Annotated in this window: 52 protein-coding genes, 1 tRNA gene and 1 other RNA gene (1 of these 54 running past the window's edge); 27 read left to right on the top strand and 27 right to left on the bottom strand. The window is 60.8% G+C overall.

The annotated features are described in order from the left end of the window. Window positions 1–182, top strand: the end of a protein-coding gene (locus JQ611_RS32185; protein ID WP_212270042.1) for a TIGR02281 family clan AA aspartic protease. Its footprint begins 334 nt before the window's first position; only the last 182 of its 516 coding nucleotides appear in the window; its start codon lies beyond the left edge, outside the window; the stop codon is at window positions 180–182. Window positions 183–405: 223 nt separating this feature from the next. Further along, a complete protein-coding gene (locus JQ611_RS32180) occupies window positions 406–1,905 on the top strand; it encodes a phosphomannomutase/phosphoglucomutase (protein WP_212270043.1) in 1,500 nt (499 codons plus the stop codon). 147 nt (window positions 1,906–2,052) lie between these two features. Here the strand turns inward: JQ611_RS32180 and JQ611_RS32175 are convergent, their stop codons facing one another. The 6 genes from JQ611_RS32175 to JQ611_RS32150 all read right to left on the bottom strand — a co-directional run bounded on the left by JQ611_RS32175 (window position 2,053) and on the right by JQ611_RS32150 (window position 6,960). Then, window positions 2,053–3,519: a methyl-accepting chemotaxis protein gene (locus JQ611_RS32175; protein WP_212467718.1), complete on the bottom strand. Its 1,467-nt coding sequence runs from the start codon at window positions 3,517–3,519 to the stop codon at window positions 2,053–2,055. Between the two features lie 37 nt (window positions 3,520–3,556). After that, a complete protein-coding gene (locus JQ611_RS32170; protein WP_212270045.1) occupies window positions 3,557–3,889 on the bottom strand; it encodes a hypothetical protein in 333 nt (110 codons plus the stop codon). Between the two features lie 76 nt (window positions 3,890–3,965). Beyond that, entirely contained in the window at window positions 3,966–4,466 is a 501-nt protein-coding gene (locus JQ611_RS32165; RefSeq protein WP_192739183.1) for an Lrp/AsnC family transcriptional regulator, read from the bottom strand. A 69-nt stretch (window positions 4,467–4,535) separates the two neighbouring features. Further along, window positions 4,536–5,498, bottom strand: coding sequence for a sugar kinase (locus tag JQ611_RS32160; RefSeq protein WP_212467732.1), 963 nt, complete (start codon window positions 5,496–5,498; stop codon window positions 4,536–4,538). 87 nt (window positions 5,499–5,585) lie between these two features. Further along, complete coding sequence (gene nudC / locus JQ611_RS32155) at window positions 5,586–6,536, bottom strand: NAD(+) diphosphatase (RefSeq protein ID WP_212410685.1); 951 nt, start codon at window positions 6,534–6,536, stop codon at window positions 5,586–5,588. Between the two features lie 4 nt (window positions 6,537–6,540). Beyond that, window positions 6,541–6,960 carry an HIT domain-containing protein gene (locus JQ611_RS32150; protein WP_212036469.1) on the bottom strand — a complete coding sequence of 140 codons (420 nt, stop codon included), beginning with the start codon at window positions 6,958–6,960 and terminating at the stop codon, window positions 6,541–6,543. A 193-nt stretch (window positions 6,961–7,153) separates the two neighbouring features. On the opposite strand from JQ611_RS32150, the gene ffs reads away from it, so the two are divergent. The 5 genes from ffs (at window position 7,154) to JQ611_RS32125 (ending at window position 10,657) form a co-directional block, all read left to right on the top strand. Further along, an RNA gene (ffs, locus tag JQ611_RS32145) (signal recognition particle sRNA small type) lies at window positions 7,154–7,250 on the top strand. 108 nt (window positions 7,251–7,358) lie between these two features. Then, window positions 7,359–9,212: a DNA polymerase III subunit gamma/tau gene (locus JQ611_RS32140; RefSeq protein WP_212467717.1), complete on the top strand. Its 1,854-nt coding sequence runs from the start codon at window positions 7,359–7,361 to the stop codon at window positions 9,210–9,212. A gap of 48 nt (window positions 9,213–9,260) precedes the next feature. Continuing rightward, on the top strand, window positions 9,261–9,581 hold the full coding sequence (locus JQ611_RS32135) for a YbaB/EbfC family nucleoid-associated protein (RefSeq protein ID WP_192739178.1): 321 nt from the start codon (window positions 9,261–9,263) through the stop codon (window positions 9,579–9,581). Between the two features lie 19 nt (window positions 9,582–9,600). Next, window positions 9,601–10,206, top strand: a complete 606-nt coding sequence (gene recR / locus JQ611_RS32130; RefSeq protein ID WP_212270049.1) for a recombination mediator RecR — start codon at window positions 9,601–9,603, stop codon at window positions 10,204–10,206. Between the two features lie 19 nt (window positions 10,207–10,225). After that, the gene (locus JQ611_RS32125) at window positions 10,226–10,657 is read left to right on the top strand and encodes a hypothetical protein (RefSeq protein ID WP_212270050.1); all 432 of its coding nucleotides are present in this window, start codon (window positions 10,226–10,228) and stop codon (window positions 10,655–10,657) included. A gap of 167 nt (window positions 10,658–10,824) precedes the next feature. Here JQ611_RS32125 and JQ611_RS32120 read toward each other — a convergent pair whose 3' ends face one another. The 3 genes from JQ611_RS32120 to JQ611_RS32110 form a co-directional block, all read right to left on the bottom strand. Then, entirely contained in the window at window positions 10,825–12,189 is a 1,365-nt protein-coding gene (locus JQ611_RS32120; protein ID WP_212467716.1) for an AmpG family muropeptide MFS transporter, read from the bottom strand. A 210-nt stretch (window positions 12,190–12,399) separates the two neighbouring features. Next, complete coding sequence (locus JQ611_RS32115) at window positions 12,400–13,575, bottom strand: DUF262 domain-containing protein (protein ID WP_212467715.1); 1,176 nt, start codon at window positions 13,573–13,575, stop codon at window positions 12,400–12,402. A 456-nt stretch (window positions 13,576–14,031) separates the two neighbouring features. After that, window positions 14,032–15,240 (bottom strand): DNA recombination protein RmuC, encoded by a 1,209-nt coding sequence (locus JQ611_RS32110; protein WP_212467714.1) that lies wholly within the window; start codon window positions 15,238–15,240, stop codon window positions 14,032–14,034. A 170-nt stretch (window positions 15,241–15,410) separates the two neighbouring features. Here JQ611_RS32110 and def point away from each other — a divergent pair, with 170 nt between their 5' ends. The 3 genes from def to truA all read left to right on the top strand — a co-directional run bounded on the left by def (window position 15,411) and on the right by truA (window position 17,721). Then, complete coding sequence (def, locus tag JQ611_RS32105; protein WP_212270053.1) at window positions 15,411–15,938, top strand: peptide deformylase; 528 nt, start codon at window positions 15,411–15,413, stop codon at window positions 15,936–15,938. 113 nt (window positions 15,939–16,051) lie between these two features. Further along, window positions 16,052–16,984 (top strand): methionyl-tRNA formyltransferase, encoded by a 933-nt coding sequence (fmt, locus tag JQ611_RS32100; protein ID WP_212467713.1) that lies wholly within the window; start codon window positions 16,052–16,054, stop codon window positions 16,982–16,984. Further along, the gene (gene truA / locus JQ611_RS32095; RefSeq protein WP_212467712.1) at window positions 16,984–17,721 is read left to right on the top strand and encodes a tRNA pseudouridine(38-40) synthase TruA; all 738 of its coding nucleotides are present in this window, start codon (window positions 16,984–16,986) and stop codon (window positions 17,719–17,721) included. Before fmt ends, truA begins: the two co-directional genes overlap by 1 nt. A 64-nt stretch (window positions 17,722–17,785) precedes the next feature. Here the strand turns inward: truA and dapE are convergent, their stop codons facing one another. From dapE to rpmH, 12 genes are all read right to left on the bottom strand, one after another. Beyond that, window positions 17,786–18,940 (bottom strand): succinyl-diaminopimelate desuccinylase, encoded by a 1,155-nt coding sequence (dapE, locus tag JQ611_RS32090; RefSeq protein ID WP_212467711.1) that lies wholly within the window; start codon window positions 18,938–18,940, stop codon window positions 17,786–17,788. Next, on the bottom strand, window positions 18,933–19,544 hold the full coding sequence (locus JQ611_RS32085) for a DUF805 domain-containing protein (RefSeq protein ID WP_212390296.1): 612 nt from the start codon (window positions 19,542–19,544) through the stop codon (window positions 18,933–18,935). Before JQ611_RS32085 ends, dapE begins: the two co-directional genes overlap by 8 nt. Window positions 19,545–19,573: 29 nt before the next feature. After that, the gene (locus JQ611_RS32080) at window positions 19,574–20,101 is read right to left on the bottom strand and encodes a DUF805 domain-containing protein (RefSeq protein WP_212390295.1); all 528 of its coding nucleotides are present in this window, start codon (window positions 20,099–20,101) and stop codon (window positions 19,574–19,576) included. Between the two features lie 87 nt (window positions 20,102–20,188). After that, window positions 20,189–21,034 carry a 2,3,4,5-tetrahydropyridine-2,6-dicarboxylate N-succinyltransferase gene (gene dapD / locus JQ611_RS32075; RefSeq protein ID WP_212270058.1) on the bottom strand — a complete coding sequence of 282 codons (846 nt, stop codon included), beginning with the start codon at window positions 21,032–21,034 and terminating at the stop codon, window positions 20,189–20,191. A gap of 231 nt (window positions 21,035–21,265) precedes the next feature. Further along, window positions 21,266–21,958, bottom strand: a complete 693-nt coding sequence (locus tag JQ611_RS32070) for a pyrimidine 5'-nucleotidase (RefSeq protein ID WP_249133621.1) — start codon at window positions 21,956–21,958, stop codon at window positions 21,266–21,268. 172 nt (window positions 21,959–22,130) lie between these two features. Further along, entirely contained in the window at window positions 22,131–23,117 is a 987-nt protein-coding gene (locus JQ611_RS32065; protein WP_212268037.1) for a DUF1036 domain-containing protein, read from the bottom strand. Window positions 23,118–23,194: 77 nt separating this feature from the next. After that, entirely contained in the window at window positions 23,195–24,091 is an 897-nt protein-coding gene (gene argB / locus JQ611_RS32060) for an acetylglutamate kinase (RefSeq protein WP_192739163.1), read from the bottom strand. Window positions 24,092–24,331: 240 nt separating this feature from the next. Continuing rightward, on the bottom strand, window positions 24,332–24,703 hold the full coding sequence (locus tag JQ611_RS32055; RefSeq protein ID WP_212267848.1) for a DUF423 domain-containing protein: 372 nt from the start codon (window positions 24,701–24,703) through the stop codon (window positions 24,332–24,334). After that, window positions 24,703–25,353, bottom strand: coding sequence for a ribosome biogenesis GTP-binding protein YihA/YsxC (gene yihA / locus JQ611_RS32050; protein ID WP_212209327.1), 651 nt, complete (start codon window positions 25,351–25,353; stop codon window positions 24,703–24,705). Before yihA ends, JQ611_RS32055 begins: the two co-directional genes overlap by 1 nt. Before the next feature lie 148 nt (window positions 25,354–25,501). Beyond that, on the bottom strand, window positions 25,502–27,382 hold the full coding sequence (gene yidC / locus JQ611_RS32045) for a membrane protein insertase YidC (RefSeq protein WP_212267850.1): 1,881 nt from the start codon (window positions 27,380–27,382) through the stop codon (window positions 25,502–25,504). A 15-nt stretch (window positions 27,383–27,397) separates the two neighbouring features. After that, on the bottom strand, window positions 27,398–27,838 hold the full coding sequence (gene rnpA / locus JQ611_RS32040; RefSeq protein WP_212267852.1) for a ribonuclease P protein component: 441 nt from the start codon (window positions 27,836–27,838) through the stop codon (window positions 27,398–27,400). Window positions 27,839–27,863: 25 nt separating this feature from the next. Continuing rightward, on the bottom strand, window positions 27,864–27,998 hold the full coding sequence (gene rpmH / locus JQ611_RS32035) for a 50S ribosomal protein L34 (RefSeq protein ID WP_212467710.1): 135 nt from the start codon (window positions 27,996–27,998) through the stop codon (window positions 27,864–27,866). Between the two features lie 438 nt (window positions 27,999–28,436). On the opposite strand from rpmH, the gene JQ611_RS32030 reads away from it, so the two are divergent. From JQ611_RS32030 to JQ611_RS31990, 9 genes are all read left to right on the top strand, one after another. Further along, window positions 28,437–29,915 carry a HAMP domain-containing sensor histidine kinase gene (locus JQ611_RS32030; protein ID WP_312011062.1) on the top strand — a complete coding sequence of 493 codons (1,479 nt, stop codon included), beginning with the start codon at window positions 28,437–28,439 and terminating at the stop codon, window positions 29,913–29,915. Window positions 29,916–30,103: 188 nt separating this feature from the next. Continuing rightward, a tRNA-Arg gene (locus JQ611_RS32025) sits at window positions 30,104–30,180 on the top strand. Between the two features lie 474 nt (window positions 30,181–30,654). Then, on the top strand, window positions 30,655–31,830 hold the full coding sequence (locus tag JQ611_RS42820; RefSeq protein ID WP_212467709.1) for a Hachiman antiphage defense system protein HamA: 1,176 nt from the start codon (window positions 30,655–30,657) through the stop codon (window positions 31,828–31,830). Further along, window positions 31,820–34,903, top strand: a complete 3,084-nt coding sequence (locus tag JQ611_RS32015) for a DEAD/DEAH box helicase (RefSeq protein WP_212467708.1) — start codon at window positions 31,820–31,822, stop codon at window positions 34,901–34,903. The genes JQ611_RS42820 and JQ611_RS32015 overlap by 11 nt, the downstream gene beginning before the upstream one ends. Window positions 34,904–34,964: 61 nt before the next feature. Beyond that, entirely contained in the window at window positions 34,965–35,153 is a 189-nt protein-coding gene (locus tag JQ611_RS32010; RefSeq protein WP_212467707.1) for a hypothetical protein, read from the top strand. Window positions 35,154–35,567: 414 nt separating this feature from the next. Further along, window positions 35,568–37,979, top strand: a complete 2,412-nt coding sequence (locus tag JQ611_RS32005) for an MrcB family domain-containing protein (protein ID WP_212467706.1) — start codon at window positions 35,568–35,570, stop codon at window positions 37,977–37,979. Window positions 37,980–37,983: 4 nt separating this feature from the next. Then, the gene (locus tag JQ611_RS43155; protein WP_212467705.1) at window positions 37,984–38,397 is read left to right on the top strand and encodes a 5-methylcytosine restriction system specificity protein McrC; all 414 of its coding nucleotides are present in this window, start codon (window positions 37,984–37,986) and stop codon (window positions 38,395–38,397) included. Beyond that, window positions 38,325–39,002 (top strand): 5-methylcytosine restriction system specificity protein McrC, encoded by a 678-nt coding sequence (locus JQ611_RS42590; protein ID WP_409411315.1) that lies wholly within the window; start codon window positions 38,325–38,327, stop codon window positions 39,000–39,002. Before JQ611_RS43155 ends, JQ611_RS42590 begins: the two co-directional genes overlap by 73 nt. Window positions 39,003–39,387: 385 nt before the next feature. Next, on the top strand, window positions 39,388–40,737 hold the full coding sequence (locus JQ611_RS31990) for an IS1182 family transposase (RefSeq protein ID WP_212467703.1): 1,350 nt from the start codon (window positions 39,388–39,390) through the stop codon (window positions 40,735–40,737). Window positions 40,738–40,852: 115 nt separating this feature from the next. On the opposite strand, the gene JQ611_RS31985 is transcribed toward JQ611_RS31990, so the two are convergent. The 4 genes from JQ611_RS31985 to mdcA form a co-directional block, all read right to left on the bottom strand. Beyond that, the gene (locus JQ611_RS31985; protein ID WP_212467702.1) at window positions 40,853–41,050 is read right to left on the bottom strand and encodes a hypothetical protein; all 198 of its coding nucleotides are present in this window, start codon (window positions 41,048–41,050) and stop codon (window positions 40,853–40,855) included. A gap of 257 nt (window positions 41,051–41,307) precedes the next feature. Then, window positions 41,308–42,087, bottom strand: coding sequence for an alpha/beta fold hydrolase (locus tag JQ611_RS31980; protein WP_212467730.1), 780 nt, complete (start codon window positions 42,085–42,087; stop codon window positions 41,308–41,310). 9 nt (window positions 42,088–42,096) lie between these two features. Beyond that, window positions 42,097–43,386 carry a malonyl-CoA decarboxylase gene (locus JQ611_RS31975; protein ID WP_249133619.1) on the bottom strand — a complete coding sequence of 430 codons (1,290 nt, stop codon included), beginning with the start codon at window positions 43,384–43,386 and terminating at the stop codon, window positions 42,097–42,099. A 15-nt stretch (window positions 43,387–43,401) separates the two neighbouring features. After that, window positions 43,402–45,054, bottom strand: a complete 1,653-nt coding sequence (gene mdcA / locus JQ611_RS31970) for a malonate decarboxylase subunit alpha (RefSeq protein WP_212467701.1) — start codon at window positions 45,052–45,054, stop codon at window positions 43,402–43,404. 111 nt (window positions 45,055–45,165) lie between these two features. Here mdcA and JQ611_RS31965 point away from each other — a divergent pair, with 111 nt between their 5' ends. Further along, window positions 45,166–46,026, top strand: coding sequence for a LysR substrate-binding domain-containing protein (locus JQ611_RS31965; protein ID WP_212467700.1), 861 nt, complete (start codon window positions 45,166–45,168; stop codon window positions 46,024–46,026). Between the two features lie 117 nt (window positions 46,027–46,143). Here the strand turns inward: JQ611_RS31965 and JQ611_RS42060 are convergent, their stop codons facing one another. Further along, entirely contained in the window at window positions 46,144–46,614 is a 471-nt protein-coding gene (locus JQ611_RS42060; protein WP_249133618.1) for a hypothetical protein, read from the bottom strand. Between the two features lie 116 nt (window positions 46,615–46,730). Between JQ611_RS42060 and JQ611_RS31955 the strand changes: the two genes are divergently transcribed. The 6 genes from JQ611_RS31955 (at window position 46,731) to JQ611_RS31930 (ending at window position 55,062) form a co-directional block, all read left to right on the top strand. Further along, a complete protein-coding gene (locus JQ611_RS31955) occupies window positions 46,731–47,243 on the top strand; it encodes a hypothetical protein (RefSeq protein ID WP_212467699.1) in 513 nt (170 codons plus the stop codon). 283 nt (window positions 47,244–47,526) lie between these two features. Beyond that, window positions 47,527–47,979, top strand: coding sequence for a DUF305 domain-containing protein (locus tag JQ611_RS31950; RefSeq protein ID WP_249133617.1), 453 nt, complete (start codon window positions 47,527–47,529; stop codon window positions 47,977–47,979). A 117-nt stretch (window positions 47,980–48,096) separates the two neighbouring features. Next, entirely contained in the window at window positions 48,097–51,288 is a 3,192-nt protein-coding gene (locus JQ611_RS31945; protein ID WP_212467698.1) for an efflux RND transporter permease subunit, read from the top strand. Next, window positions 51,285–52,547 carry an efflux RND transporter periplasmic adaptor subunit gene (locus tag JQ611_RS31940; RefSeq protein WP_212467697.1) on the top strand — a complete coding sequence of 421 codons (1,263 nt, stop codon included), beginning with the start codon at window positions 51,285–51,287 and terminating at the stop codon, window positions 52,545–52,547. The genes JQ611_RS31945 and JQ611_RS31940 overlap by 4 nt, the downstream gene beginning before the upstream one ends. Window positions 52,548–52,931: 384 nt before the next feature. After that, on the top strand, window positions 52,932–53,609 hold the full coding sequence (locus JQ611_RS31935; protein WP_212467726.1) for a response regulator transcription factor: 678 nt from the start codon (window positions 52,932–52,934) through the stop codon (window positions 53,607–53,609). Between the two features lie 88 nt (window positions 53,610–53,697). Then, window positions 53,698–55,062 carry an ATP-binding protein gene (locus JQ611_RS31930; protein ID WP_212467696.1) on the top strand — a complete coding sequence of 455 codons (1,365 nt, stop codon included), beginning with the start codon at window positions 53,698–53,700 and terminating at the stop codon, window positions 55,060–55,062. 60 nt (window positions 55,063–55,122) lie between these two features. Here JQ611_RS31930 and JQ611_RS31925 read toward each other — a convergent pair whose 3' ends face one another. Next, window positions 55,123–55,404: a DUF3551 domain-containing protein gene (locus JQ611_RS31925; protein ID WP_212467695.1), complete on the bottom strand. Its 282-nt coding sequence runs from the start codon at window positions 55,402–55,404 to the stop codon at window positions 55,123–55,125. Between the two features lie 255 nt (window positions 55,405–55,659). Between JQ611_RS31925 and JQ611_RS31920 the strand changes: the two genes are divergently transcribed. Continuing rightward, the gene (locus JQ611_RS31920) at window positions 55,660–55,899 is read left to right on the top strand and encodes a hypothetical protein (RefSeq protein ID WP_212467694.1); all 240 of its coding nucleotides are present in this window, start codon (window positions 55,660–55,662) and stop codon (window positions 55,897–55,899) included. Window positions 55,900–57,671 lie beyond the last annotated feature (1,772 nt).

Here is a 57,671-nt window from a genome sequence, read left to right as displayed (position 1 = left end):
GCACCATCAAGGCCGCGCGCTCGCGGATTGCCATGATTGACCTCGGCGGAATCGTGGTGCGCGACGTCGACGCCATGGTGCTGCCCGACGAAGCCCTTTCGGAAAATCTGCTTGGTCTGTCGTTCCTGTCGAAGCTGAAGCGCTTCGAGTACGCCAATGGCCGACTGGTGCTGGAGCAATAAAGCGTTTTCGAGCGAAGTGGATGCCGGTTCGCGTGAAGAAAACGCGTCAAAACAGGAATTTAGAGCTTCAGTTCTGATGCAATCAGAGCTGAAGCTCTAGGCAGTTCTGCCTTCAAATCCGCCGCAATTAATCGCCAAAAGCCGCTAATCCCGCCTTCCGCTGCAGCTAGGCTTTCGCTAAGCCTGCGGCGCTGCCCTTCTATGTCTCAAGAGGCCATCCCCCATGTTTCCGAAGCCGAAATCCATGCTGGTTCCGAATACCTATGCCTATGAATCCGAGCCGATGGTGAAGGCGACGGGTTTCCGCGAATATGACGCGCGCTGGCTGTTCGGCAAGGAAATCAACCTGATGGGCATTCAGGCGCTGGGCATGGGGCTCGGCGCGCTGATCGCGGAACGCGGCGTTAAACAGGAAATCGTCACCGGGCACGACTTTCGCGGCTATTCGGCCTCGATCAAATACGCGCTGATCTCGGGCCTGATGGCGGCGGGCTGCAAGGTGCACGATATCGGGCTCGCGGTGACGCCGATGGCCTATTTCGCGCAGTTCGACCTCGACGTGCCCTGCGTCGCCATGGTCACCGCGTCGCATAACGACAATGGCTGGACCGGCGTCAAGATGGGCGCCAACCGGCCGCTGACCTTCGGCCCCGATGAGATGACGCGGCTGAAGGAAATCGTGCTCAACGCCGATTTCAAAAACCAGGCCGGGGGCTCCTATCAATTCCACGAGAATTTTCCGGCGCGCTATATCGCCGATCTCACGGGGCGCCCGAAGCTGAAGCGCAAGCTGAAGGTCGTGGTCGCCTGCGGCAACGGCACCGCGGGCGCGTTCGCGCCGCAGGTGATGGAAGCGATCGGCTGCGAGGTGATCCCGCTCGATACCGAGCTTGATCACACCTTTCCGAAATACAATCCGAATCCCGAAGACATGGAGATGCTGCACGCGATCCGCGACGAAGTGCTGAAGCACAAGGCCGATGTCGGCCTCGGCTTCGACGGCGACGGCGACCGTTGCGGCGTGGTCGACAACACGGGTGAGGAGATCTTTGCCGACAAGGTCGGCGTGATGCTGGCGCGCGACATGTCGGCGATCCACAAGGATGCGTTGTTCGTGGTCGACGTGAAGTCGACCGGACTTTTCGTCACCGATCCCGTGCTGCAGAAGCAGGGCGCCAAAACCGAGTATTGGAAGACCGGCCATTCCTACATGAAGCGCCGCACCAACGAGCTTGGCGCGCTGGCAGGCTTCGAAAAGTCCGGGCATTTCTTCTTCAACAAGCCGTTTGGCCGCGGCTATGACGACGGCCTGGTTTCGGCGATCGCGATCTGCGAGATGCTCGACCGCGCCACCGGCAAGTCGATGGCGGATTTGAAGGACGCGCTGCCGAAAACCTGGTCGTCGCCGACGATGTCGCCGCATTGCGCCGACGAGACCAAGTACGGCGTCGTCGACGCCGTGGTGAAGCATTTCGAGGCGCTGCAGAACAAGGGCGAGAAGGTCGCGGGCCAAAAGATCCGCGATCTCGTCACCGTCAACGGCGTGCGTGTCACCGTCCAAGATGGCAGCTGGGGCCTGGTGCGGGCGTCTTCCAACAAGCCGGAGCTGGTGGTGGTGGTCGAGAGTCCCGTTGCCGAGCAGCGGATGCACGACATGTTCGAGGCGATGAATGTGGTGCTGCGCACCCATCCCGAAGTCGGCGAATACAATCAGAAGATTTGAGATTGAAGTGTCATTGCCGGGCTTGACCCGGCTATCCATCCTCTTCGCGAAAGTGTTCTCTGAGGATTGATGGATACGCGGGTCATAGGCGAGCGCAAGCGACGCCGTCCTTCAGACGGCTATGCCCGCGTATGACACTTGTGGCGCCTACGCGACGTGAAGCGAGCCGAGGAAGCTGTCGACCTCGGATTTCAGCCGGCCCGATTGCGACGACAGGCCATTCGCGGCGTCGAGCAACCGTGCCGTCCCGCGTCCGGCGTCATCGGAAGCCCGGCTGACGCTGAGGATGCTGTCGTTGACATCCCTTGTGCTATTCGCGGCCTGCTGCACGTTGCCGGCGATTTCGCGCGTCGCGGCGCCCTGCTGATCGACGGCGGCGGCGATTCCGCTTGAGATCTCGTCGATCTCGGCGATGGTGCCGCTGATCACCTGGATGGCGTTGACGGCCTCGCCGGTGGCGGCCTGGATGGCTTGAATCTGCGCGGAAATTTCCTCCGTCGCGTTCGCGGTCTGATTGGCCAGCGCCTTGACTTCGCTCGCCACCACCGCAAATCCCCTGCCATGTTCGCCGGCGCGGGCGGCTTCGATCGTGGCGTTCAGGGCCAGCAAATTGGTCTGGCTGGCGATGCTCTGGATCAGCGTCACCACTTCGCCGATCTTCTGGGTGCCGGCGGCAAGTCCCTCGACCACGGAGTTGGTGCGACGCGCCTCTTCGGCGGCCTTGTTGGCGATCTCGGCGGAGCGCGTCACCTGCTGGGCAATGCTGTTGATCGAAGCCGCGAGCTCTTCGGTTGCCGATGCCACCGTTTCCACGTTCGCCGAGGCCTGCGTCGATGCGGCCGCGACCGTTGCGGTCTGCCGCGAAGTTTCAGCGTTGCTTTCGCTCATCGAAGCCGACAGTCCCTGCATCTCGCTGGCTGCCACGGCGACGGCCTCGACGACGCCACTGATCCTGCGCTCGAAGCCGGCGGACAGTTCGCGCCTTGCCGCATCACGGTCGCGCTTGGCTTGTTCGGCCATGTTGCTGTCGGCAGTGGCGCGCGCTTCGGCAGCGCTCGCCGTATCGGCCTCCGCGGTCTTCCGTGCCGCCATTTCGAACAAATGGGTGACCGTGGTCGTGAGCCAGATCAACACGCCTGCCTCGATAAGGAGGATGACGGCGTGGAGAACGACGCGGCCAAAGTCGGAGCCGCCGGGATAGACCGCGGCCGGCAGCAGGAAATTCAGCGTCAGGTGGTGCAGCGCGACAGCCGCCGTACCGAGAACGATCGGCCGGTAGTCGCAATAGGCGACCAGACAGGCCAATGCGGCGAAGAAGTACATGTGCATGTCGACCTGCCAGCGATGTCCCGCGAGCTGGAAGACAAACATGGCGACATCGGCCATCAACGCGACGGCAACGATCAGGCGGGTGGAAGGTCCGTTCCCCGACATGCGCCACGACAAGGTCGCGGCCAGCGCCATTGCGGCCATGAATGCGGCCGGTACCAGCCAGTCGGCGTCGCGCGCCATGCCGATGACGAGAGCGATCGGGACATGCAGCCAGAGCACCGCGAGCAATATCTTGCTGGCTGTTTCGCGCAGGATTACCAGGTCTTCGCTTTCGAAGGTCATTCCCAGCTCCCAAAAATGTAGGTCGTGAAGTACGCGTCTATTTCGTGAAGCAGGCCGCGATCGCCTGCGGGTCCATGGTCAGCCAGGCGCCGGCTTTGCGCAGTTGTGTCAGCCCGTCATTGTCGTCCGGACGCACGATCAGAAGGGCCGGAACGGCGGTCGTCCTGACGATGGCGGCGTTGGCGGACGCGGTAGCAAGGAACGCTTGCTGGTCGCTCCACCATGGCGGGAAGGCCACCGCCACGACCTCGGCGCCGGTCCTGACCTGCAACGACAGTGCTGCTACTCCGATCCAGCTCGCGATCAGGAGCGCGGCAGCGTTCAGCCAGACAGGCCGTCGGGTCGTTGGAATGATTTCCCCCCGCTCCATCACAAAACAATATCGTGACGAAGCTAACGGCGCGTAAACCTTCAGCGTAAGGTAGCGTTAGGGGGATGTCCGGCTGTTACGCCGCCGGCACCGGCAGGGCGGTGACCGACTTGATCTTCTCCATCGCAAAGCGCGAGGTCACATTCTTCAGCGGCACGGCGCTGATCAGCTTTTTGTAGAACACGTCATAGCTTGCCATGTCGGCGACCACCACGCGCAGCATGTAATCGACGTCGCCCGCCATCCGGTAGAATTCCATCACCTCGGGCATGGCGCTGACGGCGCTGGCGAAGGTCTTCAGCCAGGCCTCGGAATGGTCGGAACTCTCGACCGAGACGAACACGGAGATGCCGAGCCCGATCTTGTTCTGATCGACCAGGGCGACCCGGCGCAGGATCACCCCGTCGGCCTCTAGCCGCTGGATGCGCTTCCAGCATGGCGTCGAGGACAGCCCGACCCGGTCACCGATCTCGGCTACCGACAGCGAGGCGTCCTCCTGCAGCACCGTCAGGATTTTGCGGTCAATGGCGTCAAGGCGGCGATTGGCTTCGTGAAGCTGTACTGCGATGTCGGTCATGAGAAGAATGTTCCATGAATAAGGCTTTCACTCCTCATATATAGAAAATTCTTCTATAGCAAGCCTATCTTATTGGCCGGTCGAGGCCGGGCTGGTACTCTGCCCTTGGCTCAAAAGATCTTCAACTTCAATACGTTGCGGAGCAGCGAAGGCGCCGCCAAAGCGGGTGCATTTCAGGGCCGCGGCAGCCGAGGCAAACCGAAGCGCCTGCCGCAATTCCTGCCCCTCGGTGATCGCGAGCGCGAAGGCGCCGTGGAACACGTCGCCGGCGCCCAGGGTGTCCACCGTGTGGACCGGGAAGGCCGGGGTTTCCTGGATGGCCTTATTCTCGTCGAGCCAGATGGTGCCGCGCGCACCGCGGGTTCCCGCCAGGAACGACTTGGTCAGTTTGGCGATCTTCTTCAGCGCCTGGGCGTCGTCGGCGACATCAGCGGTCTCCTGCAGCGGCTCGCTCGAGAACACCAGATGCGAAGACGCGTTGAGCAACCCCTCCCGCAGCGACATCGCGCGGTCGACGTCGACGATCACAGGGATGCCGCGTCTTTGCGCCTCGGCGCACAGATCCGTACAGAATTCCGCACAACGGCTCTCGGTGAGAATGGCGGCACAATCGTCCAGCAGCGTGTCGAAGTCGGGCAATTTCACATGCCACAGCTCTGGATCGCGGAAGGTCACGATGGTGCGCTCGCCGGAAGGATCGATCATGACAGCCGAGATCGGCGTCACCAGGCCGGGCATATGGATGAGATGTTTCGTCTCGATGCCCTCATGCGCCATCTGATCGAAGATGAAGCGACTCGATGTTTCCTTGGCATCGCCCATCGGCCCGCAGATCGAGGCGCGGCCACCGAGCCGCACGATGCCGATCGCGCCATTGAGCGCGTTGCCGCCGCAGATTTCGTCGAATGCGGTGGCGTTCTCCTTGGAGCCGCGCCCAGGAACACCTGGCGTGTGAAAGGTCAGGTCGCGCACCGGCATACCGATGCACAGGATGCGCGGCGGGGTTTTCGGCGCTTTATCGTGAAAGTTCATACCGGAATCCGTCATGCGGGTTCCGCCATGTGCCGGAACCCGGAAGAGAGTCCGGGGATAATGATTTGGTCCATGGGAGAGTTCCCGCTATGCGCTCGAATCGGTTCCCCCATGCACCCAGCGGCCGATCAAATGGTGAGCGATCGCGAACGGATGCGCGGCAAACATGCCGTCGGGGTGTGTGCGGCTGTGCATCAGGGCCACTTCGTCGCGAGTGAACCAGCGTGCATCCTCCAGTTCGGCCTTGTCGACCACGATTTCGTCCGAGGTTGCGCGCGCGGCGCATCCGATCATCAGCGACGACGGGTAGGGCCACGGCTGCGTCATGTAATAGGTAACGTCGGTGCAGTGAATCCCGGATTCCTCGAAAATCTCCCGCCGGACCGCGTCCTCGATGGTTTCGGCGGCCTCGACGAAGCCCGCCAGGCACGACCACATCCCCGGCAAAAACTGCTTCTGCCGTCCCAGCAGACATCTGTCGCCATGAGTGACCAGCATGATTACGACTGGATCGGTGCGCGGAAAATGCTCGACCTTGCAGTTCGGGCAGTCGCGCTTCCAGCCGCCCTCCTTCATCGCGGTGCGGGTGCCGCAATTGGCGCAATAGCCATGGCGCTGGTGCCAGGTCACCATCGATTTGGCCATCGCGATCGCCGAGAGCTGTTCGGTCGGCACCGCGCCCTGCATCACCATGCCGCGCAGTTCGGTGACCGCGACGTCGTCGCGCGTCAGCAGCTTTTCCACCGCCGCGGCCGCGATGCCCATGCCGAAAACAGGCGCACCGTCGCGCAGGCCCAAGAAGATCGTGCCCGGATTGGCGCCCAGTTTCACGGCCTCGTCGACACTGAGCAGGACGCGCGATCCTCCGGCCTCCTGCCGCACCACCAGCGAGTCGCGGTAGATCACATAGGCGCGGGCGTCGCGGTGACTTTCCAGCGCGAACAATTTCTCGTCATTGCTGCGCAGATGCGCGGCGCGGTCGAGAATGTCGGTGACGAAAGCGGGCTTGCCGAGCGGAAACGAATCGAAAATGGACATGAATTCAACCTAGCCAAATCTTGCGGCGGAGTGCGCTGATGAAATTCTGGACTTCCTCGGCGTCATGCGCCAGTGGCGGCATCACGCCCCAGACCGGCCGCGGCCAGGCGGCGTCGCTGGTGCGGCGCGCGACGACGTGAACGTGGAGCTGCGGCACCAGATTGCCCAGTGCCGCGATATTGAGCTTGTCGCATTTGGTGATCTCTTTGAGGGCACGGGCGACGCGGGAAACTTCCGTCATCAACTGCGCCTGGGCTACCTCGTCGAGATCGATGATTTCCACCGCTCCCTCGCGGCGCGGCACCAACAGCAGCCACGGGTAATGCGCGTCCTTGATCACCAGCACCCGGCACAGCGGCAGGTCGCCGATGTCGATGGTGTCTTTCTTGAGCTGGGAGTGCAGCGACCAGGCGGCGTCGGACATACGTATTTCCCCGTCATGGCCGGGCTTGTCCCGGCCATCCACGTCTTTCTGGTTGGGAACCGAGGAAGGCGTGGATACCCGGCACAGGGCCGGGCATGACGGCAAGTAAAGCCTTTCCGCGTTTCTGCACAAGTCCCGCAAACCCTGCTGACCCCGCTTGCTTTCCGGCCCTTTTGGCCCCAAATAAGGGCCGGGAGATTGGCGGTGGACGAGCCACTCGCCAACCGGGTCAGGTCCGGAAGGAAGCAGCCCTAACGAGGTCCGGATCGGGTCGCTCGTCAGTCTCCTACCTGTTTTTCGAGCGAATCGCGCTGAAAGCGGCGAGGCCGCCTTTGCCGCTTGATTCCTCTTCCGTTCCGCAAGCCGGCCTTGAGAGACAATCAATTGCGGATCGACCGATGAGTGATGCTGGCGCTCCCCAAGAAAAGCCTGAAGATCAAACAGATGGCGCCAATCAGGGCGGCTTCGCTCTCGGTGGCGCACCCGAGGCCGGAAAGCCCTATCGTGTGCTGGCGCGTAAATACCGCCCCTCCAGTTTCGACGATTTGATCGGCCAGGAGGCCATGGTCCGAACCGTTTCGAATGCGTTCGAAACGGGGCGAATCCCGCAGGCCTGGATTCTGACCGGGGTGCGCGGGGTCGGCAAAACCACCACGGCGCGGATTCTCGCCCGCGCGCTCAATTACGAAATGGCTGACGGCTCGGCGAAGGGGCCTGCGATCCAGATGCCTGTTCTCGGCGTGCATTGCCAGGCGATCATGGAAAGCCGGCACATGGACGTGCTGGAAATGGACGCCGCGTCGCATACCGGCGTCGACGATGTCCGCCAGATCAATGACAGCGTGCGCTATGCACCGGCCTCTGCGCGCTACAAGGTCTACATCATCGACGAAGTCCACATGCTGTCGACCGCCGCCTTCAACGCGTTCCTGAAAACGCTGGAGGAGCCGCCGGAGCACGCCAAATTCGTGTTCGCGACCACCGAAATCCGCAAAGTGCCGGTCACGGTGCTGTCGCGCTGCCAGCGTTTTGACCTCCGCCGGGTCGAGGCCGATGTGCTGATGGGGCATCTGTCAAACATCGCCGCGAAAGAGGGCGTCGAGGTCGAGCCCGAGGCGCTCGGCATCATCGCGCGCGCCGCCGAAGGCTCGGTGCGCGACTCGCTGTCGCTGTTCGACCAGGCGATCGCGCATGCCGCCGGCACCGTGCGCGCCGACGCGGTGCGGCAGATGCTCGGGCTCGCGGACCGCACGCGCGTGATCGATTTGTTTGAATCGCTGGCGCGCGGCGACATCGCCAGCGCCTTCAAGGAATTCCGCGAGCAATATGACGTCGGCGCCGATCCGGTGGTGGTGCTGTCTGACCTGGCCGAGTTCGTCAATTTCGTCACCCGCGTGAAAGTTGTGCCGGCCACCGCCGACAACGTCGCCTATGGCGAGACCGAACGCGTGCGTGCCCGCGATTTTGCGGCCAAATTGTCGATGCGGGTGCTGTCGCGGATGTGGCAGATGCTCCTGAAAGGCATCGCCGAGGTGCAGACCGCGACGCGGCCGGCCGCGGCCGCCGAAATGGTGCTGGTGCGCATCGCCTATGTCGCCGACATGCCGACGCCGGACGAAGCGATCAGGATGCTTGAACAAAATGGCGGTGGCTCGCCGGTCGTTTCGGCAAGTGCTGCGCCCGCGCGCGCGGCGCCGGCCTCGACCGTGTCCGCCATGTCGTCAGCGCCGATGCGCGCGCCCACGGCGCAAAGGTCCGGTGCCGAGGCGTCGGCGCGCCCGCAAATGGCCGCGCCCGCGCCTGAGGCGCAGTCCGCGCCCGCCTTGCGGATCACCAGCTTTACGCAGCTCGTCGCGCTGGCCGGCGAGAAGCGCGATCTGCTGATCAAGGCGGCGCTCGAGGCCGACATGCGGCTGGTGCGCCTGGAGGATGGGCGGCTGGAAGTCGCGCTCGAGCGCCACGCGGCGCGGGCGCTGGTCAGCGATCTCTCCCGCAAGCTGGAACTATGGACCGGCCGGCGCTGGACCGTGATCGTCTCCAACGAGACCGGCCAGCCGACGGTTCGTTCGCAGAACGAGCATGCGAAGAACGAACATGCGCGGGCCGCGGAAGCGGATCCGCGCGTGCAGGAAGTGCTGGCGCGGTTCCCGGGCGCCAAGGTCGTCGAGGTGCGCAAGCTTGCCGCCGAGCCGCCGGAAACCGACGCGATCGCCGAAGACCCGGCCGAGCGTTCGGACAGCGACGACGATTGATCGATATCTTGAGAAGACGCACCCAAGGAAAACTGCGAGGAAAACCCAATGGCTGATTTTCTCGGCATGATGAAGCAGGCGGCGCAGCTGCAATCCAAGATGCAGGCGATGCAGGAAGAACTCGGCAATGTCGAAGTCGAGGGCATTTCCGGCGGCGGCATGGTCGCCGTGCGCATGACCGCAAAGATGGAAGTGAAGGGTGTCAAGATCGATCCGTCGCTGATGAAGGCGGAAGACCGCGAGATCCTCGAAGACCTGCTGGTGACGGCGCATAACGACGCCCGGCGCAAGGCGGAAACCGCGATGCAGGAAAAGATGCAGGCGCTGACCGGCGGGCTCGGCCTGCCACCAGGGCTTGGTCTTACTTAAATGCTCGGTCTCATCTGAAATGGCTACTGCGGTTGCCGGCCCCGAAATCGAACGTCTGATCCAGCTGTTGGCGCGGCTGCCAGGGCTTGGGCCGCGTTCGGCGCGGCGCGCGGCGCTGCATCTGATCAAGAAGCGCGAAGCGCTGATGACGCCGCTCGCCGGCGCGCTGCAGGTGGCGATCGAGAAGATCCAGGTCTGCAAGACCTGCGGCAATATCGATACGCAAAATCCCTGCACTGTCTGTACCGATCCGCGGCGCGATCCCACCACCATCGTCGTGGTCGCCGACGTCGCGGATTTGTGGGCGCTGGAGCGGGCCAATGCGACCAACGGCCGCTATCACGTGCTGGGCGCCACGCTGTCGCCGCTCGACGGCGTCGGCCCGCAGGATCTCACCATCGACGCGCTGGTGGCGCGCGCACATGATTCGCAAGTCGGCGAGATCATCCTGGCGCTGAATGCAACGGTTGATGGCCAGACCACGGCGCATTACATCACCGATCTGCTGCAGGAAGCCAACGTCAAGGTGACACGGCTGGCCCATGGCGTTCCAGTCGGCGGCGAGCTTGATTATCTCGATGAAGGTACGCTATCCGCAGCCATGCGGCAGCGAACGCTGTTCTAACCAAAACAACGGAACTGACATGACGAAATCACGATTCGCCAAGCGCCTTTGTATTGCGGCTACCATGGCGGCGGCCTTGGCCGCGCCTTCCGCACGGGCGCAGCAGGCCGAGCCTGCGCCGAAGCCGGGCAAGCTGATCAATGCCGGCGACGTCCTGTCGGGGGAACTCAATGCGATGAAGGTTCGCGGCGGCAAGAAAGGCAAACGCGTCGCCACCTATCAGCTGACCAGCGAGCCGCGCCGGCTGCCGCCGCCGAACGGGCTCTGCAATCTGGAGACCGGCCCCGAAACGTTCCAGCTCATCACCTCGAACGACGCGCAGGCCGCGCAACTGAAGAACTTCATCGGCAAGGAAATCTCGGTGAAGGTCGACGAAGTCGCCTGCGCGCAGGATGCCGGGCAGATGAGCGAAGCCGTGATCACCAAGTGGAGCGTCGTGACCAAGCATTGAGTTGTCACGGCCGTTGTCACAAACACCACTGTCATCGCCCGGCTTGACCGGGCGACCCAGGGCGCCGCGGCCTATCGGTTCAATTGTTGATGTCTCTGGATACTGGGTCCCCGCCTTCGCGAGGACGACACCGAGGTTGTTGACGCAACGTTCAACGCCCTTGCAGCCTAAACCTTCACCGGCCCCAGTTCGTCGAAATGCCCGCGTCGCTGCAGCCACACCAGCAGGATCAGGCTCGGCACCGCGACCAGTACGGAGACCACGAAGAACAGCGGCCAGCCCGTCGCCGCGGCCACATAGCCCGAGCCAGAAGACAGATAGATGCGGCCGACTGACGCCAGCGCGGTGAGCAGCGCGTATTGCGTGGCGGTGTGCAGCGGGTTTTTGCACAGCGCAGAGAGATAGGCGACGAAGATCACCGTGCCGATCGCGCCGGTAAACGCTTCCACCGAGACAGCGACGGTCAGCGCCCATTGCTGCGACCCGACCAGCGCCAGCCAGGTGAAGGTGAGATTGGACACCGCCTGCAGCAGGCCGCCGATCCACAGGCAGGTCACCAGCGAGGTGCCGCGCGCGAGGAAGCCGCCGGCGAAACCGCCGATCAGGGTCGCGGCCAGGCCGACGCCCTTGACGATGATGGCGTAGTCGTTGCGCGTAAAGCCGATGTCGATGATGAACGGAACCGTCATCGCGCCGGCGAAGGCGTCGGTGAACTTGAACAGCATCACGAACACCAGCACGACGATGGCATAGCGCTGGGTCAGGAACTCGCTGAAAGCGCCCATCGCGGCCTCGGCGATGCGGCTGACCGAAGGCTTTCCGCCTGCCGCGGCGTCAGCGATGCGGGACTGCTCCGGCTCCCGCGCGCACAGCACCGTGACGATGCCGATCAGCACCAGCGCCGCCATTGCCGCGAAACTCGCCATCCAGGCATCGAGTCGGGTCAGCCCAACATACTCGAAGCCGGTGACGAGAAACAGCGCACCGGCCGTGGACGCCACCATGCCGACGCGATAGGCCGCCACATAGGACGCCATACCGGCGGCCTGTTCGTTCTCCGCAAGGCTTTCGACCCTGTAAGCATCGACCACGATGTCCTGCGTTGCCGACGTCGTTGCGACCAGCAGGGCGCCGAGCGCCACGAAGAACGGCGAGCGCGCGGGATCGGTCAGCGCCAGTCCGAGGATCGCGGCCATCAGCAGCAGTTGGGTGAAGACCAGCCAGCCGCGCCGCCGCCCGAGCCAGCGCGTTAGCAGCGGAATGTTAAGGCCATCCACCAGCGGCGCCCACAGGAACTTGAGCGTGTAGGGCGTGCCGACCAGGGTGAACAGCCCGATGGTGCCGAGGCTGACGCCGTTCTCGCTGACCCATACCAGCAGCGTCGATCCCGACAGCGCCAGCGGCAGCCCCGACGAGAAGCCGAGCATCATCACGATCAGCACGCGCGGCTGCAGATAGACGGCAAGGCCGTCGCGCCAGGTCGGCGCAGACGAGGTTGCTGCCGATGTCGAGGGGGCTTCAGGTGCGTTCATGAAGGGGTGTTAGCAGATTCGGCAGCCAAAAATGATACTGTCATCGCGAGGTCAAGTCGGGCCGTCCGTGCCATTATTTCAATATGAGCCTTTTTGATTATCGGCGAATCCGAACCTATAGACCGGGCTGCTTGGGGCACGAAGGCGCGCCTGACGCTGTGAAACCGCCAGCCCAGCCCAGCCCAGCAGCGGTAAATAGAGACCGATAGCTTAGCTCTTCGGAAATTCTGCCTTCAGGGCGTGCTCCACCAACGCTTCGAAAGAAGGTTCACGCAAGGTGACTCGCTTTCTCGTCGGTCGCCATAAATCTTGATTGCGCTGCGCGACAACTTCGAACGTTCGAAACGCGAGTCGCGCCTTGTGCGTCTTCACATCAGCTTCCCGCCTTCCGAGAGTTCGCTTGATCTGCTCCGGCGATATCTCCGAGTAGGCTCCCAAAATGATTTCACTAAGTTTGATCTCCGGGTTGCCGCCGAAATCGAAAAAATACAGTCCCGATTTGTCATCCTTGTCATTGAGCTGCACAAAGAGGCGATGCTCTTGCTCGTAGTGCCAATGCTCAAACTTAAGAGTGAGTAAGTCTAACATGTGCTCAACTGCGGCCGGCCCAAGGTTCTTCATCGCTTTTAGTTTAGCCTTGGCGGTCTCTATAACTGTCTTCTGTCCTTCTCCAGAGAAAGAATCCCAATACTTTGTGCCGGTCGCGTTGCGAACGATGCTGCGAGCGGCGACAGCGTTAGGCTTTGAGCGAGCATTCAAAATCTTTAGTTCTGTGGCGTCGATCTCGACGGCGGATTGATTGATTGTGAAGAATGCTTTCTCTGCTTTGGTCGCATCATTCCCTGGTACCCAAAGCAAAGGCACTTTAGCGTGGGCAAGCGCCCGAACCTTTTGTCTGAGTTCGGGAAAGCTCCCTGGATTCATTGTTTCTGTCCGCCACTGAACATAAGATCCAACCCGCTTACTGACCAACTCGCGAGTCTTTATGTGAGTCCGCTCCTGTTCATCTGGAATTTTCCCGTAGAATCGCGTGGACTCATTTCCGGCTCCGTAATCGTCCATGATCCAGGCGATGATCGCACTCAAACGATGTGCTCCATCAATAATGAACGTCAGCCGGGCCGGTGACTGCCAGCAGATCACCGCTGGGATGAGGTCGTTACTTACAAAGGCTTCGATAAAATCGCAGACGGCAGTTGGTGTCCAAGCCGCGGTTTCCCGCTGAAAGTCCGGCTTACGGAGTGTTGCGAAGAACGACTCACCGCGTGTTAGGTCCGTCGCTGAGGCCGATGGCTTTCCACTTTCGCCAGCCCCGCTATTATCATCCGGGGGAGCAATAAAATCTTCTCTTGGAATAAGCGCATCCAAATTTACAACATCCGCCACCTTTCATTCCTCCCCCAGCGCGCGAGCTTTCTATGCTGCACAAGGAGAGAGTGTAGCCATTTTTTCTTGAGCAGTCTCTAGCGACACAGGTGTTATCCGGCAGGATTTACATGATTCTGGGTCGCGCTCCGGAGACGGAAATCCACTCGCTTCTCGCTCTTGCGTTGGTGCAAGGGTTGTTGACGCCGAATCATCACCGCCTGCAAAATCGGGGCTTCGTCCCTCGCCGAGCGTCGCGCTCAGATACTTGGTACGGCCTATAGGTTCGGACGAATCTGTCCGCTAGTGGCTGCCATCGTCATATAGCGCAATTGGCCGCAACGACGTGCAGAGCACGAGCAGCTGCATTCGCGCCGAGCAAGTGACTGGCAACGGTGTTGCGATAGGATGCAACAGGGCGTAACGCCCCGGTCAAGCCGGGCGATGACACCGTTTGTGTAGCGCCTCCGTAGACCTCTACTCCCCCGCCTGCATCTTCCGCTGCAGGGGGAACAGTTCCGGTGCGCCCGGCTTGACGATCCGTGGGGCCTCAGCCGGGGCTTCGGTCTTGCTGAAATCCAGCTCCTCGATCCGTCCGGCGCGCTTTTCGATCTTGTCGGCGGAGATCAGGATCTGGCGGACGTCCTCGTTCACATCGCCAAAATGCTTTTGCAGCTTTACGACGCGTTCGCGCAGTCGGGTCAAGTCGTCGCCAAGATGCATCACCTCGTTGCGGATCTGGTCGGCCGCGTCGCGGATGCGGGCGTCTTTCAGAATCTGCTGCATCACCTGGATCGCCAGCATCAAGAGCGACGGCGACACCAGCACCACGCGGGCGCGATAGGCTTTCTGGATCACGTCGTCGAAACCGTCGTGAATCTCCGCATAGACCGATTCCGACGGCACGAACATCAGCGCGGTGTCCTGGGTCTCGCCGGTGATCAAATATTTCTCGGCGATGTCGCTGACATGCTTCATCACGTCGGCGCGCAGCCGCGCTGTGGCGTATTTGCGCTCCTCGTCGGTGCGGGCGTCGTGCAGCGCGGTCATCGCCTCCAGCGGGAATTTGGCATCGATGCAGAGCGGGCGCTGGTCCGGCAGGAACACCACGCAATCCGGCCGCTTGCCTGATGAGAGCGTGTGCTGGAACTCGTAAGAACCCTTCGGCATGCCGTCCTGGACAATCGCTTCCATCCGCGCCTGGCCGAACGCGCCGCGCGATTGCTTGTTGGCGAGCACGTCGCGCAGCGTGGTGACCTGCGAGGTCAGGTCGGTGAGATTTTTATGCGCATTGTCGATAATGCCGAGCCGCTCATGCAGCGCGCGCAAACTGTCCATGGTGTTGCGCGTGGTCGCTTCCATCGACTGGCCGACCCGGTGGGTCACCGAATCCAGCCGCTCGTTGACGGCGCGGGCCATCTCGGCCTGGCGGCCGGCCAGCGCCTGTCCCATCGCATCGACCCGGCCGGTGGATTCGCTCTGCGCCCGCAGCATTTCGCTCAGGCGTTCCTCGAGCTCGTCGGCCCGGATCGCCTGCGCCATCGCGAGTTCCGCGCCGCGCCGGCCGGAGCGGGCGATGACGATGGCAATGGTCAGCAACAGGATTAGCGCCAGTACGCCAAAGCCAATCAGCGCGTCGCTGGTCCGAATCGGCAGGTCGCCGACGATAAAAAGAATCTCGTTCATGGCTGCTTGTAGCCGATTCGCGCGTTAGCGCGAACGAAGAGGGAACATTTATGGTAAATGACCCCTTAATTTTCGTGGTTAACGCCGCCTTAAAAATCATGGTTAAGGCCGCCTTAACCGGTTCCGCCGCGCATTGACCCCGGCAAACCGGCAGCTTAAATCGCCCCATCATGGCATTAAGAGAAATCATCATCCTGCCGGACAAACAGTTGCGGCTCGTCTCCAAACCCGTCGAGAAGGTGACGGCGGAGATCCGCAAGCTCGCCGACGACATGTTCGAGACCATGTACGACGCGCCCGGTATCGGCCTCGCCGCGATCCAGGTCGCCCAGCCGCTGCGGCTGATCACCATGGATCTGGCCAAGAAGACCGAGGACGGCGAGACCAAGCCGCAGCCGCGGGTCTTCATCAATCCGGAGATCATCTCCTCGTCCGAGGAACTGTCGGTCTATGAGGAAGGCTGTCTGTCGATCCCCGAATATTACGAGGCGGTGGAACGGCCGGCGCAGGTGCGCGTGCGCTTCACCGATCTGGACGGCAAGGTGCACGAGGAAGACGCCGACGGCCTGTTCGCCACCTGCATCCAGCACGAAATCGATCACCTCAACGGCGTGCTGTTCGTGGACTATCTGTCCAAGCTGAAGCGCGACCGTGTGCTGAAGAAATTCACAAAAGCCGCCAAACGCGCGGCGGAGTAGCCGCAAACTCTCTCCGCCCACGACTTTCTCTCTTGCCGCAGCAAAGACGTGGATGGCCGGGACAAGTCCGGCCATGACGAGTAAAATCAATCGGCTCGGGATACATTCACACTATGCCTCTCCGCTTGATCTTCATGGGCACACCCGATTTCGCGGTGCCGACGCTGCTGGAGCTCGTGGCCCATGGCCATGACATCGCGGCCGTCTATACCCGCGCGCCGAAGCCGGCCGGGCGTGGCATGAAGCTGCAACCGACGCCGGTCGAGCAGGAAGCGCGGCGGCTCGGCATATCGGTTTTGACGCCGGCCACATTGAAGACGCCGGACGCGCTCGACGCGTTTCGTGCCCACAACGCCGATGCCGCCGTTGTCGTCGCCTATGGCATGATCCTGCCGCAGGCGATCCTGGATGCGCCTCCGCTCGGCTGTTTCAACCTGCACGGCTCGCTGCTGCCGCGCTGGCGCGGCGCTGCCCCGATCAATCGCGCCATCATGGCAGGCGACGCGGAGACCGGCGTGATGGTGATGAAGATGGATGTCGGCCTCGATACCGGCGACGTCGCGATGGCCGAGCGGCTGCCCATATCGGACACCATGACGGCTGCCGATCTGCATGACGCGCTGGCCCCATTGGGCGCTGACCTGATTGTGCGCGCGATGGGCGGGCTGGAACGCGGCGGCCTGCAATTGCGCAAGCAAAGCGAACAGGGCGTCACCTACGCGGCCAAGATCGAGAAAGCCGAGGCGCGGATCGACTGGAGCCGGCCGGCGCGCGAAGTGCTGCGGCATATTCACGGGCTGTCGCCGTTTCCCGGCGCCTGGTGCGAGGCCGCACTCGACGGCGAAATCGCGCGCATCAAAATCCTGCGCTGCGAGCCGGCCAAAGGCGCAGGGGCGCCGGGTGACGTGCTCGACGAGCAGCTCACGATTGCCTGCGGCGACGGTGCGATCAAAATTCTCGAATTGCAGCGCGCCGGCAAGGCGCCGATGAAAGCCGCGGATTTTCTGCGCGGCACGCCGTTAAAACCGCCGGCGCGGCTCGGCTGATGCCCCGCTACAAGCTCATCATCGAGTATGACGGCAGCCCCTTCAGCGGCTGGCAGATTCAGGACAACGCCCCAACGGTGCAGGGCGCGCTGGAAACCGCGGTCAAGGCGATCTGCGGCGAACAGGTTCGCGTGCACGGCGCGGGACGCACGGATGCGGGCGTGCACGCGCTGGGCCAGGTTGCGCATTGCGACATTGAGAAGCCGTTTCCACCGGGGCGGCTGCGCGACGGGCTGAATGCGCATCTGCGGCCGCATCCGATCGGCGTGCTCAGCGCCGAGATCGTGGCCGACGATTTCGAGGCGCGATTTTCAGCCATGAAGCGCCACTACCGCTATCGCATCACCAACCACCGCGCCAATCTCGCGCTCGACATCGGCCGCACCTGGCGGGTACCCCGGCGTCTCGACACCGACGCGATGCACAGCGCCGCGCAGCGGCTGCTCGGCAAGCATGATTTCACGACGTTCCGCGACACCGAGTGCCAGGCGAAATCGCCGGAGAAGACGCTCGACCAGCTCGACGTCATCAGGGACGGCGATGCGGTTGCCATCGTGACCTCGGCGCGCTCGTTCCTGCATAGCCAGGTGCGCTCGATGGTGGGCTCATTGGTCTGGGTCGGCGAAGGCCGCTGGAGCGCCGACGATCTTGCCTCAGCCCTTGCCGCCCGCAACCGCGCCGCCTGCGGCCCCGTCGCGCCGCCGGACGGGCTATATCTGGTACGCGTGGATTATTGAGAACCCGAATCCCTACTGTGCATGGGGTTGTTTTCGCGATTTTTTTCCGACCGAAACGGCGCGATCACGAAAAGTACCGATCCAGTATCCCGCGATAAACCTTCGTCAGCTTTTCCAAATCCGACACCGGCGTGCGCTCGTCGACCTGGTGCATGGTCTGGCCGACCAGGCCGAATTCGATCACCGGGCAATAGCTCGAGATGAAGCGTGCATCGGACGTGCCGCCGGAGGTCGACAGTTCCGGCTTGCGTCCCGTCACCTCTTCGATCGCACTGACGGCGAGGTCGGTGAAGGCGCCGGGTTTTGTGACGAACACGTTGGAGTTCGAGGGCTCCCATTTGATGTGGGCGCGGATGCGGTTGCCGCGGGCTTTCGCCAGCCGCTCATCGACCAGCGCCCGCAGCGTTTCCTGCGTGTGGTTGTCGTTGAAGCGGATGTTGAACTTCGCACGGGCCTGTCCGGGGATCACGTTGCTGGCGGTGTTACCGACATCGACGGACGTGAATTCGAGGTTGGAGGCCTGGAACTGGGCGCTGCCATGGTCGAGCGGCTCGTCGCTCAGCGCCACGATCAGCCGCGAAATATCCGGCACCGGGTTGGCCGCGCGATGCGGATAGGCGACGTGGCCCTGCACGCCATCGACGAACAGCGTGCCGGATTGCGAGCCGCGGCGGCCGACCTTGATGCAATCCCCTAGCACTTCGACATTGGAGGGCTCGCCGAGCACGCAATGGTCGAATTTCTCGCCCCGCTCGGCGCACCACTTCAGCAGCTTGATGGTGCCGTTGACGGAAACGTCTTCCTCGTCGCCGGTGATCAGGAACGAGATCGACCCCTTTGGCTTGCCGTCATTGTCAGCGAGATATTGCAGCACCGCCGCGACGCTGCAGGCGATGCCGCCCTTCATGTCGACCGCGCCGCGGCCGTAGAGAAAGCCGTCCTTGATGTCGCCCGAGAAAGCGCCATGGCTCCATGCGCCTTCATCGCCGGCCGGCACCACGTCGGTATGCCCCGCGAAGGTGATGTGCGGCGCAGCGTTGCCGATGCGGGCATAGAGATTGTCGATGTCTGATGTGCCGGGCTCGCCGAATGTAACGCGATGCACCTCGAAGCCGGCGGCCTTCAGGAGGTTTTCGAGAACACCGAGCGCGCCGGCATCGGCCGGGGTGACGGAAGGGCAGCGGACGAGGTCGCGGGTAATGGAAACAGCATCATTCATACCCCGGCTTAACATGCCAAACCGGCGGCGGGCCAGCCTTGTGGGGCACCATTTCGATCTCGCTTTGCTGGTCCCATGCGGGCCGCGTATCGACCGGCGCCAGCGGGTCGGCGCCGAACCGGTTGGGCCCTCGCGAGCCCTTGAGGAAGAACAGCTCGATAATTCCCCAGACCCACAAAACGAGAATGCAGATGGCCAACAACAAACCGAATACGTCGGGAAGCCAGTCGGTGAGCTGGTCGAAGGGACGGGAAAAGACCAGGAGCGTGGCTATCCACCAGCCGCTTCTCCCGCGATCGTGCAAGCGCTTGACCGAGGTGGCGAAAAAGACCCACAGCAGCAGGACCGAGCCGGCGGCCTGGAAAAACAGGACTGGCGCGTTGACCCATGACAGCGATCGATAAGAAGCGGAGCCGAATAGCTTGAGGATTTCCTCGATGCCGAGGCTGAAATTGAAAGGCCCGGTCCCACCAAGGAGGAGGACGACGCCTATCGTCAGGATGGCAAGGAATATCATCCAGCAAATGCTGATCAGCAGCGCCTGCCAATATCTGGCGCGGTTGAGGCGACCCTCAAATCTGAACAGGTACCAGGCGTAGTCCATGCGCGTAACTCCGGGCTACCAGCCAGGTATTAACCACGTGCGACCGGGCCGGCACGCTGCAGGAGAAAATCCGGAACGCCGAACGACTGCGCGTGCGAAACAACAGGAGATTTGGGAGGGCTGCGCGTCGGATCGGTTCCGAACCGGTTGCGGCCATCGGTTCCGATCAGGAAAAACAGCTCGATGACAATCCAGGTTTGCAGAACCGAGAGGGCCACAGCACCCATCACGAGCAGCATCTCCCGCGCGCCGGAAACATCAACGCCGAAATAGAGCCCGAAGAAGAGAGCATAATAAACGTAGGAGAGAGGGTTAACGATCAGCACCGCAATCGCCCACCAGCCGCTTCGGTCGCGGTCGTGAAGCCGCTTGGCCGTCGTGGCGGCGTTGATCCAGAGCATCGCGATGACGGCGCCGGCCTGCAAAACCTCCCATTGCCCTAACGGGGATTTGAGCCAAAGCACCAGCCAGCAAGTCAGGAGGGCGAGCTGGACCGCGAGGTATCTGGCGCGGTTGATGCGGCCATTGAAACTGAACAGAAAACGGGCGTAGTCCATCGCATCCTCCGGACGGCGGAAAAACCCCGCGGTTCCGGAATATTGGTCGCGTCAGACGGCCGCGGGGTTCGAGCTTTGGGCTCGAAATCAGTCCCGCAGCAGCTCGTTGATGCTGGTCTTGGCGCGGGTGCGCTCGTCGACGCGCTTGACGATCACCGCGCAGGCAGTGGACGGGCCGGGCTGGCCGTTCTTCAAGGGGCGCGCCGGCAGGTTGCCGGGCACCACAACGGCATATTCCGGAACTTCGCCGATGAAGGTCTCGCCGGTGTCGCGGTCGACGATCTTGGTGGAGGCGCCGAGGAACACGCCCATCGAGAGCACCGCGCCCTTGCGCACGATCACGCCTTCGGCGACTTCCGAGCGCGCGCCGATGAAGCAATCGTCCTCGATGATCACGGGCTCGGCCTGCAGCGGTTCCAGCACGCCGCCGATACCGACGCCGCCGGAAATGTGCACGCGCTTGCCGATCTGCGCGCAGGAGCCGACCGTGGACCAGGTGTCGATCATGGTGGCCTCATCGACATAGGCGCCGAGATTGACGAAGGACGGCATCAGCACGACGTTGCGGGCGATGAAGGCCGAGCGGCGCACGATCGCGCCGGGCACCGCGCGGAAGCCGGCGTCGCGAAAACGGTTCTCGCCCCAGCCATCGAACTTTGACGGCACCTTGTCCCACCACGTCGCCTTGCCGGGGCCGCCCGGGATCGCACCCATGTCGTTGAGGCGGAACGACAGCAGCACCGCCTTCTTCAGCCACTGATTGACTTTCCACTTGCCGTCGGCCGCGCGCTCGGCGACGCGCACTTCGCCCTTGTCGAGCAGTTCAAGCGAATGATCGACGGCTTCGCGAACTTCACCCCTGGTCGACGTCGAGATGCCGTCGCGGGCATCGAACGCGGTATTGACAGTGGATTCCAGCGCGGACAGGGACATCGGGATTTCCTCGGGATATCGGGCCAGTTGTGACGTGAATTGGGAGGCTTTTTCGGGATTTGGCGGGAGAGAGTCAAGGCTTGCGCTCCCGTCGTCCCGGCCTTGAGCCGGGACCCATAACAACAGGGAGCTATGATTTGAAGAAGGTATCTACCCGCAGCGCTTCATCATATCCGCCGCGGCGTATGGGTCCCGGCGTTCGCCGGGACGACGTGGGGACACACAGTACCTCTAAACCTGCGGCAGTCGCGCCAAAAAACCCGTCAAATCATCCGTGACATGATCGACATAGGCGGCGTCGCGGCCTTCCAGTTCCCAGTCCTCGCGGACCACTTCCTTGGCGCCGTCAGGCACCACCAGCACCGTCGTCATGCCGAGCTCGTGCGGCACCACGAGGTTGCGGGCGAGATCCTCGAACATTGCGGATTTTTGCGGATCGACGCCGTGCAGGCTGAGGAATTTCTGGTAGGTCTGCGGCGCCGGCTTCGGCTCCAGTTCGGCGGCGATGATGTCGAACACCGCCTCGAAATGCGCAGCCAGGCCGAGCCGCTCCAGCACGGCGCCGGCATGGTCGGTCGAGCCGTTGGTCAGGATCAGCTTGCGCCCCGGCAGCCTGGCGATCGCAGCTCCCATCGCGGGATTCGGCTCCAGCGGCGAATGATCGATCTTGTGCACGTAAGCCAGGTAATCGTCGGCGTGCACGCCGTGCTCGGTCATCATGCCGCGCATGCTGGTGCCATAGCGGCGGTAATAATCCTTCTGCAGCACCCGCGCTTCTTCCGCCGAGATCTTCAGGTAGGTGCTGATGAACTCGCCGATGCGGGCATCGACCTGCTGCCACAGATTGACGTGATGCGGGTACAGCGTGTTGTCGAGGTCGAACACCCAGGTGTCGATGTGGGTGAATGCGCGGGGTGAGTTCATGATTCGCTCTCCACCGTCGTCCCGGCGAACGCAGGGACCCATACGCCGTGCAGGTTTTTGTTGAGCACAGTGTGAATTGCCTTTTCTTCTGGCGCCGTCATCAACCAACACTCAGTTCGATGGCGGCTATGGGTCCCGGCGTTCGCCGGGACGACGATAGAGGGTGTTCCCATCATGGCATCGCAAACCTTAGCGTCCTGCCGCCACCCGACATATCGACGGCAGTAAAGCCGATCGGGCTGAGGCCGCGGCTGCCGCAATCGCCCTGTTCGTTGATCTCGAATTTGCTCTCGCGGGTGCAGAGCTCCTTGGTGCCGCCCCAGTTCAGCGGCTTGTCCTTCAGCTTGACCGTGCGGTTCTCGCCGTCGACGGCCTCGGCGAAACTGAACACCTGCTTCGGCTGGCCGGTCACGTCGGGATGCAGGCATTTGCCGGGATCGATCCGATACCAGCCGCGGCTGGTCACGGCCTTGCCGTCGTCGGTGGCGACCGCGGCCATGATCTTGTGCGGGGTGTCGTTGCACCAGGTGAGCCCCGTCGCCGACGGCGACTGCACCGCGTCGATCATGGCGGTGAAGAAGTTCGGCGACTGCACGATGTCGGGGCTAAGCCCGCGATTCTTCAGGAACGCGCTCAGCGCTGCCTGCGTCTTCGGGCCATCGACGCCGTCGATCGGGGCGGCGTCATAGCCCGCGATCACCAGCAGCCGCTGGATGCCGGCAAGGCGCGCCTGTTCGTCGTCATACTCGCTGCCCTCGGCGAGATAGGCGACCAGATTGCCGTCGTCAGTCTGCGTCGGCGTGACCTGGGTGAACGGCGCCGGGGTCTGTCCGGTCCGGCACTGGCGCGCCGCGGCGATGATGAAGTTCTCCGGTGCGATGCACAGCGTGTCGTTGCCGCCCTGCGGGATCGGCGAGGCGCCATAGACGCCGAGCGCGCGCGCATTGAGGAGGATGCGATCCGCGGTCAGCTTGCCCTGCAGCACCACGCGGCAGGCGGCGGGATCGATGCGAAACCAGCCCCGGGTGGCGGTCGCCGATTTGTCGTCGATGCCGATCGCAGCCTCGACCACATAGCTCATGCGATTGCAGAGCTTCAGATCGGCCAGCGCCGGCAGCGACGAGACGAACAGCGAGATCGCGGCGGCCGGCAGCGCCAGGACCGTGCGCCTCCCATACCGCCGCATTCTGGCGCGGAAGCGGCGCGTGAACTTCGCGGGCGGGGAGATCGCGCTTGTCACTTGTGGATCAGCGTGCCGGTGCCTTGATTGGTGAACAATTCGAGCAGCACGGCGTGCTGTGTCTTGCCGTCGATGATGACGACGCCCTGCACGCCCTGTTCGAGCGCATAGATGCAGGTCTCGACCTTGGGGATCATGCCGCCGGAAATCGTGCCGTCGGCGATCAGCTTGCGTGCGTCCTTCACCGACAGTTCCGGAATCAGCTTTTTGGACTTGTCGAGCACGCCGGGAACGTCGGTCAGCAGCAGCAGGCGTTTTGCCTTCAGCGCGCCGGCCACTGCGCCGGCAAAGGTGTCGGCGTTCACGTTTAGCGTCTGCCCGTCATGCGAGGTCGCCAGCGGCGCCAGCACCGGGATCAGCTCATAGCCGATCAGCTGGTTCAGCAAGGTCAGGTCAACCTTGTCGGGGTCGCCGACGAAGCCGAGATCGACAGCCTTTTCGATGTTGGAATCCGGATCGACCATGGTGCGCGTCGTCTTCGACGCCTTCACCATGTTGCCGTCCTTGCCGCTGAGGCCGACGGCCTTGCCGCCGGCTTCGTTGATGTAGCCGACCAGTTGCTTGTTGACCGAACCGGCCAGCACCATCTCGACGATTTCGATGGTCGCCGCGTCGGTGATGCGGAGGCCCGCGGCGAATTCGGACTGGATGCCGAGCCGCTTCAACATGGTCGCGATCTGCGGCCCGCCGCCATGCACGACCACCGGATTGATCGCGGTCTGCTCCAGGAGCACGATGTCGCGGGCGAAAGCCTTGGCGAGATCCTCGGCGCCCATGGCATGGCCGCCATATTTAATGACGATGGTTTCCTCGTCATATTGCTGCATGTGCGGCAGCGCCTCGGACAGGATGCGAGCCTGATCGAGCGGGCTGATATGTTGCGAGTCGGTCATGAAGCGGCTCTCGTCATTTCCAGATGTCGGGCCGGGTTCTAGCTGATTGGCGGGCAGGGCGCAAAGTGGGGATTTCTTGCCGCCGCTGCCGTTTTTTTCCTCCCCCCTTGTGGGAGAGGGTGGCGCCTCACGAAGTGAGGCGACGGGTGAGGGGTCTGTCTCCGTGGATGCAGACCTCTCATCCGGCGCGGACTGTGTCCACGCCCACCTTCTCCCACACGAGGAAAAGGAAGAGTCGTCTCATCCGCGCCTTGGCCACGCCGCAGCCACAGCCACCGCCAGCCAGCTCAGAATCAGTAGCGTCCCGCCGGTTGGCGCTGCCATCGGAAACAGGCCGTGTCCGGCATATTGCCGCAGCGTCAGGTCGCCGGCGAACAGGCCGGCGGCGATGACGAAGCCGAAGGCGGCCACGATGCCGATGCGGGGGTGGATGAGGCCACGTTCGGCCAACGCCACCGCAGCGAGAACGGCGGTGGCATGGAACAGCAGCATCGATGACGCCGACGCCAGCCGCGACGCGTCGGCCTGATGCGCGGAGGCCGCCGCCAGTATCACGCCATCGGCGCCCATGATGGCGGCCAGCACGATCAGGATACGACAGGCGCGTGACATCAGCTGCGCTCACCGAGCAGGCGCACCATCGCCGCGCGCAATTCCGGCATGCCGCTGCCATCGCGCGAGGAGGTTACCAGCACGTCCGGAAACGCGGCGGGGTGTTTGGCCAGCGCGGCCGTCGTTTCTTCGATGTGCTTTTCGAGCTCTGTGCGCTTGACCTGATCGGCCTTAGTCAGCACCACCTGATAGCTCACGGCGGATTTATCCAGCGTCTTCAGCACGTCCTGGTCGACGTCCTTGATGCCGTGGCGGGCATCGATCAGCACATAGACCCGCGCCAGCGTGGCGCGGCCCTGCAGGAATTGATGGATCAGCTTGGTCCAGGACGCGACCTTGGCCTTCGGCGCCGAGGCGTAGCCATAGCCGGGCATGTCGACCAGGCGCAGCCCGGCGTTCTCAGGGCCTTCGAAGAAGATCAGTTCCTGGGTGCGTCCGGGCGTGTGCGAGGTGCGCGCCAGCGCGTTGCGGCCGGTCAGCGCGTTGATGAGGCTCGATTTGCCGACATTGGAACGGCCGGCAAACGCCACCTCCACGCTGGCCATCGGCGGCAGCGTTTCGATCGACGGCGAGGCCCAGACGAACTGCCATTCGCCGGCGAAAAGTTTTCGCCCCTCTTCGATCAGCTTCGCATCGGTTTCCGCGGTCATGCGAAGGTTTCCTGTTCTTCGTCATGGCCGGGCTTGTCCCGGCCATCCACGCCTTCTCTTTTCGCGGGTCCCAAAGACGTGGATGCCCGGCACAAGGCCGGGCATGACGAGTTGGGAATATTCGCGTCCAACAACCAGATGCCGGTCGTCAGGTTTTTGAATCGGCCTTCTTGGCGAACGTCGCCTTGAGATTGTCGAACAACTCCACCTTGACGCCGTTCTTGCGCATGATGAAGCTCTGCTGCAGCACCGACAGCAGGTTGTTCCAGGCCCAGTAGATCACGAGACCTGCCGGGAAGCCGGCCAGCATGAAGGTGAAGATCAGCGGCATCCAGTCGAAGATCATCTTCTGGGTCGGATCCGGCGGCGTCGGGTTGAGCTTCATCTGGAACCACATCGTGATGCCCATGATGATCGGCCAGACGCCGAGCATCAGGTACGGGCCGACATGCGGCCCGAGCACCATGGGATCGAACGGGATGAGCCCGAACAGGTTGAAGATCGTGGTCGGATCGGGCGCCGAAAGGTCCTTGATCCAGCCGTAGAACGGCGCGTGGCGCATTTCGATGGTGACGAACAGCACCTTGTAGAGCGAGAAGAATACCGGGATCTGCAACAGGACGGGAAGACAACCGGCGATCGGGTTGATCTTCTCCTTCTTGTAGATCTCCATCATCTCCTGTTGCTGCTTCTGGCGGTCGTCGGGATAGCGCTCCTTCAGTGCGGCCAGTTGCGGCTGCACCGATTTCATCTTGGCCATCGAGGCATAGGATTTGTTGGCGAGCGGGAAGAACAGCAGCTTCACCAGCACCGTCACCAGCAGGATCGAGACGCCGAAATTGCCGACCAGGTGGAAGAAGTAATCCAGCGCCAGGAACATCGGCTTGGTGATGAAGTAGAACCAGCCCCAGTCGATCAACAGGTCGAAATGGTTCAGCTCGAGCTGCTTGTTGTAGCCGCCGTGGCCGGCGAAGGGAAAGTTGATGCCGACGACGTTGGCTTCCTTGGCGCCGGCGAACAGCCGCGCATTGGTGCTGCCGGTGCCGCCGATCGCGACGGTCTGCGGATCCTGCAAATAGTCGGTCTGATAACGGACCTTGGCGCCCGGTTCGGCGAGGAAGCGGGCCTTCAGGCGCGCCGACGTGTCAGGCAACAGCGCCGCAGCCCAGTACTTGTCGGTGATGCCGAGCCAGCCATTGGTGACATTGAACTCGAAGCCTCGGCCGCCACTGCCCAGAACCGGCGCCTCGGCGACGGCTTTGTAGCCGTGTTCCTGCAGGCCCTTGTCGCCGAGATAGCCGATCAGGCCTTCATGCAGGATGTAGTAGCCCGAGACCTCAGGCGTGCCGTGACGAGAGATGAGGGCGAACGGATAGAGCGTGACCGGCGCGGTGCCGACATTGGTGACGTCGTCCTTGACGCTGAACAGATAGCGGTCGTCGATCGAAATGGTGCGGCGGAAGGTAAGGCCTTCGCCATTGTCGTATTTCAGCGTCACCGGGTGGGTCGGCGAAAGCGCGCCGGAGCCTTCCTGCTGCCATACCGTCTCGCGGTCGGGAAGCCGCGCCGTCGAGCCTGCGGCCGCGACCCAGCCGAACTCGGCATAATAGGGATGAGCGGTGTTCGACGGAGAGAACAGCACGATCGCAGGCGATTTGGGGTCGACGGTGTCGCGGTATTGCACCAATGCGAGATCGTCGATGCGGGCGCCCTTCAGCGCGATGCTGCCCGTCACCCGCGGCGTGTCGATCTTGACGCGGGGGGTTGCGGCAATCGCGGCGTCGCGGCTGACGACCGGCGCAGCCGCGCCCGGCTGGGCGGGCGTGGTGGCGGACGGGGCCGAACCTGGCGTCGGCGCGGTGGTGGTAGAGCCCGGCGCTGTCTGCGGCGAGGATTTTGCGAGCTCGGCCTGGGTCTGCGACTGCAGGCGCTGCTTTTCCATCTGCGGCGCGTTGTAGAAATATTGCCACGCGATCAGCACGAGGCCGGACAGAATGACGGCGAGGATGGTGTTGCGATTGTCGGTCATCGTTTCAAGGTCTCGTCATTCAACTCGGGTTCCGGCTCGCGCCGTCGTCTTTATTTTGGTGTCTTTGGACGCGTTGTCTTGACGCGAACCGGTAGCGGCTTCGTTCGGAAGCGCTTTGGCCACTTTTGCCGGCTGCCGGTCGAGACGAAGCAGCGCCTGGCGAAGGTCGTCGAGCATGGTCGTAAAGTCGCGATGCAGCGCCGCGCGCCGCCCGACTAGCACATAATCATGGTGCGGTCGCATCGGTATGACGTCCAGCCGCTTCACCAGTTCGCGAAGCCTGCGCCGGATACGATTACGCTCGGTAGCGGTACCGTTCTTTTTGGTAACGGTAAAACCGATCCGGATCGGGCCATCATCGTCGCGGCAGCGTCCCTGCACCACGAAGGCGGCGCTGTTGGCTCGCGCGCCATTGGCAACGGCGAGGAAGTCCGCCCGCTGCCTTAGCCGATCCATAATAAGGTCTCCGGAGACGTCCGGCTCAGGCGCTCAGACGCCTGCGGCCACGCGCACGGCGCGCAGCGAGAACCTTGCGGCCGCCGGTCGTGGCGAGACGGGCGCGGAAGCCGTGACGGCGCTTGCGCACCAGTTTGCTGGGTTGATAAGTCCGCTTCACGGGTAGTTCTCCGCTAACCTGGCAAGCTGCCGCTGAATTGCAAACTGCCGCTGAATTGATGGTAAGTCCGGTAATGCTGGCCGGCCCAAGACGGGCCATCGACGGCCCCAAATGAGCCGCCCCCGGTCAGACCCGGCCATAGCGGACAATTGCGCGGCTTATACGGGAGCGACCTGTTTTCGTCAATGTTGCGCGGAGCCGCAATCGGGCTTCTTTGAAATGGCACAATTGGGGCGAATATTATTGTTTTCGCGGGGTTTTTAGGGACGGGACGGCAACTCGCCCCTGACATCGGAACCGGCCGACATTAGCGATCGGTAATTTGACCGGTCCGTGGCCGGAACGCATCCTCGCAAATCAGCGTGCGGGCGGCGGCAGTGAAGCCGGTCTTAAGCTCCGATCCTGTGCGTAAAACAAGGTTATCAAGGCGGATATTTCGTGTCAGCGACCGACGACCAGCCGACCATCGAAGCGCCGCGGCCAACGCCGCCGCGCCGGCTCGGCCTGTCCGGCAAGCTGCTGCTGCTCACCATTCCCCTCGTCATGATCGCCGGCCTGATGATCTATGTGCCAGCGATCGCGAATTTCCGCATCAACCGCCTGAACGACCGCATTGCCGCGGCGAGCACCGCGGCGCTGGTGCTGGACGCCGCACCCTCGGGCATGGTCCCGGAATCGCTGGCGCGGCAGATCTTGAAGAGCGTCGGCGCCCGCGCGGTCGCCATCAAGATGGGGCAGCAGCGCCGTCTGCTCGCGAGCGCCGATTTGCCGACGGCGATCGACCACGACATCGATATGCGGACCATCACGGTATGGTCCGCCATCGTCGATTCCATCGAAACCATGCTGGCAACCGACAATCATGTGATCCGCGTGGTGGGACCTGCGCCCGGCGGCGGGCAATTCATCGAGGTCGTCGTCGACGAGGCGCCGCTGCGGCAGGCGATGTACCGCTTCTCGCGCAACACGCTCCTGGTCTCATTGGCTATCGCCATGCTGACGGCGGCGCTGGTCTATTTCGCCATGCATCATCTGTTCGTGCGGCCGATGCGGCGGCTGACCGCGAACCTGGTCGGTTTCCATGAAAACCCGGAAAGTTCGGCGCGCATCATCGTGCCGAGCCAGCGCGGCGACGAGATCGGGGTCGTGGAGCGCGAATTGTCCGACATGCAGCGCGACCTAGTGTCGATGCTGCATCAAAAGAGCCGGCTCGCCGCACTCGGCCTTGCGGTCTCCAAGATCAACCATGATTTGCGCAATCTGCTGGCATCGTCGCAATTATTGTCCGACCAGCTCGCCAGCGTGCCCGATCCGCGGGTGCAGCGCTTTGCGCCAAAACTGATGCGCTCGCTGGAGCGCGCCATCGACTTCTGTCAGTCGACCCTCTCTTACGGCCGCGTGCAGGAAGCCGCCCCCGACCGCCGCATGATGCTGGTCGAGCCCGTGGTGGCCGAAGTGCGCGAATCCGCAGGCCTTGCCGCCGATGCCTCGATCGCCTGGGTCAGCGCGATCGAGCGCGGGCTCACTGTGGACGCCGATCCCGATCAGATGTTTCGCGTGCTGCTCAATTTGGTGCGCAACGCCGCGCAGGCGCTCGAAAGCCGCCCGAAGGGCGATGCGGCGGCGCTGCAGATTCGCATCACCGGCCGCCGCGAAGGCGCGGTCGCGATCATCGAGGTTTCCGATACCGGCCCCGGCGTGCCGGCGCGGGCGCGCGAGCATTTGTTCGAGGCTTTCCAGACCTCCGGCCGGCCCGGCGGCAGCGGGCTTGGCCTCGCCATCGCCGCCGAACTGGTTCGCGCCCATGGCGGCGATATCCATCTGGTCGAAGGCACCATCGGCGCCACCTTCCGTATCTCGATTCCGGACCGCCCGGTGGAACTGCAAAGCGTCCGCAACGAGCGGGCGCGGGCGTAAATCACGCTATTTGCTGCGTTTTGTGACCGATCTGGCCGGTTTGCCCCGGCCAAATCGTTTGCCAAAACCCGCGTTCCGGAGCTTGCCAATCGGACGCGGAGCGGGTAGCTAAAGCGCTCTTTCGCGACGTTTCCGACACCATTCGGATGCATCGGGGCGACTAGCCCACGATGGCCCTAGCGAAAAACGCGCCCGTAGCTCAGCTGGATAGAGCACCAGACTACGAATCTGGGGGTCAGGAGTTCGAATCTCTTCGGGCGCGCCAATACTTAGCCACTACCTACCGTGCAAAAATTATTGGCTTTTTACGGGAATTGCAAGGAAGCACGGCGGTCTAGTGGTCCTGGCCCCCGCTGGGTCTATGTCCGCCATCTAGCCAGTCGGCGAGACCCTGTCCGTACCGCGAGTGCGTATCCCTTTCGCTCCGCCAGCTTGGCCGCAGCCGTCTGTTCGCGGTCCAAGGATGTCGGCAATTGAGCCCAGGGTTAGCAGCGATTTTGATTTGAGCTCTGGACTCAAATTTGGAAAGTCGGGCTCAATCTTCTCCGAGAGGCCTATTTTTCTCCAAAGCTCTGGACTCCCCCGGATTCGGTACGGATCTCGAAATTCCAACGTTTCGATTCCAACGAAAAGAGGTTTTGCGGCTCCTCTCGGACAACGGCGCCGCACTGACGGTGCTCTCGCCGATCGCCCACAGCGCGAATGAAGCCGGCGGCTGATCGTTGCCTTTCAGCTTGACGTGAAGTTCTACTATTTCTCGCGCCGCTCGCAGCCCAACATGGCGATTTGCACTATGACAAGATCGAGGAATATTCGGCATTCAGCGGCTGCGAATCAGACGCCTTTGAGCCTCTTGGCGACGGTTGGGCTCGTCTATCTCGAACGCATTCTAACCAGCATGCCGAACGACGCGGCTCCGCGAAAGCTTCGCTTTGCATATTTGGATTCGTGCAATCACATGGGTACACGGCGCGACCCTGCTTTCGCACATACCGAAAAGCCCGGCGCACACGTAAATTGTGGCGCGAGGATCGGAAAGCCGATAACTAAAGTAATTGACGCGAAACAACTAGTAATTGAGGACACTTTGCCTGCGATGCCAACGCCGCCGCATCTTGATTGGCTTGTCGATATCGGGGAGCGCCTCAAAACGGTTGACGGTCACGATATTGAACTTTGGGAGCTTCAGCACGCCGATGATCCCGCCGTCCTCTCGGCATGGGCAAAGCATTTTCGCGAACATTATTGCGACGATGAGATGCTTAAGAAGCTGGTCGCGGGAACGGGAAAAACCAATGGCGAATATCTCACCGAGTGGAAATTTCCGGATGCAAAAGAAGCGCCCGGACCAAGTATTCGCTCTGGCGATTTTGCCGAGATCATTGTGGCGGACTACATTGAATACAAGCTCGGCTATTGGTGCCCTCGTCAGCTTCGTTACGATCAAAAATGGAACAGGAACGAATCCACGAAAGGCTGTGACGTTGTCGGCTTCCAATTCGTAAGCGATAAGGGTTTCGATCCAAATGACGAGTTGTTCGTATTTGAATCCAAGGCGGCTTTATCCGGAAAGAAGCCAGTCAATCGACTACAGGATGCTGTTGCTGACTCGGACAAGGATGCCCTGCGGGAAGCAACCACCCTGAATGCACTCAAGCAGCGATTCCTGGAACGCGGAGACGACGATCCAGCCCAGAAGGTGCAACGGTTCCAGAATATCACCGACCGACCGTTCAAGCGAATAAATGGCGCTGCTGCGGTCCTCAACTCGTCTCTGTTCGATGAGACACTGATCCAGCAAACGACCACGGCTTCGCATTTCAACGCCGCAAACCTAAAACTCATTGTCATTCGTGGGGACACGTTGATGGTGCTTGTGCATGCGCTCTACGAAAGGGCAGCAAATGAGGCCTGAAACCGCCGCCCGCCGCTTGCTTTCGGTCACGCGCGCCAAAGCCAAGATGTATGAGTACGAAGTACCGCCAGCAGAACACATCGCACTGCCGCAGCGTCCGGAACAACTATTCTCCCTTGCCGTGGGTCTCTTGGGTGATGCGGCAGCAGCGATTGCCGCAGGCGAGACAGCGGTCGCGCGCGACGAAACTCCCGCCGAGACTCTGGCATTCGCGGCAACGTATTTCGAAGCCTATATCGCCACCAGGCTCAACGAAGCCGTCGAGGTCGACTTTGCCATTCTCGGCGCAGCCGCGTATTACTTGGCGGATAATCCCGGAAGCGCGATGGTGGTCGTAAGGGGCGCAGTTGCACCGCCAGCCCAACTCGGTTCCGGTTTGGCGCTGCTCGCTTTTCGACTTTTGCTGTCTGATTATACCGGGATAGGCGACGCAATATACGGAGACCTGCCAGATCAAATTCTCTCCGGTCTGTCGGCATACCTTAATGGTAGCGGCGACGCCGAGAGCGTAACGAATCCGATGCTCCGAATTCGAAATGAAGCTTATCGCAGCGGCGATGGCCGCGAACTGCTTTATGCGGATATCTCAACCGCGTTGGTCAAAAAGAAAATTGCCAACGCCGCACGGACAATTCTTCCAGGCGCATCGGGCCTCGCCCTTGAAGTCTGGCTCCCAGCGTTACAGCGAGCTGCATTTCCACGCGAGCTTTGGCCATCGCAACGGCGCATTTGCGCGGCGGGCGTTCTTGAAGGGGTCTCCGCCGTCATTCAGATGCCTACCAGCGCGGGAAAAACTCGCGCGACTGAGCTCATATTGCGCGGCGGTTTTTTAAGCGGGCGCGTATCATTGGCAGTGATCGTCTGTCCATTCCGGTCACTTTGCCATGATATTCGAGGCGACATGGCGCGCGCGTTCTCTGCCGAGAATGTGGTGTTGAACGAGGCTACCGACAGTTTTCAGGAAGACCTTACGGTCGAAGCGTTGTGGCAACACAAAACAATCCTGATCGTGACGCCGGAGAAGCTTCTCTACTTGCTACGGCGGACACCCGACCTAGCGCAGCACATAGGTCTTGTCGTCTACGACGAGGGACATCAATTTGACAGTGGCGCGCGGGGCGTTACATACGAGCTCCTGTTGACCTCCCTGAAGCTACTGCTGGCCGCAGAGACCCAGATTGTCCTCATCTCTGCGGTCATTGCAAACGCCAGCAGGATCGCAGGCTGGCTGATTGACGATGAAGGGTCAATTGTTGACGGCGCAGGCCTTATGCCGACCGCCCGTCGTGTCGCCTTTGCAAGTTGGCAGACCCCACTCGGCCGCCTTGAGTATGTCAGTCCGCTCGATCCGGACGACACCGAGTTCTTCGTTCCTCGCGTAATTGAACGCGTCGAGCTACGTAATCTTCCACGTGAGCGGACACGGCGGTTCTTTCCCTTAGCGGAGGATGGCAGCTCTATCGGCCTCTATCTCGGCCTCAAGCTTGTCTCAAATGGAAGCGTTGCCATCTTCTGTGGGCGGAAGGATACCGCCGTCAATATCTGCGCCACAGCTGTTGATCTCTTTCAGCGAAGTGACGATTTTACCAGGCCCGTCGGTGAGGCTGATGCAGGCGAAGTTGCTAAACTGACAGCGCTTTTCGCGGCTCACATCGGTGAAGGCGCGCCGACAACGAAGGCGGCGCAACTCGGCATCTTCCCACATCACGCCAGTGTTCCGAACGGCTTGCGGCTCTCGGTTGAATTCGGCATGAAGGCAAGCCTGATCAGCTTTGTCGTATGCACCTCGACGCTAGCCCAAGGCGTTAACCTGCCGATACGATATCTCATCGTGACCGGTGTGTATCAGGGAGGCGACCGGATACTTGTTCGGGATTTTCACAATCTGATCGGTCGCGCGGGCCGCGCCGGTATGCATACCGAGGGCAGCATCATTTTCGCCGATACCAAGGTTTACGATAAGAAGCGACAAGTTCGCGAACGCTGGCGTTGGCGGACGGCCAAGGAACTGCTCGACTTTGCGAACTCGGAACCATCAAGTAGTAGCATTTCGGCGATATTCCAGCCCTTCGAATTCGGGCAGCCGACGCGCACGATAACAATCGATGTAAACCTCCTGCACACGCTGGTGTTCGACGATGAGACTACCGTCGAAAGCAATGTAACGCAGATCGTGGATACGAATCCCGGCGTCGATGCCCGTCGATTTCGGAGGTTTTTGCAGGATCGGGTAAAGATTGTTCACGGCATTGCGTCCTTCCTGCTCGCCCATTTGGAGTTTGCGGGTGATGGACTCGCCGAGCGGGCCATTAATCTCGCGCAAAACACGCTGGCGTATTACCTTGCGGACGAGCAGCAACGCACGCAGATTGAGGCAGTGTTCCAAGCCGTTGCCGAGCGTATTCTGGAAGGCGCTGCGACCGAAGAACTGCGGGCGACTCTACGGCGGTCGCCATTGGCCCCGACAACGGTCCATAAGTTGAAATCCTGGTTGGGTGCCAATCGCGAGGCGCTTACCCAGTCTGTTGATAGTGGGGGCCTCCTCGCCACCATGGCTGCCGTAGTGCTGAATTATAATCGTAACAGCACCATCACATCACTCTCGGATCCATCCGTGATGCCACTTGTTATCGAAAGCTGGGTGGCTGGCGCAGCCTTCAGCGCCATCTTCCAGTTGCTTGTCGAGAGGAACATTCGGATTGGAGGCAATAATCGCAATCCAACAGTCGAGGATGCTGTAGCATTGTGTGAGAGCGGCCTCGGCTACGAAGGTGCTATGATTCTTGCTACCATTGCTGATCTTGCCGAGGAAGAAGAGGGAGAGTTGCCAGGGGCACTCACGCTGCTCCAACGGCAAGTGAAGTCCGGATTGACCTCTATCGCAGCATTGGGCTTTTTTGAAGCTGGTTTTGCCGACCGCGTTGTAGCCCAAACGTTGGCGAATGCGTTTCCTAACGTCGCGGATCGCCAGTCCGCGCGCCTTGCTGTGCGAAATGCCGCTGCGCAGGCGCGTGAGGTTATTACACCGTATCCAGCGTATTTCACTTCCGTGCTGGATGAACTCTTGACCTGATACGAGCAAATGCTTCTCAAAGAACGACATTTCTTCAAGCGTTCGAACGGAAGGATCGAGCATGCCTTCTCGGCAGAATGTGCACGCCAAGCTCAATCACGCGGCGTCATACGTTCTGTTCGATGGACGCCTGCGGGGTTTGTTCATCGCGGAGCAATGCTCCCTTGCGGTCAAGGGCATCGGCATGCCGGTACTAGCTATCAAGCCGCACTCGTTTTCCTACCGTGCGGCGCTTCTTCAATCGTTCTAATCGCGTGTATAGCAGGGTGGCCAAGAGTGGGATGTATCGACCAGACGCGAAGGACCGGGATATCGCTGGCAGTATCGAAGCGCCCGTGGACTTCGAGAGCCTTCTCGACAACATCTTCGGCACGGAAGAATTCGAAGTATCCAGACTGCGTTGTCGGACGCGCAAGCGCCGAACGGCGACTGCTACCGCCCAAATACGCATGGTCATTGCGCCTGGCTCGATCAAACCGCGCAGCAAGCGTAGGAATGTTGGTGCCGGACAGTTCTGACGCCAGGACTCATGCTCGCGGCAAACATCACCGGCACCAAGGACTTCCACGGTTCTAAGCGGCGGCCACTTATGCTAGTTTGTTGATTCAGCCAGCTGTTACGGCTGAGGGAGCTCTGACAGTCAAAACTAACGTTAGGAGAAGTCGTGAGCCGCTATCCCTATGACTCCGACAAGATTTTAGCCGCAGCCCAAAATTGGCGTGACGTTGCACTGGTGGGAGGCGAGTCCATTTTCTCCGCGGGGAAAATATGGACAACCGAAAATATCGAAACCTTAGACCGTGGATTTACTCAAAATCCGGACGAAACTGATCGTCCCTTCTCCGCAAAACTCCATGATCAGCTAGCGACGTGTTCTGCTGCAGTAAAGCAATTGGCAGCCGAGATAATGTGGATTTTGTTATTGTGTCCGAGCAACATCTCCGCTGAGCGAAAGAGAGAGAACGTAAGGGCCATTTGGGGGTGGTCAGGGGCACCGTTTCCAGCTGAAAGTGAATGGCTCTCGGACGAGATTCTGCCTGGGATAGGCAGCGCAGGGCCGGGCTTCAGCAACCACAGACCTAGAGAGTTCACATTCTGCCTCAATTTTCTCCTTAAATTTAGGAAGCTAGACGGTCATCAGCAGGCTTCGCTTTTAGAGCAGCCCTGGAAATTTGCCGAGTGGTTACAGGACGTGCCTGACGCGCAGGCTCGCCAGTTTCGTCACATGCTTCTCTTTGTCCTTTTTCCAGACGACTTTGAAAGGGTGTTCTCTGCAGGCGACCGCAAATCCGTTGCTGAACGTTTCGCTGGTTTGCCGTTTTCCGAGACCAATAAGATGACTGCGGTCGCTATCGACAAGATCTTGCGGCAGACCCGTAGCGACCTCGAGCAAAAATACCAGACAGCTGAGCTGGACTACTATCGTAATCCACTCAGGGAGCAGTGGCAGCACGATTGGAAAACTCTCGAAGCTTCCTTAACGGCGACCCACGTGCGACAGGCGATAGCCGAGATTGAGAAGGAGGGGATTCCAACTGAGGCTCGTTCGTCGACATACGAAGACGGAAAACGGTTTCCACCGAAATTGGTGTTTTCTCTGGCTTGCAAGTATTCAACTGGTAAGGAACTACAGAGGCGAGAATTTGCGGGCGGAGATGACACGTCAGCGTTCAAGATTCTCCGACAACTCGGTTTTTCAATCGTCCCAAAAGATCTCATTGGCGATCTTGTTGTGAAATTTCTCGCGCAGGCAAACGGTGGTGAAGATCTTCGCACGAGCGAGTATCCCAAAGAATATCGCAGCCTTCAGATTAAAGTTGGATTTGGCCAAGGCGGGTTCTCTCGGGTGCCATGGATCGCCTTCCTGGGTCCGGACCAAAAAGTTAGCGACGGGATCTATCCCGTTCTTCTGTATTATAGAGAGGCAAAGATCCTCATTTTAGCGCTCGGTGTAAGTGAAACGAACAAGCCGACTTATCGTTGGAAAACGACCGAGGGGCTCGAAACAGTAGCAAAATTTATGCGCGAAAAGCATTCGCGCGAAGCCGAAAGATACGGCGACTCTTTCGTCGACAGTGCTTTCGCAATTCCAGACGATCTTCACCTTGCTAACCTCATCACACGTCTCGACAAGATTATTCAATCCTATGATGCCGCGCTGGCGCCAACCGCTTTCATTTCTTCGGGGAATCAGCCTTCGATACCTGATGTAACGGCTGCAAAAGCTGCGCAAGACGTTTTTATCGAGAAAGAATTATTCGATCAATTGTTGGAACGTTTGGAGCTGAAGAAGAACATTGTTTTGCAGGGGCCTCCGGGAGTCGGAAAAACATTTCTGGCCAGACGACTCGCACAAGCCTTCGTCGGGACACTCGATGCGAACCGGACAAGAGTCGTGCAATTCCATGCTTCCTATGCTTACGAGGATTTCGTCCAGGGTTATCGGCCAGACGGGAAGGGAGGGTTTGAGCGTAAAGATGGCGTGTTTATCAGATTTTGTCGCCGTGCTTTGGCTGACCCTGGTCGCCCCTACGTCTTCGTAATTGATGAGATTAATCGCGCAAATCTGAGCAAGGTTTTTGGTGAACTTCTTATGCTCATCGAAAGCGACAAGCGCAGCGAAGATTATGCGGTGGAACTTGCTTACTCGACGGAGGAGGATGCGCGCTTCCACGTGCCAAGTAACGTTCACATAATTGGTTTGATGAATTCTGCCGACCGTTCGCTCGCGTTGGTTGACTACGCTTTGCGACGCAGGTTCGATTTTTTCGACATTAAACCGGGCTTTGGGACGGTCCAGTTCCGCGCTCATTTGATTGATCGCGGCATACCTGAGGAACTCGTCGAACACATCAAGGGCGGCTTAAGCAGCTTGAATAAGGCTATTTCTGAAGATCGAGACTTGGGTCCCGGATTTTCGATTGGCCACAGTTTCTTCTGTGATCTATCTGCGGACGAGGATGCTGAAGACGCTTACAACCAAGTTATCAATCTTGAGATCGTACCTTTGCTGCGTGAATATTGGTATGAGGGAGCGCAGGCTGAGGATTGGCGGTCGCGGCTACTAAAGGCGTGAGCCTATGAGCGCTTCAATACCAATTGCTAACATCTATTATCTGCTTTGTTATGCTTGGAACAGGCTTGAGCAGGGGAAGATAATAGACGTTAGCCAAACGCCAACAACGGAATTAGCTGACTTATTCGCGTTGGTCTTGTGTGATGGCATTCGACATTTGGCACGGCGCGGACTTGAGCAAGGTTACGAAGCTCGTGAAGAAGAGCTAAGCGGGATCCGCGGACGTTTGGATATTGCAAACAGCCTTCGACGCTCGCTCTTTATGCAGGGGCGGGCCCACTGTCGGTACGATGAATTATCCGCAGACACGGGCGCCAATCGGATTCTGAAGGCAACACTCGTGTCATTACAAAATGCGGATCGATTAGACCGGAAGCTCCATCACAAGATCCGCGTCACTCAGAAATTCGGGAGATAAGGCTTTCGCGCAAGGCGTTTGATTCCGTTCGCGTTACCTCAAACAATCTCTTCTACCGTTTTCTATTGAGCACGTGCAGGCTAGTTTTCGATTCGCTTTTGGTCGACGAGGCTACCGGTAAAGTACGCTTTCGCGACTTTACGCGTGACGAAGATAAGATGGCGGGATTATTCCAGTCGTTTCTATTCAATTTTATCGCCCGGGAATGCGCGGAATGGACGGTAAAGAGCGAGAACATTGGTTGGCAGGCTGTAAGTTCGACCGATCCAAATCTACAGCTCCTGCCTCGAATGCAAACCGATATTTCTGCGAGGCGATCCGGCGAGTATCGGATCATCGATGCAAAATATTATCGCCGTACTCTGAGCAGCTATTTTGACATCGATAAACTTCACAGCGGAAATCTTTATCAGATGGGTAGTTACCTTATGAACGCGAAAACGATTGGAGGTATCCAAGCCGATGGCATGCTGATCTACCCAAAGGTCGACCGTGATTTGCGAGAGAAATATGAAATTCTTGGCCGCAATATTTCTGTGTTTACGGTGGACCTCAATGCGCCATGGCAGTCAATTGCTCAGGAACTTCGTGCGCTCATGGCTTGATGCTCCTTGCAGCGAATGTCGAGCCGCTTCGCAACCGATCGCGAAAGTTCCATAGCATTCGATGGACGAAATCAGCTGTCATCGCCTGGCCACACGAGCCCCGGCACGAAGTTCAGCGGGAATTGGCGCGACTGAACGGGGGTTGGCTTTAGTATCTCACGAGACAATCAGATGCAGCGTCGTTCGCCATTTATATTTGTCTTAATCGAAGTGAATGTAGATCCTCAATCCGATCGGGCGTCCATCCGAATAATCAAGGAGCTGACAAGGGCATCGTGCCCTTCGCCGCTAGACTGCTTCTGGCGGATTGTGTTGAAAAACTCTCCTGTTGAAGCGCCAGGAGTTCGCTGATTCATTGGGTCCGGTAGACGGGAGACCGGAAGCGATGATGGGTCCGCGGCAGGTTGATCAGGCAGCGCTGTTCTACGAATTCTCACTTGAGCGACACGTTCCGGCCGCACACTTGCTACGATCGATCGACCGTTTCGTCGATTTGTCGGACGTTCGGAGCCACTTGGCGCCATTTTACAGCTCTACTGGCCGGCCTTCGATTGATCCCGAACTGCTGGTCCGGATGTTGCTGGTTGGCTATTGCTACGGCATTCGTTCCGAACGTCGGTTGTGCGAGGAGGTTCACCTGAACCTCGCTTACCGCTGGTTCTGTCGGCTTGGGCTCGACGGCGAGGTGCCAGAGCACTCGACCTTCTCCAAGAATAGACATGGCCGCTTCCGCGATTGCGATCTGCTGCGAAAGCTGTTCGAGACCGTGGTCCGGCGCTGCATGGCCGAAGGGCTGGTCGACGGAGCTGCCTTTGCGGTCGATGCCAGCCTGATTGCTGCCGATGCCAACAAGCAGCGCTCTGCTGCCGGGTCTGATGATGTTGACTGGGAGGCCATCGCCAGGACGCGCCGATCCGTCCGGGAATATCTCGATACCCTGGATGAGGCTGCCTGGGGCGCCGCCAGCGAGACGGTACCGAAGTTCATCTCCAGGTCGGATCCGGCCGCACAATGGACCGGCGCTCACAAAGGGCATGCTTTCTTTGCCTACGCCGACAACTACCTGATCGACCTGAAGGCAGCAATCATCGTCGATGTCGAGGCGACGCGAGCCATTCGGCAGGCTGAAGTCGGTGCGGCGCGCACGATGATTGAGCGCACCGAAGATTGCCTCGGGCTCTGCCCCGAGCGCTTGGCCGCCGACAGTGCCTACGGGTCGGCCGAGATGCTCGGGTGGTTGGTCAACGAGCGCGCGATCGAGCCGCACATTCCGGTGTTCGACAAGTCGGCCCGTGACGATGGGACGTTCTCGCGCGAAGACTTCGACTATAATCAGGAAGCCGATATCTACGTCTGTCCAGCCGGCAAGGCGCTGACCTCTACCGGTACTCTGGTGAACGATGGAGCAACACTGCTCTATCGCGCCAGCAAGTATGACTGTGACGCCTGCGATTTGAAGCCGCGGTGTTGTCCGAAGATGCCCGCCCGAAAGGTCCCGCGTTCAATCCACGAAAAGGCCCGAGACGTTGCGCGCGACATCGCCAAGACCGAGACCTATGTGACGTCGCGGCGTGAACGGAAGAAGATCGAGATGTTGTTCGCACATCTCAAGCGCATCCTGCGCCTGGATCGGCTCAGGCTGAGAGGTCCATTTGGTGCTCAAGACGAGTTCCTGCTGGCTGCCACCGCCCAGAACCTCCGAAAGCTGGCAAAGCTGGCTCCGCTGCCGGCCTGAAAGCAAACAAGCTCCCGCGCGCCTGTCTCCTCGCGCCACCCAGAACAGCTAAGGCGGCGACTTCTTCAACACAATCGGCGCAAAGTGGACATTCGCAAATTGCCAATGTCGCGGCTTAGGCAGCCGCGGTCGGGTCTCGCCTGATCGACGCAGCAGGAAAGCGCGGCAGGTTCGGCTCCACCTCATAGAAGGCGAACAGGACGTCCTGAGGTGCGAGGTGCAGGCGCTCGCCGAACAACCGGATCGCGTCATCGGCAATGGTGGCGGCGGTTTCCGTCGGCTTCCCGCTGGAGATGATGACCTCAACGACCATGAACCGATCGGTTCTGTCCGTTGCGTAGTCGGGGAAGCGGGGATCGACCAGGAGATCATCCTGGCCGATCTCGAGAAAGCGTGAAAGCGGTCGGCCCGCTGGTAACCGGCGGCTACCTGAGCTTCCAGCATTGCCTCCGACAAGCGGGACCTGTCGGCGGCGCTGAGGCCGCGCCGGACGGTAAAGGTTACAAACGGCATCTTCAGTCTCCACGGCTTGGGATGTACCGATGGCGTTGATGCGCTCGGCCGGGTTCGTCAGGCTTGCTGTCCTGCAGCTTCAAGGATCAGCCGCGTGATTTCGTCAGGACGGGAGATCAGCGAGAGGTGGCTGGCCTTCACCTCGATGGTCTTGGCGCCCATCCGCTTGGCCATGAAGCGCTCGAGGTCCGGATTGATCGTGCGGTCTTCCGTTGAAACCGCGTAGTAGCTCGGTTTCGATCGCCAGGCCGCATGCGTGGTCTTGCCGGATAGCAGAGCCTTGTTGAAGGGCTGCTGCACGGCGTAGAGCACCCTGGCCTTGGCTTCCGGCAGGTCGCCGGCGAAATCGCGAAGGAAGGCCTCTTCGGAGAGACGTCCTTCATCGCCGTCGAACACTATTCCCGCGCTCGCCGGCGGCGTCGGAAACGTCTTGGCCAAGGCGGTATAATCCTCTCCCGCGTCCGGCGCGCGCGCTGCCACATAGACCAGCGCGGAGACGTTCGGATGTACGCCGGCCTCCGTGACGATCATCCCGGAGAAGGAATGACCCACCAGCACCGTTGGGCCATCCTGCCGCGCCAGCACGCGCTCGGCCGAAGCCACCGCCTCTGGCAGCGTCGTCAGCGGATTTTGCACGGACGTGGCGTTGAGTCCCGCCGCCTGCAATCGCGCGATCACCTCTGTCCAGCACGAGCCATCGGCGAACAGCCCGTGCACAAGCACGACGTTCCTCGCCTTCACGGGAGTCGAATTTGCGGCCTTGCCGCGTGTGGAGATCAGCGAAGCCGCGACACCGGTCAAGAGGGCGGCGGAAAAAGCGCGTCTGTTCATCATGATTCTCGTCCTTCAAGGTTGGGTGGAATAAGCTTTGAGCAGTGTGTCGACCTCTGGCGAACGCACGATGGTCCCGTCGCGCACAAAGGCCTCGTGGTTGTCCTCGATGCTGTCATGGTCGTAGAGATAGTTGACCATGATACCGAAGGATTCCTGGATGCCGCGTGGTGCGCTGTTACCGAGCCAGTTGACACGTTCGAGCCGCGCGCCGTTGCCGAGGTGAAAGCGCGCCACCGGGTCGATGCGTATCGAGGGCGGCCGCGTCAGATAGCGGGCGCAAAGCCGCAGCAAGGGCGCGCGTAGCTTCTCGCTCTGCGCCGGGTCATTCCACCATTCGCCGCTATCGAGTTGTGGCCACAGCGCGGCATCGGGATCGCTTCCATTCGCAAGCCGTTGACCGAGCCAGCGCCGAAACCCCGGGACCGGCGACAGGGTGGAAAAACGCTTCAGCTGCGGAAACTCCGCCTTGAGCTCCTCGACCACCTGCTTGATCAGGAAATTGCCGAACGATATGCCGCGCAGGCCGTCCTGGCAGCTGGAGATTGAATAGAATATCGCGGTGTCGGCGCGCGCAGCTTGCGCCCGCGCGGTCGCTTCATCCGTCTCCCGTGCGAGCAGCGCTGGCATCGCTGTGGCCAATCCCTGCACCAGCGCAACTTCGACGAAGATCAGCGGTTCGCCGGGAAGCGCGGGATGAAAGAATGCGAAGCAGCGGCGGTCGGGCGCAAGGCGGCGCCGCAGATCGTCCCAGCCCTTGATCTCATGCACCGCCTCATAGGCGATCAGCTTTTCCAGCACCGCCGCCGGGGACTGCCAGTCGATCCGCCGCAACTCGAGAAAGCCGCGGTTGAACCACGAGGCGAACAGATGCTTGAGGTCGGCGTCGAGCAGCCTCAGTTCCGGTTCGCCGCGCAGAGATGAGGTAATTTCACTGCGCATCGCGATCAGCGCGCCGGTGCCGCCGGGCGCCATGTTCATGCGGCGCAGCAACTCCTGCCGGGGCGGATCGCCGGCCCGCGCCAGCGCGGCGGCGGCTTCCGCCGTGGCGTCGGCGAGATAACGCTCCGCTGCCGCGCGCAGTGCCGCCTTGTCGGGCTGAAATTCCGTCGCAAGGTAGCGCTGGAAGCTGTGCCGGTCGTCCGCATCGAGGGTGCACAGCATTTGGTGCAGTTCGCGCGCGACCTGCGCGCCGGATGCCTCGCCGCGTTGCGACAGCAGTGTCGCCGCCAGCTGCTTCGCGCGATCCACGGGCGCGGGTTTCGAGCTGGACAGGTCACTTGAGATTTGCGTGTTCGGGGTCATCGTTGCTTCCTGCTTTCAACCGTGGAGGACCGTGGCCGGACGAAATTTTGCCGGCGGCACGTAGAGTCCGCCTGACGCCGTGACGAGGTCGTCGATGGTTTGGGCCGCGAGCCAGTCGCGGGTTGCGGTGTTGACATCGATGCCGAGGTCGGACGCGAACGTCACGATACCACGGCGGCGCAGGCTGTCGGTTGTTTCGGGTGATTGTCGCCTGCCGAACTCAGTATCGCCGGCGACGGCGCGCAATGCCGCCTCGCGTTCCCTTGGCGATCGGCAACGCAAAAGGTTGGCCACCCCACGTTCGGTGACGACATGGGTGACGTCGTCGCCATAGATCATGACCGGCGGCAACGCAAAGCCGGCCGAGGCTGCGAGATCGAACGCGTCCAGCCGTTCGACGAAGCTCGGCGCGCCGTTCGGCTGCTGGGTCTGCACCATCTGCACCACAAGCTTGCGTCCGCGCAGGCTCTCGCCCGCTTCCTGACCGGCGCGCAGCCAGGTCGGGCTGTCGTGGCGGCGGCCACGCGAGTCCGCGCCCATGTTCGGCGCGCCACCGAAGCCCGTGATGCGGCCCTTGGTGGCCGTCGAGCTGTTGCCCTGTGCGTCGATCTGCAACGTGCCGCCGATGAAGAGGTCACAGGCATATTGCCCCGCGACCTGCGCGAGCGCGCGGTTGGACCTCAGACTACCGTCGGCGCCAACCGGGAATATCTCGGCGCGGTTCGAGACATAGCGTTCCATGCCCAATTCGGAGCCGAAGCAATAGACGCTGTCGACGAAGCCGGCTTCGATCGCGGGGACCAGGGTCGGGTGCGGGTTCAGTACGAAATGGCTGGCGATCTTGCCCTTCAGTCCGCGCTTCGCAGCATAGGTTGGCAGGATCAGTTCGATCGCCGCGGTCGCATAGCCGATGCCGTGATTGAGCCGCCGCACCTGGTAGGGTTCGTAGACCGCTGATATCGCCATCATCGCCATCAGCACGTTCTCGTCCCTGATCTTGGCGGGATCGCGTGTGAACAGCGGATCGATCAGGTAGGGCTTCGGGCTCGGCACCACGACATCGACCCAGTCGCCGGGTATGTCGACCCGCGGCAGGCGGTCGACGATCTCGTTGACCTGCGCGACCACGATGCCGCCGCGGAACGCTGTCGCCTCGGTGATGGTCGGCGTATCCTCCGTGTTCGGCCCGGTATAGAGATTGCCGTCGCGGTCGGCCTTGTCGACGACGACAAGCGCGACCTGCGGCGTCAGGTCAACCAGCATGCGGGCGTAGAGTTCGAGATAGGTGTGGATCGCGCCGATCTTGACCGCATTCGTAGCGACGAGTTCGGCGAGCTTGCGGCTTTGCGGCCCCGCATAGGAGAAATCCAGACGGTTCGCGATACCGCGTTCGAACACGGCGAGATGGTCGGGCAGCGCCAGCACCGACTGCACCATGTGCAGATCGTGCACCCGCGCAGGATCCACCTTCGCCAGCGCCGAGGCGAGAAAATCTGCCTGTTTCTGGTTGTCGCCTTCGATCGTCACGCGATCGCCAGGCTCGATGATTGCTTCGAGCAACTGCGTCGCCTGGTCGGCTGGGCAGACTTTTCCGCTCGTGCCGCTGAGCGCGGCAACCCGCGCGAGACGGGAGGCGCGATCTGCTCGGCGTCGTGATGTGTCTAACATGATGGATCTCCTTCGCTCGGTGCTTGCCCTTGAAGCGAAAGATAGGAGTCCTCGATTGATTATAGAAACGAAATTTTATAATATGATTGATCGCAAAATTGGATCAATCATATGCTGGATTTCGAGCTGTTGCGCACCTTTGTTGCCGTGGCCGATTGCGGCGGTTTCCACCGCGCCGCGGAGCGGCTCAACCTGACCCAGTCGACGGTGAGCCAGCAGATCAAGCGGCTCGAGCTCGAGACCAAACGGCCCTTGTTCCGGCGGACAACGCGCAGCGTCGCGCTGACCGACGATGGCGAGATGCTGCTCGGCGACGCGCGTCGGCTGTTGCAACTTGAGGAAGCGGCCCGTCATCGCCTGGCGGCGCCGCGGCTCTCCGGCATGGTGCGTCTTGGCGTAGTCGAGGAGGTTGCCGGTGGTTCGCTGCCTTCGGCGCTCGGCCGCTTCGCCACGCTCAATCCGGGCGTGAAGCTCGAGGTGCAGATCGGCGTCAGCGCGGAATTGATCGAGCAACTCAATGCGGGACGGCTTGACGTCGTGTTCGCAAAACGACCGCTCGGAACCTCGAAGGGACGTCTGGTGTGGCGCGAGCCGCTGGTATGGGCCGCGGCCGACACGTTCGATCTTGTTCCGGGGGCGGCGCTGCCGCTGGCCCTATATCGCGAGCGATCCGTTTCTCGCGAGGCTGCACTCATCGCGCTCAACAACAACGAACTGACTTGGGAGATCGTCTATACCAGCCCCAGTTTGACGGGCGTGCGCGCGGCGGCGCTCGCGGGCCTCGCCGTCACCCCGCTTCCCGCAAGCGCGCTGATCGCGGGATTGCGCATTCTCGGTGCGGAAGAGGGGCTGCCGCGGCTTCCTGACCTTGAGTTCGCGATCTACGAGAAGACGCGGCCCGACAAGGCCGCCGCGGCACTCGCTGCGGTTCTGCTGACCCTGGCACAGGGATCATCACGCCCGGCGATCTGAGATGAACCGTCGCTTCAATCGTCGAGAGCCGGCCGTGGGTCAACAGCGCGCGGCCCGCTTCTGGTGCGAGCCGGCCGTTCATGGATAGTCAGAGCTCGTAACCGTTGGAGCAGCGGATCAACATCCCCGGCAGATCGAATTTATCTCTTTGTCGATCTTTGCGTTTTCGGCGTCGATAGAGGGCATGGTGTCAAGCATAGGGCGGCCGACGCCATCTGAGGAAAGTGCCGTGCCCGACGAGTTGGTGCCGGGCGCGGCAGCGGTGGTGCCGAGGGCGCCTCCGCCCATCATGGACATATGAGACGATCCCATGCCATGCGCTCCTCCCATGCCGCCGCGGGCAAACGCCGCGGTAATTGAAAGGCCAAAGCAAAGGGCGATGCAAAGAACGGAAAGCTTTCTCATGTCGAAACTCCTCGCTGGCGTCGGCCGGCTCTGCGCCATTCGTTGCTTGATGAGCGTGAAGCTGATGTAGGCGCGCAGTCCGCCGATGCTATTAAATTCAATTTTAGAGAAGCCCGCCCGGCTGGCTCGGCAATTCCCGGTGAATAAACCAATCGAAGCAACCACGGCCTTCTTGGCCGGCAAGGCTCGCGCAAAGGTGAGCAGCGGAGGCGTCGCTGCTGGTGGCGTTTGCTCAATGCGATTCCCAATTGCAGGTCACAAGTCCCGGCTGGGAGCTGTATCTCTGACGGAGAATGTCGATGTTGCATAAAACAGCGATCGCGTTATTGGCAGTCATGTCCATTGGCCTGGCTTCGCCGACAATGGCCTTGGCACGTGGCGGAGGTGGAGGCCACGGGGGCGGTATGGGCGGTGGTGGCGGATTCCACGGTGGTGGCTTTGGTGGTGGCGGCTTTCATGGCGGTGGTGGCTTCGGAGGGGGCGGATTCCATGGTGGCAATATGGCCGGTGGATTCCACGGCGGTTTCGGCGGCTTTCGCGGTGGCGGATTTTACGGCCAAGGATTCCACGGCCAAGGATTTCATGGTCGCGGCTTTGGAAACCGCTTCGCGTTCGGCACTGGCCTAGGCTACGGATTCTATGATCCGTACTATTATGACGGCTACAGCGACGGCTACGGTTATGGCTATCCGTACGCATATCCGTATGCTTCGAGCGATTCCTACGCTGACAGCGATGGCTGCTATGTCGTTCAACGGCGCGTGCACACCGCGCATGGTTGGCGCCGGCAACCCGTTCAGGTGTGCGGTTGATGCTCCGTCGCAAATCGGATGCCGATCATGATCGGCAGCTGTAATCCGAGATGACCTCGGAATGTGAGAATGCCGAGGTCAATCTCATGATCACGCGAAACTAAACTCGTTTTTAATTGAGAGCACGGCACCGAACCGCCATGCTTGGAATGTTCCTGACGGCCATCTGCGTGTCAGGAATTTCTTTGGGCGGACCTTCCGAGAAGAAAATACAATCGGGAAACGCGCGAGCAGGCTTGCGGCAAAATTCACGGCCGCGTGAGCGTATCTGTGCGGAGATGAAATGACTGTGTTCTCGCGCTCTTTCGTTCGCAAGCGGGTGATCTCGCTGGCGACCACGACGTTGGTCACGACTGCGTCGCTGGCTTGCGCCCGCGATCCGATGTCGAGCTATCACGTCCCCGGCGCGATGCCGATCCAGTATGCCAGCGAGCGGCCGGATTACCACGAGGAGGCGCCGTTCGTGGCAGAAAACGATGCCGCGATGAACAGGATGATGGCGGATGCGATGGTGAAGCCAACTGGCGATGCTGATCGCGATTTTGCTGCGATCATGATGTCCCTCAATCGCGGCGCAGTCGATATGGCGCGGGCCGAGATCAAGTACGGTCACAATGAGCGGCTTCGCCAATTGGCGCAGCAGATCGTCGCCGCCCGGCAGCAGGAAGTTGTCACGACGCAGCAGGCTGTAAGCCACTGGTTCGCGGCCGCGATCGATCCTTCACCCAATCATTGAAAGAATCGGACATGGCCTTCTCCCCGTCAGCGTCGATCTGTTTTCGTGTCGTGCTCGTCGTCGCGGTAGTGGGCGTGGCCGATTTTGTCTTGAGACGGAACAACCGAGGATGAATGGATGGGTATCGTTCGCTTCGCCCTGAGATTTCCGCACACATTTTATGTGGTCGCCGCCCTGATCCTGTTTCTGGGCGCCGTCGCATGTTGGAAGACGCCGACCGACGTCTTTCCGGAAATCAATATCCCAGTCGTGACGGTGATCTGGAGCTATACCGGTCTGAGCACGCCGGAGATGGAGCAGCGCGTCACCACTTACAGCCAGTATGCCATCAGCTCGAACGTAAATGGCATCAAGAACATCGAAGCGCAGACGCTGGCTGGGCTTTCGGTCCAGAAGATCTACTTTCAGCCAGACGTCAATCTCGACCTCGCGATTGCCCAGATTGTCTCGGCAACCAACGCCATCCGTGCATTATTGCCGCCGGGCATCCAGGCCCCTCTGGTGGTGCAATTCAACGCTTCCAGCGTGCCGGTGTTGCAGATCAGCTTGAGTTCCGACACCCTCAATGAGCAGCAGCTCTACGACTACGGGATCTATCGCATCCGCCAGCAGCTGGCGCCGATACCCGGCATCACTCTCCCGACACCCACCGGTGGAAAATATCGCCAGATCATGGTCGATCTGGATCCCTCGAAGCTGCTCGCCAAGGGGCTTACACCGCTTGATGTCGTCAATGCCGTCAACACGCAAAACCTGACGCTGCCTGCGGGCACAGCAAAATTCGGCAACACGCAGTATGCCGTCCGCACCAACGCGACGCCCGCGACTATCGACGACCTCAACAATATTCCAGTCAAGGTCGTCAATGGGGCCACGATCTTCGTAAAGGACGTCGGCCAGGTTCACGACGGCTGGCTGGTGCAGCAAAACGTCGTGCGCCAGAACGGCCGCCACTCTGTTTTGCTCAGCATCATCAAGAACGGCAATGCATCGACGCTGAGCGTCGTCAATGCTGTGCATAATGCGTTGCAGACAGCGCGCGCCGCGGCGCCTCCCGGCATGCAAATCAACGAGCTGTTCGATCAGTCGGTATTCGTGAAGCAATCGGTGGCCGGTGTCCTGCGCGAGGGTGCGATCGCAGCAGGCCTCACGGCGCTCATGATCCTGCTGTTCCTAGGATCATGGCGTTCGACGCTGGTGGTCATGATCTCGATTCCACTATCGATCCTGACTTCGCTGGTCGTGCTCTATTTCCTCGGCGAGACATTGAATACGATGACGCTCGGCGGACTTGCGCTGGCGGTCGGCATTCTGGTGGACGATTCCACGGTCACGATCGAGAACACCCATCGGCTGCTTACCGAAGAGGGAATGCCCCTGCCGCAAGCCACGCTGCACGGCGCCGCCGGTATCGCCATTCCGACGCTGGTGTCGACGCTGGCCATCAGCTGCGTCTTTACGTCGGTGGTGTTCCTCGAAGGGCCGGCAAAGTATCTGTTTACGCCGCTGGGCCTGGCGGTGGTATTCGCAATGCTGGCGTCCTACGGCCTGTCTCGAACGCTGACGCCGATCGTCATCGGCTTGTTGCTCAAGGGCGAAAATCACGGCCCGGCGGACGCGACAAAGGCCGGCCTATTTACCCGTTTCCATGCTGCGTTTGAGCGCAACTTCGAGGCCATGCGGCACCGCTATTCAAGTTCGCTCGCCGAACTCATCAAGCATCGTTACGTCATTCCGATGTTCATGCTGCTACTGCTTGGGCTTGGAGCCGTCACATTTCCGCTCGTCGGCCGCGATTTCTTTCCTGCTATCGACGGCGGACAGATCCAGCTTCATGTGCGCGCGCCTGCCGGAACGCGGATCGAGGCCACGGAGAAGGCTTTTCAGGAGGTCGAGGACAAGATTCGTGAAATCATACCTGAAGACCAACGCGACCTGATCGTGGATAATATCGGACTGCCGGCGCGGGCCTACAATCTGGCGTTCACGGATGGCTCGACTATCGGCGTCAATGACGGCGTCATTCTGGTATCGCTGAAGGAGGGTCACAGGCCGACCAGCGAATATGTGCGCAAGCTGAGGGCGGCGCTGCCTGCTGCGTTCCCCGAAGACACGTTCTATTTCCAGGCCGCAGACATCGTCACCCAGATTCTCAATTTTGGTCTGCCGGCACAAATCGACGTTCGCACCGTGGGGTACGACAAGGACAACAATCTCCGCGTCGCGAACGAGCTGCGTCGGCGAATCGCCGCCATACCGGGGATCGCGGATGCGCATCTGCAGCAGGAAGTCGATGCACCGGCGTTCTATGCAGATATCGATCGCACGCGCGCAGCCCAGCTTGGGCTCAATGCGAATACCATCGCGACCAACGTCAATGTCAGCCTGAGTTCGTCCGAACAGGTGACACCGAATTTCTGGACCGATCCCAAATCGGGAATTCCGTATTATCTCGCGGTACAGACACCCGAGAACAGGATCACTTCGCTGAACGATCTGCGCAACACGCCGGTTTCCACCGGGATTTCGTCGTCGTTGACCGACGTCCCGGTGCCGGGCCTGCTCAGCAACGTCACGACGTTCAGGCGCGGCAGCGTCCCTACCAACAGCAATCAGGCCAACGTCCAGCCGGTCTATGAAGTCTATGCGAGCGTCCAGGGGCGCGATCTCGGCGGTGTAGCCGGCCAGATCAGCACCATCGTGACGGACCTGCAGAAGCAGCTCAAGCCTGGAAACACCATTCAGGTGATTGGCCAGATCCAGAGCATGAACGGGGCGTTTCTTGATCTCGGCATCGGGCTGCTGTTCGCAGCGGTGTTTGTCTACTTGCTGATGGTCGTGAACTACCAGAATTTCGGCGACCCCTTCGTCGTTATCCTGGCGTTGCCGGCGACGTTGTGCGGGATCCTCACAATGCTGTTCATCACCGGGACCACGCTCAACGTGCCGTCCCTGATGGGTGCGATCATGGCGGTCGGCGTCGCGTCGGCAAATTCCATTCTGCTGGTGACGTTTGCCCGCGAGCAGCAGCTTGCAGGCAAGACGGCGTTCGAGGCGGCCATCGAGGCCGGACATACGCGGATTCGGCCGGTGCTGATGACCGCGGCCGCCATGATCGTCGGCATGATTCCGATGGCGATCGGCGCGCCGGGAGAAGAGCAGAACGCGGCTTTGGCGCGCGCGGTGATCGGCGGGTTGCTGTTCGCAACGCCGACGACGCTGCTGGTCGTGCCGTATCTCTTCGCCATGCTGCGCAAACGCAACGATGGCAAGGTACATCACGGGGTATTTGACGAGGTGCTGGAATGAACTTCAATCGTCCTTTGGATATTGAGCCGCCGGAGACCGGTCGTGAGACCGGACCCGCACGCCTGCGCCCTGGCAAGAGACGACGGGTTGGCTTGCTTTCGGCTGTCGGGCTTGCCCTCGCTCTGACGACGGCGCTGGCTTGCGGGGCGTGGAACCATTACGCGCAGCATCGGCAGGTGGTTACGACGGCGAAGCAAAGCCTGGAATTTGTCCCGCAGGTTCGTGTTGCGGCGGTGCGACCCAGCGCCGGCACGGAAATTGTCAGTCTGCCGGCGACCACATCGGCGTTCTCGGTTGCCAATGTTTTTGCGCGCGCCAGTGGTTATATCGACAAGCGCGAAGTCGATATCGGCGACCGCGTGAAGGCGGGTCAGTTACTGGCCGAAATCGTGGCGCCCGAGCTCGATCACCAGATCGCCCAAGCCGAGGCGACGCTCGGCCAACTCAAGGCAGCCTTGCAGCAGGCGGAGGCAAACCGCGAACTCGCCAAGGTAACCTGGGATCGTGACGGTCCGCTGGTGAAGCAGGGCTGGCTGACCGCGCAGCAGGGCACTACCGACATTCAGACGCTGAAAGCGCAGGAGGCTGGCGTCTCCGTTGCACAGGCCAATGTGGTGGCGGAGGATGCCCAGTTGCAGGTGTTGCACCAGCAGAAGCTCTATCAGCGCGTCGTCGCGCCATTCGATGGGGTGATCACCCAGCGCAATATCGATATCGGCAGCCTGGTGCAGGCCGATGCGACCAGCGGCACCTTCATGTTCACCATCATGCAAGGCAATGTCATCCGGACCCAGGTCTTCGTCCCGCAGGACGAAGCCTTTGGGCTGCGACCGGGAATTGAGGCCGTCGTGCATGTGCCCGAGATCCCGGATCGCACCTTTCCCGGCAAGGTGACGCGGATCGCCGATGCGTTGCAACCTGGCTCTCGGACCCTGCTGACCGAAATTGACATCCCCAACCCCGACGGGGTGCTTGCCCCCGGAATCTACTGCACCATCGAACTGCATATTCCACGCAAAACGCCAAGCTTCACCGTGTCCGCCGACGCCGTCATCTTCAACAAAGGCGGGCTGCAGGTTGCGGTGGTCGAGAATGGCGTTGTGCATCTGCGCAAGGTGACGGTGGTGCGCGACCTCGGGCAGCAGGTCGAGGTCAACAGCGGTGTCAAGCCCGGCGATCAGGTCATCCTCAATCCCGCTGTCGATTTGGCTGAAGGCGGCAAGGTGCGCGCCAAGCTCCAGGTGACACAGGTATCCTGACCTCAGCCAGAATGATGCAAGCAACAGCTGCATCCGACGGGTCGATCATAAAATCCTATTTAATGGTGCGGCCGGTTTTTCGCGGCTATATCCACCTCAGCGGCTACACCTCGCTTGTCCCAGGGGGTGTCTCTCTTGGCCGCAGAGCGGACGGCGCACGCCACGCCTCATTCCCCCGGTGAGGCTGGCGGCGCCGTCCGGCTCCCAGGTCACTCTCGGGCGGGGAACGCAAGTTCGGGCAGGAGCCTTGGTATTCAGGAGCCTTTGTGTTCAAGATCCTTGGCATTGCAGGCGGTTGATCTTATGGCATTGATAGCGGTCCGCGGATGTCAGGCTTCCGGTTTACCGGACGCGTATGGCTTTGCGGCAATCGAGAAGCGGCATATGGCGAAAGTGCTCCTAATCGAAGACGACGCTGAAACGGCTGAGGAAATCAAGGCCGAACTGGCGGATCGTGGTTTTGATGTTGAATGGTCAGGCAACGGCATCGAGGGGCTCGACAAGGCGCGCTCGTCGCAACCCGATGCGATGATCGTCGACCGGCTATTGCCCGGAATGGACGGCCTCACCGTTATCGAGACATTGAGAAAGGAACAGGTGCGCACCCCCGTGCTGGTGTTGAGTGCGCTGGGCGCGGTCGATGATCGCGTGCGGGGACTGCGAATGGGAGGCGACGATTACCTGACGAAGCCGTTCGCGATCGTCGAACTTGTCGCCAGAATGGAAGCGTTGCTGCGCAGGCCGGCAGAGTCGCGCGAGACCACGCTCAAGGTAGCGACGTTGGAGATCGATCTGATCGAACGTACCGCCAAACGCGGCGATCGCCCGATCGAATTGTTGCCGCGCGAATTTCGCCTGCTGGAGTACATGATGCGGCGCGCCGATCAATTGCTCACGCGAGCGATGCTGCTGGAAGAGGTCTGGAATTACAAATTCGTTCCCGCGACCAATCTGGTAGACGTGCATATGGGACGCCTTCGTCACAAGGTAGATGGGCCCGGCGATGCGCCGATGATCCACAACGTCCGTGGCGCGGGCTTCATTCTTAAGGCTGTGTCCTGAGGCGATCGTACCGTTCGCCCCGGGGTGATGCGCTGTCGATAGCCGCCTATACTGGTATCGGCTGAGAACCTCGGGCGACGGAAATCCGATGCTAAACTTGCAGTTCGCGCGCTCGAATACGTTCCGTTGGACGCTGATGGTGGCAGGCGTACTTGCCGCCTTCATCCTGGCTTTGTTTGGATTCATCTACTGGACGATCGATGACTATCTGATCGCGCGGTCCGACCGCGTGATATCGGCGCACATTGACGGGCTATCCGAGCTGACGCCTGAGCGACGGCTCGAAGCGATCGATGAGCGCCTGAGGCAGGATCCGCGCGGCGTGCAGCTCGCAGCGATCTTTGCCGCCGACGGTCGCCGGATCACGGGCAATCTGGAGAACCTGCCCGCCGAACTCAAGATCGATGCGCCGCCGCAAGGCGTTGACATTATCAGGATAGATCGAGGCGGTCGGGAACATCAGGCGGTGCGTGCGATTGCGCGACGGATGCGAAACGGCGACGTGCTGTTCATCGGACGAAATGTCGATGAGGCCAGGGAAATTTCCCGTGTCGTGGGGCAGGCGCTCGCGCTCGGCCTGCTGCCCGGATTCTGCCTCTGCCTGCTGGCCGGCGCATGGCTTAGCGTGCGTGCGCAGAAACGCGTCGAGGAGGTCAATCAACGGGTTCAGCGTATTATCGCCGGAGACCTGCGCGAGCGGCTGCCGCACCGTACAGTCGACGAACCGTTTTCGAAGCTCGCGATTATCGTCAATGGCATGCTCGATGAAATGGAAACGATGATCCATGCGCTGGCCGGCGTCGGCAACGATATTGCCCATGACTTGCGGACGCCGTTGACGCGTGCCCGCCTTGTGCTTGAACGCGGCCGTACCAACGCAACATCGCTGGAGCAGCTTCAGGCGGTGGCTGACAAGGCCATCGCCGGCATCGATCAGTCGCTGACGATCATAACCGCGCTGTTGCGCCTGGCGGAGATCGAGAATAGCCGGCGATCCGCGGGTTTTGGCGACGTCAACCTGCACGACATGCTGCGCGAGGTGCACGACATCTATGAGCCGATCGCCGAAAACAAGGACATCGCGCTGCAGGTCGAGGTGGAGCGGCCTCTCACTGTGCGCGGCGACCGTGACTTGCTGATCGAGGCGGTCGCCAACCTGGTCGATAACGCCATCAAGTTCACGCCGGAAGGCGGCAAGGTGAGCATCAAGCTGCTCCGCGGCGGCAGCGAGCCCGTTATTCGCGTGACCGATACTGGCTGCGGTATCGGCGAACAGGAGCGGGAGGCCGTGTTGAGGCGATTTTACCGTTCCGACAAGATACGAAATACGCCGGGCGTTGGCCTTGGACTTAATCTGGTCGCAGCGATCGTAAAGCTACACGGTTTTCGCCTGACGATCCATTCCGGGCCGGGCTGCCAGGTGGAGATTGCCTGTCCCGATCAACCGGATTGATCCGGGCCGCAGCATCGTCGCAGACTGCGAGACAATGCTGAATCCCCGTGCGTACCTCACTCAATAGCCATGAGGGCCCGCGTGGTGAGCAGCCGGGAAGCCGTCGGCATCGTTGCCGCGAAAAGTCGTGCCGTAGCATTCCGCGTCAATACCCGAAGCGGTTGCGAGGCATTGCGAATAGCTCGTAAAGCTGCAATCCGTCCCGCCCTCATCATATGACAGGCAGTAATGACCTGGGGAAACGATCGGCGCGGCCTCCGCCACCGATGCAGTGATCGAGGCGAGCACCAGTGTAGAAAACGCGATTGTCGAAGCAATCGCAACGTTCCGAATAGTCTTCATGAGTCTTGTCCATTTTGTCTTGCGGCAACCTAGTGTGGAGCGCGGCAACGACGAAATCGATTATAAAAAAATTCATTCTCGTCGTTGCGATCGCTACGCATTTTCCTGGAACGATTTTGCTGTCGTCGTGGTGATCTCACGACGCGTTGAATGATCGTGAGCGAGCAAGCCGTTTAAAGATCGCTCGTACTACCCACATCGCGAGTGTGGAGGCCAAACGTCCTTGGCCTCCTTTCCACGCAATGGAGAAGTTGAATGACCACGATCAAGCTCTTGTCTGCTGGAATGATTGCTGCCGCCATGCTCGCAACGCCTGCCATGGCTCGCGACAACTATTCGGCCAGGCGGCATGTCACTGAGAACGTCAACGCGAACGACCCTTCGACCGCTCGGTATATTGATGGCCAAGTCTGCATTCCAGCGCCGCGCGTCGGCGCATTTGCTACGGCGCCCTGGACCGGTGACAACATCCCCTGCGAACCCGGGCCGTACTGAGTTGAATGCGGCGGGCGCCAGGGCAGATCTTCGGGCCGCCCTGGCGCCCGCATGCGACCTTACGACCCTTGGTGTCGATGATGGAAAACGACGAAGCCAAGAATTCGTATTTAATGGGAATGTGAGATTGTCTGGCCTATCTACTCCCTAGCCAGTTCATGCGCAGCAGAGCCGCTTCTCGATCATTGGCCAAGCGCTCAATTGAGGGAGTGATCAATGTCGTTACGTCTTCCAGCCATGACGGCCGTGGTCTGCACTGTCGTCATCTCCAGCCCAGTTGGATATGCCCGACCGCTGGGAAATGCGGCAGCTCCGATACCCCAAGCGCCGATCGGTCATCTGCAACCGCGCGCGTCAGTTTTCGCCGGATTCTGCTCCTGAGCAACTCGAACAGCAGGAGATGTCGGCATTCGATACCGAGCAACGCAAACTCGACGAGCAGTTCGACAGGAGTCTGATCATCTGTCGATGCCAATAGTTCACGAGTCGAGACGGTCTGTATCTAAGGAGAAAAGTCAATGACAACAATAAAACTCTTGTCGGCGGGCTTGTTCGCCGTCGCCATGTTGGCAACGCCCGCCGTGGCTCATGAGCATTCTGCGGTCCATCGGTATCTCGCAGAGGGAGTCAATACTAGCGCCACGGCTCACCATGTTGGGGGGAGCGTCGGCAATTCCGCGCCGCATGCCGGTACATTCACTGCAATGCCTTTGGAAGGGGAGGACGACACTTGCGACGTGGGCGACACCCCGCACATATGCTGAAGAAAGGAAGTCCCTGCATGTGCGCAATCTTCCAACTGCAAATACCAAAAAGAATTCTTGCGTAGAAAAGTCTGGAAGGAACATCCGAGGCCACCAGCGCGAATTCCCGCGCAGAAGAGAAAAACGGAGAAAACCATGACCAGACTCACAGCGCTCGTCGCGGCAGCTCTGCTATCGACCGTTTCGATAGCCCCGGCGCTTGCACAAGCCGCAATCTCGGAACCCGGAGCGTTTCAGGCGATGTTTCCGAATCGGGATGTGCTGAATGGAGGTGCGTTAACTCCTGCCGGCAGAATGGGACTGGAGCTACCTGACGGTGCCGTCAATGTTTTCGCAGCGAGCAAAGCTTATGCGAGAATGGAGCGCGCCGGCCCAGGCCGTGGCCGGTCCGGAACAGACGCTGCTTCGGATATGGCCCCGCCGGTAAGCTCGGCACGTCGTGGCGCAAGGGCACCGTTCAAGGCGACTGCTTAGGCGGCGCGGCGCTGATGTGGTGGCGACAGGTTCGGCGATGATCTACGGCATGCCGCAGCATCACCCGGATGAGGGCATTGGCATTGCTGTGGATTTCAACGGCGCGACGACCGCCGATCCGCCCTCGATCGGGAATCGTCGAGTGGAGAATATGCGATGCGTTCAGTCTTGGTTCCGGTTCTGCTAATCGCTCTCTGTGCTTCTGCAAACGCCGCCGCACGAGGGCGTCATTCCGAATCGCGACATGTCATCGGTCGTCCCGGTCAGGCTGTGATCCCAAGCTACGGCACTCCGGGTGGTGTGCGGATCTATCGCGACGACTCCGTTCCGGGTGGCCTGCGGACTGACCACGACGATCCGCCACCCTACGATGATCCATCCAAGTTTGGCGGCGGCTGACTGAAAACCAAATAATCGAATTCGGTCAGTGTTGAATGGCCGCTTCTGGCGGATTGTGTGAAGAAGTCGGCGAACTAATCGTTCTGGATAGATCGAAGAGACAACGCACGCGGGCCTCTCTGCGCTCAAGCGGGC

It is taken from the genome of Bradyrhizobium sp. AUGA SZCCT0182 (assembly GCF_018130185.1).
Taxonomy (GTDB): Bacteria; Pseudomonadota; Alphaproteobacteria; order Rhizobiales; family Xanthobacteraceae; genus Bradyrhizobium.
The sequence above is the reverse complement of the archived record's forward strand: the minus strand, read 5'-3'. Positions and strand labels throughout refer to the sequence as shown.

Coding starts and splice junctions, on each gene's coding strand:
- JQ611_RS32180 (WP_212270043.1), top strand. CDS start 406: ATGTTTCCGAAGCCGAAATCCATGCTGGTTCCGAATACCTATGCCTAT.
- JQ611_RS32175 (WP_212467718.1), bottom strand. CDS start 3,519: ATGACCTTCGAAAGCGAAGACCTGGTAATCCTGCGCGAAACAGCCAGC.
- JQ611_RS32170 (WP_212270045.1), bottom strand. CDS start 3,889: ATGGAGCGGGGGGAAATCATTCCAACGACCCGACGGCCTGTCTGGCTG.
- JQ611_RS32165 (WP_192739183.1), bottom strand. CDS start 4,466: ATGACCGACATCGCAGTACAGCTTCACGAAGCCAATCGCCGCCTTGAC.
- JQ611_RS32160 (WP_212467732.1), bottom strand. CDS start 5,498: ATGAACTTTCACGATAAAGCGCCGAAAACCCCGCCGCGCATCCTGTGC.
- nudC (WP_212410685.1), bottom strand. CDS start 6,536: ATGTCCATTTTCGATTCGTTTCCGCTCGGCAAGCCCGCTTTCGTCACC.
- JQ611_RS32150 (WP_212036469.1), bottom strand. CDS start 6,960: ATGTCCGACGCCGCCTGGTCGCTGCACTCCCAGCTCAAGAAAGACACC.
- JQ611_RS32140 (WP_212467717.1), top strand. CDS start 7,359: ATGAGTGATGCTGGCGCTCCCCAAGAAAAGCCTGAAGATCAAACAGAT.
- JQ611_RS32135 (WP_192739178.1), top strand. CDS start 9,261: ATGGCTGATTTTCTCGGCATGATGAAGCAGGCGGCGCAGCTGCAATCC.
- recR (WP_212270049.1), top strand. CDS start 9,601: ATGGCTACTGCGGTTGCCGGCCCCGAAATCGAACGTCTGATCCAGCTG.
- JQ611_RS32125 (WP_212270050.1), top strand. CDS start 10,226: ATGACGAAATCACGATTCGCCAAGCGCCTTTGTATTGCGGCTACCATG.
- JQ611_RS32120 (WP_212467716.1), bottom strand. CDS start 12,189: ATGAACGCACCTGAAGCCCCCTCGACATCGGCAGCAACCTCGTCTGCG.
- JQ611_RS32110 (WP_212467714.1), bottom strand. CDS start 15,240: ATGAACGAGATTCTTTTTATCGTCGGCGACCTGCCGATTCGGACCAGC.
- def (WP_212270053.1), top strand. CDS start 15,411: ATGGCATTAAGAGAAATCATCATCCTGCCGGACAAACAGTTGCGGCTC.
- fmt (WP_212467713.1), top strand. CDS start 16,052: ATGCCTCTCCGCTTGATCTTCATGGGCACACCCGATTTCGCGGTGCCG.
- truA (WP_212467712.1), top strand. CDS start 16,984: ATGCCCCGCTACAAGCTCATCATCGAGTATGACGGCAGCCCCTTCAGC.
- dapE (WP_212467711.1), bottom strand. CDS start 18,940: ATGAATGATGCTGTTTCCATTACCCGCGACCTCGTCCGCTGCCCTTCC.
- JQ611_RS32085 (WP_212390296.1), bottom strand. CDS start 19,544: ATGGACTACGCCTGGTACCTGTTCAGATTTGAGGGTCGCCTCAACCGC.
- JQ611_RS32080 (WP_212390295.1), bottom strand. CDS start 20,101: ATGGACTACGCCCGTTTTCTGTTCAGTTTCAATGGCCGCATCAACCGC.
- dapD (WP_212270058.1), bottom strand. CDS start 21,034: ATGTCCCTGTCCGCGCTGGAATCCACTGTCAATACCGCGTTCGATGCC.
- JQ611_RS32070 (WP_249133621.1), bottom strand. CDS start 21,958: ATGAACTCACCCCGCGCATTCACCCACATCGACACCTGGGTGTTCGAC.
- argB (WP_192739163.1), bottom strand. CDS start 24,091: ATGACCGACTCGCAACATATCAGCCCGCTCGATCAGGCTCGCATCCTG.
- JQ611_RS32055 (WP_212267848.1), bottom strand. CDS start 24,703: ATGTCACGCGCCTGTCGTATCCTGATCGTGCTGGCCGCCATCATGGGC.
- yihA (WP_212209327.1), bottom strand. CDS start 25,353: ATGACCGCGGAAACCGATGCGAAGCTGATCGAAGAGGGGCGAAAACTT.
- yidC (WP_212267850.1), bottom strand. CDS start 27,382: ATGACCGACAATCGCAACACCATCCTCGCCGTCATTCTGTCCGGCCTC.
- rnpA (WP_212267852.1), bottom strand. CDS start 27,838: ATGGATCGGCTAAGGCAGCGGGCGGACTTCCTCGCCGTTGCCAATGGC.
- JQ611_RS32015 (WP_212467708.1), top strand. CDS start 31,820: ATGAGGCCTGAAACCGCCGCCCGCCGCTTGCTTTCGGTCACGCGCGCC.
- JQ611_RS32010 (WP_212467707.1), top strand. CDS start 34,965: ATGCCTTCTCGGCAGAATGTGCACGCCAAGCTCAATCACGCGGCGTCA.
- JQ611_RS43155 (WP_212467705.1), top strand. CDS start 37,984: ATGAGCGCTTCAATACCAATTGCTAACATCTATTATCTGCTTTGTTAT.
- JQ611_RS31990 (WP_212467703.1), top strand. CDS start 39,388: ATGATGGGTCCGCGGCAGGTTGATCAGGCAGCGCTGTTCTACGAATTC.
- JQ611_RS31985 (WP_212467702.1), bottom strand. CDS start 41,050: ATGGTCGTTGAGGTCATCATCTCCAGCGGGAAGCCGACGGAAACCGCC.
- JQ611_RS31975 (WP_249133619.1), bottom strand. CDS start 43,386: ATGACCCCGAACACGCAAATCTCAAGTGACCTGTCCAGCTCGAAACCC.
- mdcA (WP_212467701.1), bottom strand. CDS start 45,054: ATGTTAGACACATCACGACGCCGAGCAGATCGCGCCTCCCGTCTCGCG.
- JQ611_RS31965 (WP_212467700.1), top strand. CDS start 45,166: ATGCTGGATTTCGAGCTGTTGCGCACCTTTGTTGCCGTGGCCGATTGC.
- JQ611_RS31955 (WP_212467699.1), top strand. CDS start 46,731: ATGTTGCATAAAACAGCGATCGCGTTATTGGCAGTCATGTCCATTGGC.
- JQ611_RS31950 (WP_249133617.1), top strand. CDS start 47,527: ATGACTGTGTTCTCGCGCTCTTTCGTTCGCAAGCGGGTGATCTCGCTG.
- JQ611_RS31945 (WP_212467698.1), top strand. CDS start 48,097: ATGGGTATCGTTCGCTTCGCCCTGAGATTTCCGCACACATTTTATGTG.
- JQ611_RS31940 (WP_212467697.1), top strand. CDS start 51,285: ATGAACTTCAATCGTCCTTTGGATATTGAGCCGCCGGAGACCGGTCGT.
- JQ611_RS31935 (WP_212467726.1), top strand. CDS start 52,932: ATGGCGAAAGTGCTCCTAATCGAAGACGACGCTGAAACGGCTGAGGAA.
- JQ611_RS31930 (WP_212467696.1), top strand. CDS start 53,698: ATGCTAAACTTGCAGTTCGCGCGCTCGAATACGTTCCGTTGGACGCTG.
- JQ611_RS31925 (WP_212467695.1), bottom strand. CDS start 55,404: ATGAAGACTATTCGGAACGTTGCGATTGCTTCGACAATCGCGTTTTCT.
- JQ611_RS31920 (WP_212467694.1), top strand. CDS start 55,660: ATGACCACGATCAAGCTCTTGTCTGCTGGAATGATTGCTGCCGCCATG.